52 protein-coding genes, 2 tRNA genes, 1 rRNA gene and 1 riboswitch are annotated in these 57671 nt (G+C 42.2%); of the genes, 20 read left to right on the top strand and 35 right to left on the bottom strand.

Features of this window, described 5'->3' with window-relative positions; translation table 11 throughout:
* Nucleotides 1–276: 276 nt before the first annotated feature.
* The 4 genes from B5G00_RS12670 to B5G00_RS12655 all read left to right on the top strand — a co-directional run bounded on the left by B5G00_RS12670 (nucleotide 277) and on the right by B5G00_RS12655 (nucleotide 2176).
* On the top strand, nucleotides 277–765 hold the full coding sequence (locus tag B5G00_RS12670; RefSeq protein ID WP_087273291.1) for an RNA polymerase sigma factor: 489 nt from the start codon (nucleotides 277–279) through the stop codon (nucleotides 763–765).
* Entirely contained in the window at nucleotides 755–1576 is an 822-nt protein-coding gene (locus tag B5G00_RS12665) for an anti-sigma-I factor RsgI family protein (RefSeq protein WP_087273289.1), read from the top strand. Before B5G00_RS12670 ends, B5G00_RS12665 begins: the two co-directional genes overlap by 11 nt.
* 221 nt (nucleotides 1577–1797) lie before the next feature.
* Nucleotides 1798–1871 (top strand) — tRNA-Arg (locus B5G00_RS12660).
* Between the two features lie 134 nt (nucleotides 1872–2005).
* On the top strand, nucleotides 2006–2176 hold the full coding sequence (locus B5G00_RS12655) for a hypothetical protein (RefSeq protein WP_242971352.1): 171 nt from the start codon (nucleotides 2006–2008) through the stop codon (nucleotides 2174–2176).
* 44 nt (nucleotides 2177–2220) lie between these two features.
* On the opposite strand, the gene B5G00_RS12650 is transcribed toward B5G00_RS12655, so the two are convergent.
* On the bottom strand, nucleotides 2221–3447 hold the full coding sequence (locus B5G00_RS12650; protein ID WP_087273287.1) for an ATP-binding protein: 1227 nt from the start codon (nucleotides 3445–3447) through the stop codon (nucleotides 2221–2223).
* 208 nt (nucleotides 3448–3655) lie between these two features.
* On the bottom strand, nucleotides 3656–3784 hold the full coding sequence (locus tag B5G00_RS19520; RefSeq protein ID WP_275532374.1) for a hypothetical protein: 129 nt from the start codon (nucleotides 3782–3784) through the stop codon (nucleotides 3656–3658).
* A 119-nt stretch (nucleotides 3785–3903) separates the two neighbouring features.
* Here B5G00_RS19520 and B5G00_RS12640 point away from each other — a divergent pair, with 119 nt between their 5' ends.
* Entirely contained in the window at nucleotides 3904–4950 is a 1047-nt protein-coding gene (locus tag B5G00_RS12640; protein ID WP_087273285.1) for a Fic family protein, read from the top strand.
* Between the two features lie 27 nt (nucleotides 4951–4977).
* On the opposite strand, the gene B5G00_RS12635 is transcribed toward B5G00_RS12640, so the two are convergent.
* Nucleotides 4978–5211: a hypothetical protein gene (locus B5G00_RS12635; protein WP_087273283.1), complete on the bottom strand. Its 234-nt coding sequence runs from the start codon at nucleotides 5209–5211 to the stop codon at nucleotides 4978–4980.
* Nucleotides 5212–5394: 183 nt separating this feature from the next.
* On the opposite strand from B5G00_RS12635, the gene B5G00_RS12630 reads away from it, so the two are divergent.
* Both B5G00_RS12630 and B5G00_RS12625 read left to right on the top strand, forming a co-directional pair.
* Nucleotides 5395–7077 (top strand): phospho-sugar mutase, encoded by a 1683-nt coding sequence (locus B5G00_RS12630; RefSeq protein WP_087273281.1) that lies wholly within the window; start codon nucleotides 5395–5397, stop codon nucleotides 7075–7077.
* A 182-nt stretch (nucleotides 7078–7259) separates the two neighbouring features.
* Nucleotides 7260–7365: riboswitch (TPP riboswitch) on the top strand.
* Nucleotides 7366–7405: 40 nt separating this feature from the next.
* Entirely contained in the window at nucleotides 7406–8071 is a 666-nt protein-coding gene (locus B5G00_RS12625) for an energy-coupled thiamine transporter ThiT (protein ID WP_087273279.1), read from the top strand.
* A 202-nt stretch (nucleotides 8072–8273) separates the two neighbouring features.
* Here the strand turns inward: B5G00_RS12625 and B5G00_RS12620 are convergent, their stop codons facing one another.
* From B5G00_RS12620 to B5G00_RS12605, 4 genes are read right to left on the bottom strand one after another with little or no spacing between them, the layout of a single operon-like run.
* Nucleotides 8274–10706, bottom strand: a complete 2433-nt coding sequence (locus B5G00_RS12620; protein ID WP_087273277.1) for a glycoside hydrolase family 31 protein — start codon at nucleotides 10704–10706, stop codon at nucleotides 8274–8276.
* A 30-nt stretch (nucleotides 10707–10736) separates the two neighbouring features.
* The gene (locus B5G00_RS12615) at nucleotides 10737–11558 is read right to left on the bottom strand and encodes a carbohydrate ABC transporter permease (RefSeq protein WP_087273275.1); all 822 of its coding nucleotides are present in this window, start codon (nucleotides 11556–11558) and stop codon (nucleotides 10737–10739) included.
* A gap of 12 nt (nucleotides 11559–11570) precedes the next feature.
* A complete protein-coding gene (locus B5G00_RS12610; protein WP_087273273.1) occupies nucleotides 11571–12449 on the bottom strand; it encodes a carbohydrate ABC transporter permease in 879 nt (292 codons plus the stop codon).
* A 12-nt stretch (nucleotides 12450–12461) separates the two neighbouring features.
* Nucleotides 12462–13844, bottom strand: coding sequence for an extracellular solute-binding protein (locus B5G00_RS12605; protein WP_087273271.1), 1383 nt, complete (start codon nucleotides 13842–13844; stop codon nucleotides 12462–12464).
* Nucleotides 13845–14012: 168 nt separating this feature from the next.
* Between B5G00_RS12605 and B5G00_RS12600 the strand changes: the two genes are divergently transcribed.
* Complete coding sequence (locus tag B5G00_RS12600; RefSeq protein WP_087273269.1) at nucleotides 14013–15023, top strand: LacI family DNA-binding transcriptional regulator; 1011 nt, start codon at nucleotides 14013–14015, stop codon at nucleotides 15021–15023.
* Here B5G00_RS12600 and hydF read toward each other — a convergent pair.
* The 4 genes from hydF to B5G00_RS12580 are packed head-to-tail and all read right to left on the bottom strand — an operon-like array spanning nucleotide 15018 to nucleotide 19064.
* On the bottom strand, nucleotides 15018–16235 hold the full coding sequence (hydF, locus tag B5G00_RS12595; RefSeq protein WP_087273267.1) for a [FeFe] hydrogenase H-cluster maturation GTPase HydF: 1218 nt from the start codon (nucleotides 16233–16235) through the stop codon (nucleotides 15018–15020). The two genes, B5G00_RS12600 and hydF, sit on opposite strands and share 6 nt — an antisense overlap.
* A gap of 19 nt (nucleotides 16236–16254) precedes the next feature.
* Entirely contained in the window at nucleotides 16255–17673 is a 1419-nt protein-coding gene (gene hydG, locus B5G00_RS12590; protein ID WP_087273265.1) for a [FeFe] hydrogenase H-cluster radical SAM maturase HydG, read from the bottom strand.
* Nucleotides 17674–17677: 4 nt separating this feature from the next.
* Entirely contained in the window at nucleotides 17678–18757 is a 1080-nt protein-coding gene (gene hydE / locus B5G00_RS12585) for a [FeFe] hydrogenase H-cluster radical SAM maturase HydE (protein WP_087273263.1), read from the bottom strand.
* Nucleotides 18747–19064, bottom strand: a complete 318-nt coding sequence (locus B5G00_RS12580) for a TM1266 family iron-only hydrogenase system putative regulator (protein WP_087273261.1) — start codon at nucleotides 19062–19064, stop codon at nucleotides 18747–18749. Before B5G00_RS12580 ends, hydE begins: the two co-directional genes overlap by 11 nt.
* A 367-nt stretch (nucleotides 19065–19431) precedes the next feature.
* Between B5G00_RS12580 and B5G00_RS12575 the strand changes: the two genes are divergently transcribed.
* Nucleotides 19432–19941 carry a GNAT family N-acetyltransferase gene (locus B5G00_RS12575; RefSeq protein ID WP_087273259.1) on the top strand — a complete coding sequence of 170 codons (510 nt, stop codon included), beginning with the start codon at nucleotides 19432–19434 and terminating at the stop codon, nucleotides 19939–19941.
* A 4-nt stretch (nucleotides 19942–19945) separates the two neighbouring features.
* On the opposite strand, the gene B5G00_RS12570 is transcribed toward B5G00_RS12575, so the two are convergent.
* The 11 genes from B5G00_RS12570 to B5G00_RS12520 form a co-directional block, all read right to left on the bottom strand.
* A complete protein-coding gene (locus B5G00_RS12570; RefSeq protein WP_087273257.1) occupies nucleotides 19946–21373 on the bottom strand; it encodes a CotH kinase family protein in 1428 nt (475 codons plus the stop codon).
* 3 nt (nucleotides 21374–21376) lie between these two features.
* Entirely contained in the window at nucleotides 21377–22048 is a 672-nt protein-coding gene (locus B5G00_RS12565) for a DUF4956 domain-containing protein (RefSeq protein ID WP_087273255.1), read from the bottom strand.
* 26 nt (nucleotides 22049–22074) lie between these two features.
* Nucleotides 22075–22824, bottom strand: a complete 750-nt coding sequence (locus B5G00_RS12560; protein WP_242971351.1) for a polyphosphate polymerase domain-containing protein — start codon at nucleotides 22822–22824, stop codon at nucleotides 22075–22077.
* Entirely contained in the window at nucleotides 22802–23881 is a 1080-nt protein-coding gene (locus B5G00_RS12555) for a PepSY domain-containing protein (RefSeq protein WP_087273251.1), read from the bottom strand. Before B5G00_RS12555 ends, B5G00_RS12560 begins: the two co-directional genes overlap by 23 nt.
* Before the next feature lie 113 nt (nucleotides 23882–23994).
* Entirely contained in the window at nucleotides 23995–24936 is a 942-nt protein-coding gene (locus B5G00_RS12550; RefSeq protein WP_087273249.1) for an anti-sigma-I factor RsgI family protein, read from the bottom strand.
* Nucleotides 24933–25661 (bottom strand): sigma factor, encoded by a 729-nt coding sequence (locus B5G00_RS12545; protein WP_087273247.1) that lies wholly within the window; start codon nucleotides 25659–25661, stop codon nucleotides 24933–24935. The genes B5G00_RS12550 and B5G00_RS12545 overlap by 4 nt, the downstream gene beginning before the upstream one ends.
* A 307-nt stretch (nucleotides 25662–25968) precedes the next feature.
* A complete protein-coding gene (locus B5G00_RS12540) occupies nucleotides 25969–26850 on the bottom strand; it encodes a DUF3881 family protein (protein ID WP_087273245.1) in 882 nt (293 codons plus the stop codon).
* 14 nt (nucleotides 26851–26864) lie between these two features.
* Nucleotides 26865–28151 (bottom strand): serine--tRNA ligase, encoded by a 1287-nt coding sequence (serS, locus tag B5G00_RS12535; protein WP_087273243.1) that lies wholly within the window; start codon nucleotides 28149–28151, stop codon nucleotides 26865–26867.
* A gap of 87 nt (nucleotides 28152–28238) precedes the next feature.
* Entirely contained in the window at nucleotides 28239–28763 is a 525-nt protein-coding gene (locus tag B5G00_RS12530) for a DUF4446 family protein (protein WP_087273241.1), read from the bottom strand.
* Nucleotides 28764–28782: 19 nt separating this feature from the next.
* Nucleotides 28783–29715 (bottom strand): ParB/RepB/Spo0J family partition protein, encoded by a 933-nt coding sequence (locus B5G00_RS12525; protein ID WP_087273239.1) that lies wholly within the window; start codon nucleotides 29713–29715, stop codon nucleotides 28783–28785.
* A complete protein-coding gene (locus B5G00_RS12520) occupies nucleotides 29712–30482 on the bottom strand; it encodes a ParA family protein (protein ID WP_087273236.1) in 771 nt (256 codons plus the stop codon). The genes B5G00_RS12525 and B5G00_RS12520 overlap by 4 nt, the downstream gene beginning before the upstream one ends.
* Before the next feature lie 337 nt (nucleotides 30483–30819).
* Between B5G00_RS12520 and B5G00_RS12515 the strand changes: the two genes are divergently transcribed.
* Nucleotides 30820–31773 carry an alpha/beta fold hydrolase gene (locus B5G00_RS12515; protein ID WP_087273234.1) on the top strand — a complete coding sequence of 318 codons (954 nt, stop codon included), beginning with the start codon at nucleotides 30820–30822 and terminating at the stop codon, nucleotides 31771–31773.
* A 109-nt stretch (nucleotides 31774–31882) separates the two neighbouring features.
* Here B5G00_RS12515 and B5G00_RS12510 read toward each other — a convergent pair whose 3' ends face one another.
* The 13 genes from B5G00_RS12510 to rpmH form a co-directional block, all read right to left on the bottom strand.
* Nucleotides 31883–33352 carry a DUF4340 domain-containing protein gene (locus tag B5G00_RS12510; RefSeq protein ID WP_087273231.1) on the bottom strand — a complete coding sequence of 490 codons (1470 nt, stop codon included), beginning with the start codon at nucleotides 33350–33352 and terminating at the stop codon, nucleotides 31883–31885.
* Nucleotide 33353: 1 nt separating this feature from the next.
* Nucleotides 33354–34877: a GldG family protein gene (locus B5G00_RS12505; RefSeq protein WP_087273229.1), complete on the bottom strand. Its 1524-nt coding sequence runs from the start codon at nucleotides 34875–34877 to the stop codon at nucleotides 33354–33356.
* Between the two features lie 30 nt (nucleotides 34878–34907).
* The gene (locus tag B5G00_RS12500) at nucleotides 34908–35771 is read right to left on the bottom strand and encodes an ABC transporter permease (protein ID WP_087273227.1); all 864 of its coding nucleotides are present in this window, start codon (nucleotides 35769–35771) and stop codon (nucleotides 34908–34910) included.
* Between the two features lie 2 nt (nucleotides 35772–35773).
* The gene (locus tag B5G00_RS12495; RefSeq protein WP_087273225.1) at nucleotides 35774–36775 is read right to left on the bottom strand and encodes an ABC transporter ATP-binding protein; all 1002 of its coding nucleotides are present in this window, start codon (nucleotides 36773–36775) and stop codon (nucleotides 35774–35776) included.
* A 384-nt stretch (nucleotides 36776–37159) separates the two neighbouring features.
* Nucleotides 37160–38548 (bottom strand): glutamate synthase-related protein, encoded by a 1389-nt coding sequence (locus B5G00_RS12490; protein ID WP_087273223.1) that lies wholly within the window; start codon nucleotides 38546–38548, stop codon nucleotides 37160–37162.
* Nucleotides 38549–38585: 37 nt separating this feature from the next.
* Nucleotides 38586–39320 carry a 16S rRNA (guanine(527)-N(7))-methyltransferase RsmG gene (gene rsmG / locus B5G00_RS12485; protein ID WP_087273221.1) on the bottom strand — a complete coding sequence of 245 codons (735 nt, stop codon included), beginning with the start codon at nucleotides 39318–39320 and terminating at the stop codon, nucleotides 38586–38588.
* The gene (gene mnmG / locus B5G00_RS12480) at nucleotides 39310–41217 is read right to left on the bottom strand and encodes a tRNA uridine-5-carboxymethylaminomethyl(34) synthesis enzyme MnmG (RefSeq protein WP_087273219.1); all 1908 of its coding nucleotides are present in this window, start codon (nucleotides 41215–41217) and stop codon (nucleotides 39310–39312) included. Before mnmG ends, rsmG begins: the two co-directional genes overlap by 11 nt.
* Before the next feature lie 129 nt (nucleotides 41218–41346).
* On the bottom strand, nucleotides 41347–42720 hold the full coding sequence (mnmE, locus tag B5G00_RS12475; protein ID WP_087273217.1) for a tRNA uridine-5-carboxymethylaminomethyl(34) synthesis GTPase MnmE: 1374 nt from the start codon (nucleotides 42718–42720) through the stop codon (nucleotides 41347–41349).
* Nucleotides 42721–42865: 145 nt separating this feature from the next.
* Entirely contained in the window at nucleotides 42866–43768 is a 903-nt protein-coding gene (gene jag / locus B5G00_RS12470; protein ID WP_087273215.1) for an RNA-binding cell elongation regulator Jag/EloR, read from the bottom strand.
* 19 nt (nucleotides 43769–43787) lie between these two features.
* Complete coding sequence (locus tag B5G00_RS12465) at nucleotides 43788–45068, bottom strand: YidC/Oxa1 family membrane protein insertase (protein WP_242971350.1); 1281 nt, start codon at nucleotides 45066–45068, stop codon at nucleotides 43788–43790.
* Between the two features lie 35 nt (nucleotides 45069–45103).
* Nucleotides 45104–45313: a membrane protein insertion efficiency factor YidD gene (gene yidD / locus B5G00_RS12460; protein ID WP_087273213.1), complete on the bottom strand. Its 210-nt coding sequence runs from the start codon at nucleotides 45311–45313 to the stop codon at nucleotides 45104–45106.
* The gene (rnpA, locus tag B5G00_RS12455) at nucleotides 45285–45656 is read right to left on the bottom strand and encodes a ribonuclease P protein component (protein WP_087273211.1); all 372 of its coding nucleotides are present in this window, start codon (nucleotides 45654–45656) and stop codon (nucleotides 45285–45287) included. Before rnpA ends, yidD begins: the two co-directional genes overlap by 29 nt.
* Before the next feature lie 59 nt (nucleotides 45657–45715).
* Entirely contained in the window at nucleotides 45716–45850 is a 135-nt protein-coding gene (gene rpmH / locus B5G00_RS12450) for a 50S ribosomal protein L34 (RefSeq protein ID WP_087273209.1), read from the bottom strand.
* Nucleotides 45851–46701: 851 nt separating this feature from the next.
* On the opposite strand from rpmH, the gene dnaA reads away from it, so the two are divergent.
* The 10 genes from dnaA to B5G00_RS12400 all read left to right on the top strand — a co-directional run.
* Nucleotides 46702–48063: a chromosomal replication initiator protein DnaA gene (gene dnaA, locus B5G00_RS12445; protein ID WP_087273207.1), complete on the top strand. Its 1362-nt coding sequence runs from the start codon at nucleotides 46702–46704 to the stop codon at nucleotides 48061–48063.
* Nucleotides 48064–48338: 275 nt separating this feature from the next.
* On the top strand, nucleotides 48339–49451 hold the full coding sequence (gene dnaN / locus B5G00_RS12440; RefSeq protein WP_087273205.1) for a DNA polymerase III subunit beta: 1113 nt from the start codon (nucleotides 48339–48341) through the stop codon (nucleotides 49449–49451).
* A gap of 60 nt (nucleotides 49452–49511) precedes the next feature.
* Nucleotides 49512–49721: an RNA-binding S4 domain-containing protein gene (locus B5G00_RS12435; protein WP_087273203.1), complete on the top strand. Its 210-nt coding sequence runs from the start codon at nucleotides 49512–49514 to the stop codon at nucleotides 49719–49721.
* A 23-nt stretch (nucleotides 49722–49744) separates the two neighbouring features.
* Nucleotides 49745–50830, top strand: coding sequence for a DNA replication/repair protein RecF (gene recF, locus B5G00_RS12430; protein WP_087273201.1), 1086 nt, complete (start codon nucleotides 49745–49747; stop codon nucleotides 50828–50830).
* Nucleotides 50831–50843: 13 nt separating this feature from the next.
* Nucleotides 50844–52769 (top strand): DNA topoisomerase (ATP-hydrolyzing) subunit B, encoded by a 1926-nt coding sequence (gyrB, locus tag B5G00_RS12425; protein WP_087273199.1) that lies wholly within the window; start codon nucleotides 50844–50846, stop codon nucleotides 52767–52769.
* Between the two features lie 24 nt (nucleotides 52770–52793).
* Nucleotides 52794–55283 (top strand): DNA gyrase subunit A, encoded by a 2490-nt coding sequence (gyrA, locus tag B5G00_RS12420; RefSeq protein WP_087273197.1) that lies wholly within the window; start codon nucleotides 52794–52796, stop codon nucleotides 55281–55283.
* Between the two features lie 9 nt (nucleotides 55284–55292).
* On the top strand, nucleotides 55293–55880 hold the full coding sequence (locus B5G00_RS12415; RefSeq protein ID WP_087273195.1) for a hypothetical protein: 588 nt from the start codon (nucleotides 55293–55295) through the stop codon (nucleotides 55878–55880).
* 197 nt (nucleotides 55881–56077) lie between these two features.
* Nucleotides 56078–56791 carry a lysophospholipid acyltransferase family protein gene (locus tag B5G00_RS12410; RefSeq protein ID WP_087273369.1) on the top strand — a complete coding sequence of 238 codons (714 nt, stop codon included), beginning with the start codon at nucleotides 56078–56080 and terminating at the stop codon, nucleotides 56789–56791.
* A gap of 251 nt (nucleotides 56792–57042) precedes the next feature.
* Nucleotides 57043–57130: transfer RNA gene (locus tag B5G00_RS12405), tRNA-Ser, on the top strand.
* Nucleotides 57131–57446: 316 nt separating this feature from the next.
* A 16S ribosomal RNA gene (locus B5G00_RS12400) occupies nucleotides 57447–57671 on the top strand; the annotation flags it as partial.

The raw sequence follows: 57671 nt of genomic DNA, 5'->3' as shown, positions 1-57671 counted from the left end.
ACTACTGGAGTATTTGCTTCCGGCTGGGAGAATGCTGCAGAAAGCCAGGCATCGCCACAGCCTCAGGCATGCAGCTGGTGTCAGGAAAAATCACACTGTTATGAAGATATAGACAAGAATGGCATCTGCGATTATTATAGTTCTCACAGGAACTGCACACATTCTTGCCGGAAAAACAGCGGTTTCTCTCATCACTGCTTTACACACTAACGTCCGGAACAATTGGGGGATTTACGGGCGGAAAGCAGGAATAAATAAGAAGGGCGTGAAAAAGAAATGCGAAGTGAGGAAGAGGCTTCCAGGGCCATAGACCTATACGGAGATACTGTAAAAAGGATCTGCATGCTTCATTTGAAAAATTATTCTGACACCGAAGATATTTTTCAGACGGTGTTTTTAAAGTATGTCCTTCATGCTCCTGTTTTTGACAGTTCCGAGCATGAAAGGGCCTGGATCATACGGGTAACCATCAATGCCTGCAAAGATCTTCTGAAAAGTTTTTTCAGAAGCAGGACCCTTCCTCTGGATTCTATTATAGAAAAGCCAGGCGAACCTGACTCAGATTACAGTGATGTCCTGGAAGCCGTCTTGTCTCTTCCCCCAAAATATAAGGATGTTGTTTATCTCTATTATTACGAAGAATATTCCGCTGCAGAGATCAGCAGGATTCTTCACAAAAATGTAAATACTGTGTATACCCTTCTAAACCGTGGAAGACAGGCTCTCAAAACCAAATTGGAGGAGGTGGATGAACATGGAAAATAAGGAAAAATTAAAAGCTGCTTTTGATCAGGTTCATGCCGGGGATGCTTTGAAATCCAATACGAAAAATTACCTTTTTGAGCATGTATATAAGAAAGGCCATGTTCCCAGAACTTTCCTCCGGAGATTTGCAGTCTCAGCAGCCTGCTCTCTCCTTGTTTTCCTGGCCGGAGGCTCCTATCTGTTCTTCACGCCTACTGCTTTTATCAGCGTAGATGTAAACCCCTCTCTGGAACTTGGAATTAATCGCTTTGATCGGGTGGTCTCGGTCACCGGATATAACGAAGACGGCCAGAATCTGGCGGATAATCTGAGCCTTAAGTATCTGAATTATGCAGAAGCCCTGAAAAACCTTCTGGCAGATGAAGAGATGGAAGTCTATCTGGCCGATAATGCAGATGTGGTACTGACTGTAGCCGGAGACAATGAATCCCAAAGCAGCGAAATCCTGCAGAATGTAGAGTCCTCTATGTCCGAACATGAAAATGTATACTGCCATTCCAGCAATACAGAAGAACTCCACCACGCCCACGACGCTGGTCTCTCTTTTGGAAAATATCAGTCCTGGGAAATCCTTCAGGACCTGGATGCCGGCATCTCCCTGGAAGAAATCCAGGATATGACTATGACTGAAATCCGGGATTTAATCTGGAAATACTCTCAGGAAAAATTCCAGGAAAATCCTATGTCTGGTGATTCCGAAAACATGGAGGATTCCCAGGAGTGCCCCCTTGATGGTTCACAAGATTCCTCTGATGAAGAGAATTCCCTAAAGCATCTCCATGGACATCATGGGCAGTCCGAAGATGAATAGGGATGCATCCAGAATGAAAAACAGGCTATCCCCTTCTGCAGATCAAAAATAAATGCTTGCCAAAAAACACAAGTTATAGTATCATAGAAAGGCAGGAAATCTGCAGATGTCGCTATAGCTCGGCTGGATAGAGGACCGCCTCCTAAGGTGGCAGCCCGTTCAAGTCCAAAACTGAATAATTTGGTTGTAGCGGTTGCATAAAACCGTTATAATATAGACAAGTTCCTGTAGCTCAGTAGGATAGAGCGATTGCCTCCTAAGCAATAGGCCGCTGGTTCGACTCCAGTCAGGAACGTATAAACGCCATGAATCCAAGGATTTGTGGCGTTTTCTCTTTTAGAAATTCATGCATGGATATAAAATGCATAAATATAAATTCCTGCTAATTGGACTTGAACTGCTTTACCAACTTCTGCTAATAAAATCAGTGTGCTTGCTAGGCAGGCCAACAACTATATCAACAACGTGGAGAAATTCTTTGATGAAGGCAATCCAAATCCTACCGCCTTAAACGAATTTATCGCAGAGGCAAAGAAGCTGGATTCCAAAGCGATGTCCTACAACTTCGGTATTATGAAAGAACTGAATAGTAAAAAATAGAAGTGGTCAGTCACACATAAGGGAGGCTGACCACTTTCTATTATCTATATAAGATTACAAGGAATAAAGCAGTTTTTCTGATCAATCGGTATTACTTCTTCGCACATGCAGACAATACCGCCGCTGCCACGTTCTAAGGTTGTCTTGTCGAGTACCTCGTATTTTTTGATTTCTCTGCGATCAGGATTTGCAGATTTTTTGATTTCCAGCGGATGAACCAATCCATTTTCTTCTACAATCACATCAATTTCTTTTGCATTAGAATCACGGTAGTATGTCAGGTTTGCTTTATCTGCTGAGTAAGAAAAACTTTTAAAAAGCTCGATCACAACATAGTTTTCAAAATAGTGACCGTTTGCGGCACCATTCATCAGGGTATCTCTGGTAAGCCACATGGACAGATAGGCACACAGTCCGGTATCACAGAAATACAGTTTGGGTGTTTTTGTTAATCGCTTCAATTCATTATTGGCAAAGGGCGGCAGAAGATAGACAATACCTAATCCCTGCAAGATCCGCAGCCATTCTTTGGCTGTGGGCTGGGAAATTTCGGCTGCCTCCGCCAAAGTTTTATAATTTACCTGCTCGGTTGTCAAGGCAGCACAGGCAGTAAGAAATTTTCGGAAACGCACAGAATCGGTAATACCGCCTTCTTCCGCCACATCCCGCATCAGGTATGTTTCAATATAAGAATTGAAATATTCCTGTCTCTGCTCGGCATCGGCCCGTAGCGCGTCAGGCATCCCGCCGCGCCAGATATGCTCGAACACATCTACAATATCATTCTTTTTTGCCGTTTTCTGCCGCTCCAAAAGACACGGCAGAGAGAAATCCAGTTTGTTTGTAAAAACTTCTCCGTCTACTTCATTTTTGGAAAAGCTGTATAGCTCCAGAATCCCGATTCTTCCGGCCAGTGTATCGCGGATATTTTTCATCATCTTATACTGCTGGGAGCCGGTCAGCCAGAATAAACCTCTTTCTTCGGTTTCATCGCACATAATTTTAATCTGTTCAAACAGCTCCGGGGCTTTCTGTATTTCATCAATGATGATTGGAGGCTTGTAAGTCTGAAAGAACAATACGGGATCTGTTTGGGCCAGGGTTCTTGCCATTGTATTATCCATAGAAATGTAAGTGCGGTTTTGTCCCTCGGCCAAATGTTTCAGCATGGTAGTTTTACCAACCTGCCGCGCACCTGTTACAAGCACTGCTTTGAAAAAGGAACTCATACGCAAAAATTTCCGTTCCAATGCTCGCTCAATATATGGCATAACATGACCTCCTTATTTTTAGGAAAATATAAAGTTTACTTTATTTTATCCTAAAAACATATCCTTGTCAACTACTGCAAAGCACATTGAAACCGCGTTTTGCTCCCTAATGTAACCAATATAATATATGATTGGTTACATCCGTATAATAGCTATACCCTGTTTTTTAGGTTGCCCGTGCGAAAAAATATTTATTCAAAACAATAAGTTATTTTCCCGTGCTGCCAAAAGCTCCCGCGCCGCGTTGTCCGCCCAGGTCATTCACGAAATCTGCAATCAGCACAGGCATGATGATAAAGCCGCTGCCTGCTGCCATGGCAATGCAGATCAGAAGCACGCCTCGGCGACAACACCGACTCCTGAACCGGGGGACAGCCTTTGGGCTGTTTTACATATTGAAATCTCCGTCATTTTAGGGTAAAATGACGGAGATAAATTGGAAATGAGGTAGATACCATGCGGTTATTTGATTATAAAAAAGAACCGGAAAAACTTTTGACACCGGAGATCGTGCAGATGGTTTCCAGTATCCATGAACACAAAGGGAAGCAGGCGTTATTTCTGGAAGCCAATATTGACGAACTGAAACGCCTTCTGGAAGTTGCATTGATTCAAAGTACGGGAGCTTCCAACCGTATCGAAGGCATCTATACAACGGATAAGCGACTGGAGGAACTGGTAAGCCAGAAGGTGGAACCCCGAAACCGTTCTGAGCAGGAAATTGCAGGTTATCGTGAAGTGCTTGCTGCCATTCACGAAAGTTATAAATACATTGTTCCCCGCTCCAATCTGATTTTGCAGCTGCATCGGGATTTGTATTCTTACTCTCAGAAAGCTGCTGGCGGAAGTTATAAAAACGCTGATAATGTCATTGCTGAAACAGATGCAGAAGGACATCAAAAGGCACGGTTTATTCCGGTTCCGGCATTTCAGACCGCAGAAGCAATGGAGGAACTTTGCAGAGAATTTTGGGAGGCCTGGGAAGCTGACCATATTGATAAACTTCTTCTGATTCCCATGTTTATTTTGGATTTTCTCTGTATCCATCCCTTTAATGACGGGAATGGACGCATGAGCCGCCTACTGACTCTTCTGCTGTTCTATAAAGCCGGATATATTGTCGGGAAGTACATCAGTATGGAAATGCTGATTGAAAAAACCAAAGATACTTATTATGAAGCGTTGCAGGCTGGCTCAGCTGGCTGGCATGAAAATGAGAACAGCTACGAACCTTTTGTAAAATATTATCTTGGCATTACACTGAAAGCATACAATGAATTTGAAAGCCGTGTGGAGCATTTGAAAAACCGCACACTTTCCAAGCCGGAGCGAATCCGAGCTATAATTGACCAAAAGGTTGGAAAAATCACGAAAAAGGAAATCCTTGATGCCTGCCCTGACATCAGCAAAACGACGGTAGAACGTACTCTGACGGAGTTGGTAAAGAGTGGTTACATCGCCAAAGTAGGTTCGGGACCGGCTACCGGTTATGTCAGAATCTAAGCAATAGAAACATCTACTTTCCACTTGTTAAGAGCGGCCTGGATCCGACTGGCACTCAGGCCACTGCTCCAACAGGTATCCTGATTCTGCCTGATGATTCCGGAATCCTTCAGTCGTTTTTGGATGACCCGTATAACGATTTTTCCTATACCCTGCAGCCTCATCAAAATCGATAAAAGCGCGGATCTTGGCAGACTCCAGGATCTCGCCTGTTTTCTCGTCCTGCCCTTGCCTGAAACTTCCTGCTCCAGTAAACGACAACTTTCTCCTCGATCATCCTCTGATTGCCGTCTTCATCTTTTATTTTTTTCTTTATAAGCTGTAAAAACGCTGTAAAAACCTTCAGGGAATGATTGCCGTTCGCCTTTAAACATGGTATATTAGTAATATGTATTGTGATGATTTCACAAAAAAACTATAAAGAATATGGTAGGAGTGGTAAAAATGTATCAGGAAGAGTATAAGCGTTGGTTAAACGCAGATCTGGAGGATGCGGATTTAAACCCGGAATTATCCCGGATCGAAGGAAACGATGATGAAATTAAAGAGCGTTTTGCAGTAGCCCTGAAATTCGGTACAGCCGGACTTCGCGGTGTATTGGGAGCAGGAACAAACCGCATGAATATTTATGTAGTCCGCCAGGCTACTCAGGGCCTTGCCAACTGGGTAAAAACTCAGGGCGGCACACAGACTGTTGCTATCAGCTACGACAGCCGTCTGAAAAGTGATGTGTTTGCCAAGAATGCTGCTGGAGTTCTGGCAGCAAATGGAATCAAGGTAAGGATTTATGATGCCTTAATGCCTGTACCGGCCCTTTCCTTTGCAACACGTTACTACAACTGCAACGCAGGTGTCATGGTAACAGCATCTCATAACCCTGCAAAATACAATGGATATAAAGCCTACGGTCCCGATGGCTGCCAGATGACTGATGACGCCGCCGCTATTGTATATGAAGAAATCCAGAAGACAGACGTACTTACCGGAGCAAAATATATGTCCTTTGCTCAGGGCGTTGAAGAAGGTCTCATCCGTTTTGTAGGGGATGACTGCAAGAAGGCCCTGTATGAAGCTATCGAATCCAGACAGGTTCGTCCAGGTCTGTGCAAAACAGCCGGCCTGAAATTAGTATACAGCCCTCTGAATGGTTCAGGTCTTGTACCGGTAACTCAGGTATTAAAGGACATTGGAATCACTGATATCACCATTGTTCCTGATCAGGAATATCCAAACGGCTATTTCACCACATGCAGCTATCCGAACCCGGAAATCTTTGAGGCTCTGGAGCAGGGACTGAATCTGGCAAAAGAAACCGGAGCCGACCTGATGCTTGCCACTGACCCGGATGCAGACCGTGTAGGCATTGCCATGAAATGCCCGGATGGTTCCTATGAACTGGTAAGCGGAAATGAAGTAGGCGTACTCCTTCTGGACTACATCTGTGCAGGTCGTATCGAGAAGGGCACTATGCCTGAAAAAGCTGTAGCTGTAAAATCTATTGTATCCACTCCTCTGGCAGATGCTGTAGCTGAGCACTACGGAGTAGAATTAAGAAGTGTTCTCACCGGCTTTAAATGGATCGGCGATCAGATCGCACAGTTAGAGGCTGCTGGAGAAGTTGACCGTTTCATCTTCGGTTTCGAAGAGAGCTACGGCTATCTGGCAGGTCCCTATGTTCGTGATAAAGACGCTGTTATCGGCTCTATGCTGATCTGCGAAATGGCTGCCTACTACAGAAGCATCGGAAGCTCTCTGAAACAGAGAATGGAAGAAATCTATGCTCAGTACGGACGTTACCTTAACAAGATTGACAGTTTTGAATTCCCAGGATTAAGCGGCATGGATAAGATGGCCGGAATCATGGAAGACCTGAGAAAGAATCCTCCTGCTGAAATCGCAGGATACAAGGTTACAAGCGTAACCGACTACACAAAGCCGGAAGAAACCGGACTTCCTTCCGCCAATGTTCTCATCTATAAACTGGAGAACAAAGAAACGGTTATCGTTCGTCCTTCAGGAACAGAGCCAAAAATCAAAGTATACTATACAACTCTTGGCAAAGACCTGGCAGAGGCTCAGGCAGAGAAAGACAAGCTTTCCGAAGCTATGAAACCCATCATGGCATAAAAACAGATAAAACTATAATGCTTTCAAACAATAGGCAGCACAACCTATAAACTGTCTGCTGTCATGAATAATAGGCGGTTCGCAGAGCGGACCGTCTGTTTTTAAGACCTTTCCGGTCCGATTTCCCCTCTTGACATTTTTCCCTGATATGTATAATATAAAGTCCGGTTAAACTACATAAGATTGATAACAAGGGGAGCTTGTGTTACAGGCTGAGAGGAAGTTGTAAGCTTCGACCCATAACCTGATTTGGATAATGCCAACGTAGGGATGCGTTATTTTACTACAGCCCTTTTGTTTTCAGTCTTGGAAACAGGAGGGATTTTTTATGTTTCAATTTCTTGTTAATGCAGAAGGAGGACTGACTACCGCCGGATATGTACTCTGCATTGCCGCAGGGATTCTTCTTTTCGTGGCAGCCCTTGTCTTTGCAGGCAGGATTTCAGAGAAGAAAAAGATGGGAACCAGACAGCTTGTTTTCTGTGCCATGGCCATGGCGCTGGCTTTTATTACCTCTTATCTGAAGCTGTTCAATATGCCCTGGGGCGGAAGCGTGACTTTATGCAGTATGCTTTTCATTGTTCTTATAGCAAACTGGTATGGTCCAAAGACTGGTATTCTGGTAGGACTGGCCTACGGTATCCTGCAGTTTATCCAGGAACCCTATGTACTTTCTTTGTTTCAGGTATGCTGCGACTATATCCTGGCCTTTGCCGCTCTTGGCGTAGCAGGATTCTTTGCAAAGAGTAAACATGGTCTATTGAAAGGCTACATAGCTGCCGTCATCGCCAGAGGCGCTTTCCACGCCCTGGGCGGTTATCTCTACTGGATGGACTACATGCCAGACAATTTTCCAAAGGCGCTTACCAGTGTATATCCTATTGTCTACAACTACAGCTATTTAGTTGCAGAAGGAATTATAACTGTGATCATCATTTCCATCCCTGCAGTATCTAAGGCCCTGAATCGGGTAAAACAGACTGCACTGCAGTAAAAACAAAAAATTCTGCCCTTTTTGCAGACAGGGAGCTGTCGCATTAATCAAAATCGAGAATATTTATACATTTTATTGCTCAGTCTGTGCCGCTTTGAGCCTATAGTCTCAAAGCTATGCTCGACAAATTCGCATAAAATGTATAAATATTCCTGACATATGACTAATGCGACAGCCCCCTGTTCTCTTTTTATATTTTTTTCTACGCTGTTATAATCTCTGTCAGCACCCCAAGCAGCTCTGAATCCAGTTCCATGGCCTGAAGCTGGGATAAAAGTATGGTTTTATCTTCTGCATCTCTTACCATCTGATAGATTACGTCCTTCAGGACGAATTCAATCTCTGCTTGGTTCAGGAAATCAAAGGCGTAAGCCGCTATATCATTTTCTTTTTCTTTAATATTTCTCAGAAGAATCCGGATTTCCTGTGCAGAATCTAATTCTCCCAGGTCACAGCTCAGACTGGCTTTTTCTCTGTCGTAAGCGATTTCTCCCAGTCTCCTTTCTCCTGCTGCCAAAATCCTTACTGTTGTTTCCGGGAAGCTTTCTCTGGAAAGCTCTGCTGCTGCTTCTGTCTGGCAGGGCACTACCTCATGGAAGATTACCTTCCAGTTTCTCTTCTGAGGCAGAAGCTCCTGGCTGCCCTGAGGGCTTTCGATTATCAGCTCTGCTGCATTCTCTCTGCTGTCCCAGGAAAAAGTCATAGGAGTCTTTACAAATTTCCCTTTTTTGTAATCTTCTGTTTCGCTGTCGTCTTCATAGAGTACAAAACTTCCGTCTGCGCCGGGATAAACATGAAGACACATTTTTTCCGGATTTTTCTGGATACTGTCCACCTCTTCTGTCATAGGAATAATAGCCCCTGCTTTTGCCAGCACAGGGAAGGAAGACAGTCCCCGATACATGTTCATCATTCTTCCACCCCGGTATTTCATTCCGGTAAACACATCGTACCAGGTTCCCTTGGGCAGCCAGGCCCTTACTTTTCCTACGTTCAGGCGGTCAATCTGAGGCGCTGTAATAGGCGCACACAGAAGCTGGTTTCCGAAGAAATACTGATTCGGCACTTCATAGGCTTCCCATTCTTCCGGATAGTCGTAGTACATAGGAAGAACCAGAGGAAGACCTTCCTCATAAGCCCGGTAGTTCATAGTGTAAAGATAAGGTACCATCCGGTGTCTCAGCTGCAGGAAACCTTTCATCATATCTGCAATGTCCTTCCGGTATCTCCAGGGTTCCTTGGCATTAAACTCACTGTTGCTGGAGTGAAGACGCATAACAGGAGAGAATACTCCGAACTGGAGCCACCGTCCTGCCATCTCATCATTTTTGATTCCCATCATATGGCCGCCGATGTCATGGCTCCACATGCCGTATCCAATATTGGAGGCTGTAGCTGTAAAGTAAGGCTGGAAAGCAAGAGATGCCCAGGTCACAATGGTATCTCCGGAAAATCCTATGGGATAGCGGTGGCTTCCCGGTCCTGCGTATCTGGAAAAAGTCATAGGGCGTTTTCCCTCTCGCCCACTGTCCAGATAATGGTAATGGTTCAGCACCCAAAGAGGGTCCAGTCCTTCTACCTTGCTGAGGCCTCCGGACTGCCAGTCAAGCCACCAGAAATCCACACCTTGTTTTTCCATAGGGTGGAAAATATGTTTAAAGCATGCTTCCAGGAAATTGGGATCTGCCGGGTCAAAGTTTATGGGCTGCTCTTTTTCCCAATCTACTCCCATTTCTTCTGCCACTGCCCTGTACTGCTCTTCGTGAGCCCGAACACCGTCTGCGGGGTGGACATTTAATGTCACTCTCATATTCCGGTTATGGAGCCACTGAAGGAACTCCTCCGGGTCTGGAAACAGATCTCTATTCCAGGTGTATCCTGTCCACCCGCTTCCGTACTTTGGATCAATGTCTACCAGATGCCAGTCCATATCAATAACCGCCACAGAAAAAGGAATTTTCTCCTTTTCAAATCGGTTCATCAATTCTTTATAGGATTCCTCTGTATATTTATAATACCTGCTCCACCAGTTTCCCATGGCATATCTGGGAATCATAGGGCTTTTTCCGCAGAGATAATAGAAATCTTTCAGAGCCCTTTTATATTCATGTCCATAGCCCCAGAAATAAAGATCCTCTTCCTGATGGCTCCTTGGTTCTATCCAGCCATCCTCGCGAAGAAGGAGAGACTTACTGTCATCCAGCAGGGAAAATCCATTTTTTCCGATAATCCCTCTTTCCAGAGGGATTTCTCCGTCTGCCTCGTCCAGTGTTCTGGCTGTCCCCTTCAGGTCCTGAAAGTCCTGTCCATAATGCCAGATACTTCCATAGGCGCTGAAATTTCCCACAGCCTGGATAGATAAACCATTGGGCGAAAATTTCTTTTTGTCATAGATCAGATGAAGCATAGAAGTAAAGATTTCCAGCTGCTCTTCTGTCTCTTTATAAGTAAAGTCTACTTTAGGGAAATCCCGGTTCCACACGCTCTGGGTAGCCCGGTCCTCAAAAATACCCTCTTCACTGTATTCCAGCCTGACAAGGCCTTCTGTAAGCATAGTAATCCTGTATTTTTCTCCCTGAAGGATGTTCTCCGGGTCTGCTTTTGGATTTGTCTGGATTTTCCAGTTTTTATTCATTGTTTCTCCTCCTGTTTTCATTCATATATGTCAGCCCTTTACAGCTCCTGAAGCCACACCTGCCACAAAGCGTTTCTGGAAGATTACATAAACAATGATGACCGGAAGGATTGAGATAGTCGTAGCTGCAAACAATCCGCCGTAATCTGTGGAATATCTTCCGTTAAACAATGTCAGCCCCACTGCCAGAAGCTGTTTGTTTTCACTGTCAATCATCAGGTAGGGCCACAGGTAATCTTCCCATACCCACAAGAACTGGAAAATGGCAATAGCCGAAATTCCATTCTTACACAAGGGCAGAATCAATTTATGGAAAGTCTGAAACTCGTTGGATCCATCCATCCTGGCTGCTTCGATAAGCTCATCAGGAATCGTTTCCATGTTTTGCTTCATCATAAAGATGCCGAAACCGCTGACCATTACCGGCAGGATCAGGGACAGATAAGAATCCTGAAGTCCTGCTTTCATAAACATGGTGTATCTGGGGATAATGGTTACAGACCAGGGAATCATCATCGTCATCATCACAAACCCGAAAATTAGGTTTTTCCCTTTAAACTGGTATTTTCCAAGGACATAACCACAGATGCAGCTTGTATATACTACAAGTACTGTAACGATTACTGCAATCATAATACTGTTAGTAAAGTATCCCAGGAAATTAAAGTTCTCCTGAAGATTCAAATAGTTATCAAAACTAGGCTCCTTGGGAAGGATGGTCTGGTCCAGGGCTTCAATCTCGCCGTTGGTCTTAAAGGATGAAAATACCATCCAGATAAAAGGAAGCACTGTGACTACGCCTGCCAGGCAAAGCACGATAAATAATATGGTTTTTAATACTTTATGTTTCATATCCGGCCCCTCCTAATTCTTCTCACCTGTGACCTTAAAAGAGATCGCAGTAAATATTGCCGTCAGTACCAAAATAAACAGGGATATTGCAGAAGCATATCCGAAATTATACTGTTTAAAGGCCTGGTCATATACCAGGTAAGAACTTAAATAGGTAGAGGTTCCAGGTCCGCCCTTTGTCATAACCAGTACAGGAACATATGCCTGAAGGTAGGAAATGATAGAAGTTACCACTACGAAAAGCATGGTAGGTTTTAGCAGAGGCAGGGTAATATAGCGGAAAGTCTGCCATGCATTGGCGCCGTCAATACTGGCTGATTCGTAGCAGTCCGCCGGCAGAGACAGCAGTCCTGACAAGAACAGGATGACCGCATATCCGAAATCCTTCCAGATGGTCATGATCATCAGAGAAGGCAGGGCAAACTTACTGTCATATAACCAGTTTATATCCAGCCCAAAGATTTTGTCAATCAGTCCAAACTGAGGGTTGTACATGATCATCCACACATATGCCACAGCTACCAGAGGGGTTACTGTAGGCATATAAAACACCGTCCGGAAAAAGGTTTTATGCTTTGTCATCTTAGAATTCAGAGCATAGGCAATAGCCAGTCCCAGAACCACACGGAAAAAAACAACGACTACGCAGAACACTACGGTATTGATCATGGACTGCCAGAAAGTCGGATAGGAAAACATTCTTATATAGTTATCCACTCCCAGCCAGTTATAGGTCTGATTCAACGGATTCCACTGATGGAAGCTTCCTGCCACTACCATGATGACAGGAATCACCAAAAATATTGTCATATACAGGATAAGAAATCCCATAACCAGGTTTCTCATCCATACTTCACTTTTACTCTGCAGAGGCCTTCTTTTCCAGAACATCTCTTCCCCCTCCTATTCTTGGTAATATTCGTATAGATTCTCACTGGCTGTAAAATCTGCATTGGCCAGGTCTACGTTAATGATATCGTTGGCGTTTTTCAGAGCCTTGTCCATACTTTTTCCGTTATAGAGAATATCTTCTCCTGCAATCTTCATATTTGTCTCCAGTGTGGAAGGCATGGCCCCCGGCCATATATATCGGTCAATATGAGGACCTACGGTCTTTACAATAGGCGTATCCTTCAATTCCGGGTCCTCCATAAGAGCAGATTTTGCAGGAATCAATCCTCCTTCTCTGCACATGGTTACCTGAACCTCATCATTAGCAAAATAGAATCTCATAAAATCCTGAGCCACTTCCATCTGCTCCTCAGAAGCGTTCTTATTGATGGCCGGCGTAGCCTCACCGTTATAACGGTAATAAGCATAAGGCGTATCTTCAGAAGGTATAGGGATTTCAAAGTTTCCGTATTCCAGATCCGGATAATTAATCTTAAGGTTATTTACAAAGTGGCCCCATACAAAAGTCATAGCGCTCTGTCCCTGATAGAAGCTCTGTTCACAGTTGGTGCCAAAGTCCTTATCTCCCACATGATATTTTTCATACAGGTCAATAAGCAGAGTCACTGCTTCTTTCATACCGTCGCCGTCTACCTGCGCTTCTGTGCCATCTGCGCTGAAAAGGTTTGCTCCAAACTGGTAATTCAGCCCTAAAGCAATCGCGTTAAAATATTGATTATAGTTAAATCCGGCCCGGATCATTTTTCCATTTTCATCAAACTTAGTGAGTTTCTGGGCCACCTCTATAAATTCATCCCAGGTAGTGGGAATATCCTCCTCTGTTAGCCCCTCTTCTTCCCAGATTTCCTTGTTGTAGTACACCATTCCGGTAGAGAGTCCGTAATCCGCGTAATAGATATTGCCGTCTTTTACATGGGAAGCCGCAGAAGGATAATCCGCGATCAGCTCTTCTGTATCAATATCAAAAGGCGCCATATAGTTGAGAATCAGGTTCTCGTAGCTGTTATGTACATTAAATAAAGTGGGGCCTTCCTCTCCCTTTTGAAGAGAAAGAGGCAGCTTTGTGAAGAATCCGTCCCATGGATTGTTGATAATGTTAATAGTAACATTTGGATGGATTTCTTCATACATATCCGCAATCCCCCGGAACATGTCCTCTGAAGCCCAAACCCACCAGTCAATAGATATGGGCTCACCGTCATTGACCAGATGATTGGAGTCATATTTTACATTGTCCCCCATAACCTCCAATCCTTTGTCTGCCTGGGTATCCACAGTCCCCTGCCGGGTTTCCCCCTGGCTCTCTTCTCCCTGACAGGCCCCAAGGGAAAAGATCATTACCCCTGCCAGAAACAGTGCAATTAGCTTTTTCATTTCATACCTCCGAATATAATTTCTTTATCCGTTTTCCGTTACCGCTAACGTTTGATTGAATTATATATCCTCCCTTTATTTCTGTCAATATTTTTTCAGTTTTCTTGCAAAATCAATTTTTTTCCTTTATAATAACGTTAACGATAACAGTATTCGGAGTGAAGATTTATGGTAACACTAAAAGATATTGCAGAAAAGGCCGGGGTCAGCAGTATGACCGTGTCCCGGGCCTTAAATGGAAAGTCAAAAGATATTTCTCAGAAAACGGCAGAAAAGATAAAAAAAATAGCAGAGGAAATGGGATATATTCCCAATTCCTCTGCCAAAGCCCTGGCTTCACATTCTTCAAAACTCATTGCTGCCATGCTCATTGACTATGATGGTGACCCAAATCCTCTGGTAGACCCTTACAACAGCGCCTTCTTTGGAGAGCTGGCCAGAGAAATCCAAAAAAATGGCTATGATCTCATGCTCCACTATATCAAGGATTATTCTGAGGTAAATTATTGCCTAAAATCCTGGAAGGTAGCCGGAGCGGTATTCATTGGTTCTTTCGATGATAATATCCGCCAGATTCAGGAGGATAATCATATCCCTCTGGTCTTTACAGACAGCTACAGTACCGTAAGAAGGATTACCAATGTCGGTATTGATGATTTCCACGGAGGAGAGCTGGCTGCCAGATACCTGCTGTCTAAAGGCCACAGAAATCTGGCCTTTATCGGACCTGAAGCCATTGGAAACGGCGTTATCATGCACCGGCTCCAGGGATTCTGCAGCTATCTGCGGGAAGCCGGCATCCAGCTTCCGTCAGAACATATTATCAATCTGACCGGTCAGAATATAGAGGATATCCTGAAAATGCTGAAAAAAGCTCCTCATCCCGTAACTGGCATTTTTACCACAGCAGATAACTGCGCCTTTGAAATCTATGGGACAGCTTACCGTCTGGGATACCGGATTCCTGAAGATTTTTCCGTCATAGGTTTTGATGATAACTCCATGAGCCGCCGTGCAATCCCTCCCCTGACTACTATCCGACAGGATATCTGTCAGAAAGCCCAGCTTGCCTGTCAAATGCTCATGAAAAAAATCGAAGATGCAAAATCTCCTGCCGAAAATATCATCCTGGATGTAGATCTGATAGAAAGAGAATCTGTCCTGGACCTTTCTCTATGAGAAAGGTTCCAGGCTCCTCTCCAATATCCCATTCATATAGGCGATAATAATCCCATAATTAGTCATAGGTACGCCCTGGTCCTCTGCACAGCTCAGCCGGTACTTCATTTCCCGCTCATTGAGCATGCATCCGCCGCAGTGGACAATGAGACTGTACTCTCCCAGCTCATCGGGAAATTCTGTTCCTGATGTAAAAGAAAATTCCAGATTTTTTTCCGTATATTTTCTTATCCAGGCCGGAAGTTTCTCAGTACCGATATCTCCGCACTGCCGGTGATGGGTACAGCCTTCGCTGATCAGCACCTTATCCCCGTCTTTCAGCTTTTCCAGAGTCCTTGCCCCTTCTACTACAGTTTCCAGATTCCCTTTATATCTGGCAAAGAGAATGGAAAAAGAAGTCAGAAGGAGTTCTTTCGGAGTATCTTTGGAAACTCTTCCAAATACCTGGCTGTCGGTGATTACCAGCCTTGGCTTCTTTCCTAAACTCTCCAGAGTCTCCTTTAACCGGTCTTCTTTTACGACCACAGATACAGCATCTGCGTCCAGAATATCCCGGATAGTCTGCTGCTGTGGAAGGATCAGCCTTCCTTTTGGTGCAGCTTTATCAATGGGCACTACCAGCACCACAAAATCTCCGGGAGACAGCAGATCTCCCACAATTTTCTTCTGGTTTTCCTCTGTACTGGCCAGAACTGCCAGCCGCTCCTTTAATTCCTGGACGCCCGTTCCCTCCTGAGCGCTGACCCAGAGGTAGTCTTTTCCCTCCTGGTACCCTTCCGGCAGACCGGAAAGGGTCTGACAGACCTCTTCCTCTGTAAGCAGGTCCCTCTTATTCAGTACCAGGATGCTTGGAATATTTTTCTTGCGGATCCTTTCCAGCAGAGCCTGATCCTCCCCGCTCATACCAGCCTTTCCATCAATGACCAGAACTGCTGCGTCTGTCTTGTTCAACACCTGATAACTTTTCTTTACCCGAAGACCGCCTAATTCTCCCTCGTCGTCGATTCCCGGAGTATCCATCATTACTACAGGTCCCAGGGGAAGCAGTTCCATAGCTTTGTAAACCGGGTCTGTTGTCGTTCCCTTTACATCTGATACTACTGCCAGCTCCTGTCCTGTTACCTTATTCATAACACTGGATTTTCCTGCGTTTCTCTTCCCAAAAAATCCAATATGTACCCGCTCAGAGGCAGGCGTCTGATTCATTCCCATGTAAAGCCTCCTGTCTGTGTCAGAACCGGAAATCTCTGTTTCCTTTCTCAATTTCAATAAGCCGTTCCTGTACAATCTCTCTGGTACGTTCCCTTGGGATTTCTTTTATCTGCTCCTGGATCAGTTTCAGGCCTTTTTCTACTGTATCAGGGGAAGCATAATCCATAAGATATTCCTTTAAGGTCATAAGGGCGTTAGGCAGGCAGCAGTTCTGGATCTGTCCGGATTTGCACAGAGACATGAACCTGTCTCCTGTCCTTCCCTCCCGGTAGCAGGCTGTGCAGAAGCTGGGCACATATCCCATTCCCATCAGCCAGTTCACCACTTCATCCAGGGTACGGTTGTCGCTAACCTCAAACTGTTCTGAAGATTCTTCCTCTGGCTCTGGTTCTGCATAGCCTCCTACGCTGGTCCTGGAACCGCCGGAAATCTGTGAAATTCCCAGATGAAGGACTCTTTCCCTGCATTTCTGATTCTCTCTGGTAGAGATGATCATACCTGTATAAGGCACTGCAATTCGGATACAGGCCACGATTTTCGCAAAAGTGTCATCGTCAATACCATTGTCAAAAGCATCCGGGTCAATATCATCTGCTTTTCTGACTCTGGGCACGCTGATAGTATGGGGTCCTACTCCATATACCGCCTCCAGATGCTCTGCATGCATCAGCAGGCCGGCAAACTCATAGCGGTACATTTCAAGACCAAAGAGAACACCGCAGCCCACATCGTCAATTCCGCCTTCCATGGCACGGTCCATAGCCTCTGTATGATAATTATAGTCATGTTTTGGTCCTGTGGGATGGAGTTTCAGATAACTTTCCTTATGGTAGGTCTCCTGAAACAGAATGTAAGTTCCGATTCCTGCTTCTTTCAGCTTTCTGTAGTTTTCCACAGTAGTAGCGGCAATATTTACGTTTACCCTGCGGATAGCGCCGTTTTTATGTTTGATACTGTAGATAGTCTTAATGCTCTCCAGCACATATTCAATAGGACAGTTCACCGGATCTTCTCCTGTTTCCAGCGCCAGTCTCTTATGCCCCATATCCTGAAGAGCGATAACCTCCTGACGGATTTCCTCCTGGGTCAGTTTCTTTCTGGGAATATGCTTATTCTTGGCATGATATGGACAGTATACGCAGCCGTTTACACAGTAATTGGACAGATATAAAGGAGCAAAAAGCACGATGCGGTTTCCATAGAAATCCTTCTTGATCTGCTCTGCCAGGGCATATATTTCCTGGTTTTTATCTTCCAGGTCACAATCCAGAAGCACCGCTGCTTCTCTGTGGCTTAGCCCTTTTCTCAGTTTTGCTTTTTCCAGAATCTGGTCGATCAGCTCCCTGTTATGTTTATTTTCCTCTGCATAGACAAGGGTTTCCATAATCTCCTCATGGTTAATAAAATCATCTGCACATTTTGATTTTGGATCATACATAATCCTATACCTCCTCTGTTTTTGAAATATAATCTCCCCGGTCCACTACGACTTCATATCCGATTTCCCCCATAGATGCCCTCAAGGCATCCAGACATTCTGCCGCTTCCTTCCCTGTATGGATCTTGTTGTCATACAGCAGGTATTTTTCCCTGACATTTTCCGGGGATAGGTTTGGCATTACTACATTTGCCCCTGCCAGGACTCCCCTTTCTCTCCCTCTGGGATCAATGGTTCCCAGGGCTGTAGTAGCCGGCAGGAGCACATTTGGAAGAAGGAGCCGTACCAGACTCAAAAGATATAAAGTCAGCTCCAGTTCTCCCTGTTTCTTCTCCCGAAAGGGTGTATCGTGATGAGGAATAAAAGGGCCGATCCCCACCATTTCCGGCTGGAGTTTCTCCAGAAATTCCAGGTCATCCATGAGAGTTTCTGTGGTCTGTCCCGGAGATCCCACCATAATCCCTGCTCCAGTTTGGTACCCCAGGCTTTTCAGGTCTTCCAGGCACTGAATTCTGTGGGCAAGGGAAAGTTCTTTTGGATGAAGTTTTCTGTAATGAGCTTCATTGGCGGTCTCATGCCGGAGCAGATATCTGTCTGCCCCTGCCTTCTTAAAGAGCTGGTAGCTTGCTCTCTCCTTTTCTCCAATAGATAAGGTTATAGCACAGTCTGGAAATTCCTTTCGGATTTTTCCTACTATCCTGACTATTCTCTCATCATTAAAATAAGGGTCTTCTCCGCCCTGAAGGACAAAGGTGCGAAAGCCCAGTTCATATCCGGCTCTGCAGCAGTTCAGAATCTGATCTTCAGTTAGCCGATAACGGGACGCATTTTTATTGCTCTTTCGGATTCCACAGTAGTAACAGTCATTTTTACAATAATTCGTAAATTCAATGAGACCCCGGATAAAGATTTTCTTTCCGTAAATCCGGTCTCGCAGCTCTGAGGCCTTTTGGGCTAAAAGCTCTGCCCGCTCACTATTTCGGCCTTCCAGCAAAGTTCTCCATTGATTCCTGTTCAGATGCCTGCCGCTGGAAAGCTCCTGGAAGCAGACCTGAAATTCCTCTTCACTGATTTTATTTTCCATCCTGTGAGTCCCCTTCCGTCCCTTTTTCTTTTCCTCTGGTCTTCTCTGAAGAGCTCTCTCTGGAATAGATTGCTTTGGAACTGACCCCTGGAAGTCTTCCCATTTTTCCAGCCAGAGCACTGATCACATCTGACGGGGCATCCAGGACTACACTGATAATATTCACCTGTTTTTTCTCGTATGGGATTCCCATTCGTCCAATGATAAATTCACTGTATTGATGGAGCAGCTCATTTACCCTTCCTGCCATTTCCCGGTTTTCAATAATAATTCCGATTACGGCAATCCTGGAATTCTCTTTATCCATATATCTCCTCCTTCCCTTTTCATCCCCGGATAAACTTAACCGGCAGGCGCCTGTTATACAGGCATCATGGCCCCTTTCTGGGTCTATAGCACAGAAAAAGGACCCGAAAGGGTCCCTCTTGTTTTAAACTATTACAGATTTTGTTTACAGCTATTTTCTCTTTCCATCAGATTCTCTTCCGGTCAGTATTCCGCTCTATGAACGCTTTGCTGACAGAACTACTGACAGCTCAGGCATTTTCTATTATTTTACCCTTATTTTCAAAAAGCGTCAAGAATCTGCAGGCTTTTTTCTGAAGATATATATTTTATTTGATTTCATATTTTTTAGTATTATCCTATCAGAAACAGACAAAGGAGTTTGATTTATGGAAGGAAAATATATTCTTACAGCAGCAGTTCCTCAGAATCTTGATATATGCCTCGATATTATCCTTCAGGGAAAAGCCTTTCAAAGAGAGCAGGGTTTTATCCAGTGGACTGACGATTACCCCAACAGGTCTACCATTGAAGAAGACATCGAGAAAGGAATTGCCTATGTTGTAAAAGCAGAAAATCGGATCGCCGGCTATATGTGTATTGATTTTTCCGGAGAACCGGCCTATGAAAATATAGAGGGAAAATGGCACAGTGATCTGCCTTATGGAGTAATCCACCGCATGGCTTTTGATAAAGCATTTCGTGGAATCGGTCTTGCTGACATCACCTTTTCTCTCATAGAAAAGTTCTGTCTTAAAAAGGGTGTTTCCTATATACGCATTGACACGGACTTTCCGAATAAAAGAATGCAGCACATCCTGAAAAAGAACGGTTTTAAAAACTGCGGGATAATCACCCTTCGCGGAAGCGGTAGACTGGCCTTCGACAAGCTTTTTTAAATTTTCAGTTCCATGTCCTCATGTAATCCTCTTCAGCGGTCTCCAGATCCTGAAAGTCTCCCAAATCCTCCAGTCTGATATGTGCGGCGTCTAATCTGGCTTCGGGTGCTTCCTGCTGCCCTTTTATGGTAGCCGGCATTTCACCCTCCAGCTGCATCTGGATACTTTCTGCTCTCAGCACACATACCTGTTCCAGAGTATCCACAGCCAGTTTATAATCCTCATATGAACAGAATGCTGTAGGGTCTTTCTCTACATAAGGGTTTATCATTTTCTGAGTCTGTCTGAGAAAAAGCTGAAACTTTCCTGATTCAAAATATTGGGAAATAAATTGCTCAAAGAATTCCCGGTATCTTTGAAAATACTCATCTATTTTCATCAAGTTATGGTATAAAGGGCGATTCATCATCACGGATCCTTCTGCCGGAGTATAAATTGGATAATTAATCAGCACTGTTGGATCCTTAATAGGTTCTGTCTTTCCCAGGGCGTAGGTTCCAAAAGCCAGATTATAATCCCAGGGAAGGATGGACAGGATTCCTTCTTCTTCATACAAATAGTAATTATGCCCTGTATATCCCAGGTAGCTGTCCCAGTTCATTACAAAAACCTGTACGGTAAAGTACCTGAGCACTTCCTCTATATTCACTGCTTTCTCCAGTTCCTCTCCTTCGGAAAGTATCTTCAGAGCCTCTATTACCCTCTTTTTATCCCCCTGGGTGATATCCACCTTGGCATTGTCAAATATATTCGGATAGCTCTCCGGGTCATCATCAATATACTTAAGAGCCACATCGGCATTCTCTGCATCCAGCCGCTTATAATCCGGCTTATACAGTCTTCCGTAGTCATTGCCGAAATTTCTCCTGGCAAATGCTTCCTCTGGCTCCTCTATAGCTAAAAACAATCCCCAGCCTTCTCCGTTTACTGTCACCCAAACATAGCTGCGCAAAGGTGCCGGAACCTCCATAAATTCCATCATATCATAGGCTATCCAGGCCTTCATATAACTGTTGTCCTGAAAAGATGCGTCCAAAGACAGCTTATCTAGACCATAGTAATTTCCGCCCGAATTGAAATGGTCGAATTCCAGTTTCAGACTATATCTAGACAGCCCGTATTCTTCAGTAAGCCTCAGGGAATTGTTTCCCTTGGCCCTAAGTCCCACCTGATGAAATTCCTCTCCGTCTATTACTGCTGTGCAGGAAACATATTTTTCCTCCTCTGCATTTTCCAGGAACCCTTCCCAGTCTTCTATCTGTATATCCAGGCTATGTACCCTACTTTCATCAAAAAGCCGGGAAATATATCCGGGATTTTCGCTTGCCTTCGGTATTCCAAAAGCATCCCCATTCATAAAGATCAGAGTAAGAAGGACAGCTCCAAGAGCTGCAAGAATGCAGACAGCATCTATATACTTATATTTTACCATATCTTACCCCATATAATCTCCATTATAGGAAACAAGAACGCAGTGGGTAACGCCTTCCATAGCTGCCAGCTCATTCACAAACTGATTGCTGTCTTCCCTCAGCCGAACTTCATAGTTCAGTTCTATATCTCCGGCTTCCACACTTTTACTTTTTAGATTCATCCTTCGGACCTGAGAAGCTACGATAACCCTGACTTTCTCCTCTGTCTCCCGGCTGTCACAGTGGACCACCAGAATATAGGGACTGTCCACTGTCTTCCTGTTTGAAAAGCCCAGGATCACTACGCCTATAAAAATACTCCCTAAAACAGCCAGAGGAATCAGGCCAGCAGCCAGTATAATTCCCAGCGCAATGCTCCAAAACAGAAACGCTATATCCAGAGGTTCTTTTATAGCTGTACGGAAACGGACAATAGAAAGGGCCCCCACCATACCCAGAGACAGAACCACATTGCTGACTACCGTCATGATCAGGATTGTAGTGATCAGAGTCAGAGCAATCAATGTAGTGCCAAAGCTTGCTGAATACATAACGCTGCTGCAGCTTTTTTTATATACAAAAAAGATAAAAAGCCCCATTAAAAATGCCAGAACCAGGGCAATGGTCATATCAAGAACCGAGATTCCTGTAATATTCTCCAGAAAATTTGATTTAAATATATCCTGAAAAGTCATAACAAAATACTCCCCTCTCTCCCGGATCAGTCAAACCGCCTGCAAAGGGCATATTTAGAACAGGCCCCTGCCTGACGTCCCGGTACCTGTACAGCCATCCGCACCAGCTCCGGCAAAAATTCATCATACTTTACTTCCAGCACTCTGGAAAAGTCCATGGCTTTAATTCCTGTAAATCCTGTGTTTAAAAACTCCAGACTGCCCATTCCCGTATACAGATTTCTGTCCAGCGTGATCCTTACATTTCCCGGCGCATAGACAAAAGCCTCCCTGTCATAACGGACAATCGTCTTAGGTCTTAATCCCTTTCCCTGAATCTTACTGTATAATTCAATCAGAAGGGGATCCCCTGATTCCAAAAGAAACCCATAGTCTCCCTTTAAAATCTTGTCTGCTTCATCCTGTGTGAGAGGTAGGCTTCTCTTTCCACAGAGGCCTTTCCTCTTAAACTTTTTTTCCAGGCGTATAAAAGATGTATCTGTGCCATAATATCTCAACCTGAATTTTTCTCTTTTATCTACTCCATCCAGTTTCTCTCTGTAAGCGCTGTCATAAGGAGTATCAAAGTAAAGGCTTGTGACCCTGTAGCTTCCCATAGGTCCCCCATGTTTATCATGGGAGAACAGCTTCCTCAGTCTCTGGGAAAGCACCAGATCTTCTCCAGGGCTGATCTGGTGCTTAAGCTCATGCCGCATGGATACCTTCTTTAACGGTTTAATTATCATAGTGGCTGTTTCCGTAGTCACTGTGGTCCTAGTCGTCATCTCCATCATCATCTATGTCATCATCCGTGTCATCATCCATGTCATCATCTGTGTCATCATAATCTGTCACACCGTCATTGTTTGGTCCATAGTCTGTGTCATCTATTCCTGATGTGTTATAATCTGTCACACCATCGTTATTGGGTCCATAGTCTGTATCTTCTGCTTCGCTGTAATCTGTCACACCATCATTATTCGGACCGTAATCTGTGTCTCCATAGTCAGTAATTCCATCATTGTCCGGGCCGTAATCCGTAGTGCTGTAGTCTGTCACACCGTCATTGCCGGTGCCATAATCTGTATCTTCTACTGTCTGCCCGACTACATGGTGCACTGCTTTTAAAATTTTTCCGGTTACTGCATGAACGTCATACTCATATTCATTATTGCCTGCTGTAAATTCCAGTTCGTAGATTGCAATTCCATCGTCAAAGTCAAATTCTTTATCTTCAAATACTGCATCTGCTGCACTGATATCAGCCTGAGCCAGAGCGATTTCCTTTGCCTTATCTAAGGAAATATAAGGAGATGGCTGACCATTCTTTGCATATCTTTCATCGTAATCGTCATCGTCTATAGTTACTATATCTGAGGTTAATTCCAGTCCCGCTACTGCTTCCTGAGTATTTCTGCTTATAGTTTCCAAAAAATCATCATCAGGAAGAACAGAACCAGGCTCCATCTGGATCACAATATTTTTCTTGTGACCATCTATTTCATCAACGAAGTATCCGGCTTCATTGATCCTGTTGATCAGTTCTTCTAATACTATGCTGCAGTCTTTTCCCTGATAATCCTGATATGCGGAAACAATTCCTTCACCATCCAGATTTTTTCCTGTAAGAGCTGTTACCTTACCTTCTTCATCATATTCAATACTGATTTCCGGATTTACACTTAAGGTAATGATTCCTGTATCTGCAAGGGCTGTTCCCTGGGAAGATTCTGCTGCTGTAATTTCCTTTTTCTGCTCTGTTCCAGCGCCCTGGCTACCGCACCCGGTTGTAAAAACCGCTGCCGTAAAGGTAAGAGATGTTAATGCCGCTAATAAAACTTTTCTCATTTTCATAATAGATGCTCCTTTCACTTATACCATTTATCTCTGGCTCTTTTTTTCCTTGTATTCATAGAATACGGAAGCACTTTTTAAAAAACGGGGTATCCTGAAAATTTTTTTATTTTTTAATCATCCTCTTCTTCGTCGTCATCGTCTTCATAGTCTGTTTCTTCCTCCTCTGATGTCTGAGGCATCTGAGACTGAGGAGCTGTCTGGTTATAATCTGTTATACCATCATTATCCGATCCATAATCTGTATCCTCATAAACTGCCGGTTCTGAAGGCTGAACCTGCTGAGGCTGAGGCTGCTGCTGGGGAGCCTGCGTTTCCTGCTGTACTGCAGAAGACTGCTGTTCCTGACCGCTTTCCCGGCCTGTTTCCTGAGACACTCCGCTGGAATTTTCTCCGCTCTGTGTTTCCTGGGTCGCTTGGCTGGATCTATTCTCGCTTTGTCCAGGATTTTCTGTCGTAGAAGTCTCCGTATCTCCTGTCTGACGATCAATAATCTCGATAGTAATGGAAAGTCTATTCTTTAGGTGCCTCTTTACTTCCGATTCCAGTTCTTTGCTGTATTCTGAAAGAACAGCTTCCTCCGGGGCATCAATGGAAAATGATACCTGCCCTCCTTCTGAAAGAAACCCCATCTCAATAGCCCTGTCAATAAGTTCATCAGTAACAGTTACCTTATCTTTTCCTTTTCCCTCATATCCTTCCAGAAGAATCTTTCCATCCTCATTTGTCCCTATGAGCTCCAACACCTCCCCCTGCCGGTTGAGGTTCATCTGAACTTCCGGATTAATTGTAAGGTAGATAGAAGAGTAGGATACCATATGTCCCTGGTAATAGTTCATTCCAAAGACCAGAAGGAAACAGGCTGCTATGGCCGCTGCGCCTCCGGTAACCCATCTTACAGGTCTAAATCTTTTTTCCGGTTTATCCCTCATCAAAACAGGGTCGTATACCGTCTGTCCCACTTCATAGTGAAGGTTTGCAGCCTTCAGAAATCTTCCTTCTTCATCCAGTAATATGGCATAGCTGGAGTGGCATTCCATAACAATATAGCTCATCTTCCTGTCACTCCTTTCATAACCTGTTTTAAATGACCTCTGATAATCTCATATCCGTTTGTATAGATCAGCAGCAGCGCTACCATATATTTTCTGTGACGCTCCATCGTTTTTCTTTCAGCGCCGCTTCCCTGACAAAGCCTTGCGGCCGGCAGACGCTTTGTCCTCAGCAGTTCTTCAAAGATTTCCGGATTTTCCCTGGCATAGTTCAAGGCTTTTCTGCAGGCGTTCAGCGTCCTCTCCTGCTTTGGGCAGTTATCTGATACATCAGTCAGGGAAACTCCGAATTCTTTCATCTGCTCTGTCAGTTCTTCAATTTCCTTTCTTGTAGCTTCTCTGACTGTCATTTCCTCGCTGTGGTCTTTCCCATCAGATAAAGTATCTCCTAAAGCTTTTTCTTCATCATCACCAGCAGGGGTTTCCAGAGAAATTACCTTGCTGTGCCTCTGCTCCTTTCGATGATAGTCTATCAACCTGCTTTTAATCAACATGGCAGCATACTTAAAAAACGCTCCTCTTGCGGATGAATATCCGCAGATAGCCTCGTGAAAGGCTATCATAGCTATGCTCAATTCATCATCATGGCCTTCCACTGGGGGCCGCCGGAGAAATTTTGCGGTTTCTGCTTTTATAAATGGCATATATGTACGAATAAATACATCTGCCGCCTGCATATCGTCCCTGGCAGCTTCTACCTGTCGGATGATATCCCGCCCTTCCCTCATATTACATTTTCCTCCTGTATATAGATTACGTATCTCTCTTATTAAAACCGGGGCAATTTGCTAAAAATTGTAATAAATTACGGTAATCCTATCATCTTCATGTAAAGTTAATTGTACTCACTTTGTAAAATTTAAGTAAAAAACTGCCGTATCTCACTGATGCCCATACAGACATTTTGTAAAATACGACAGCTGTCGAAAATTAATTCTATTCTTTCTCTTATCTAAAATTATAGCCTAAAGTTTAGTGTATTGTATCATTCACTTTCAGACAAGTCATTATGCAAAATGTGAGTGATACAGTGCACTAGTATTGAAAATCTACATAGCCTTGAAGCCACACAACTCCTTTAAATCTTCGGCCTCTGGCCGGTTCTCCCAGGAGATCATTTTCGTTGACGCATACGTCCAGTTCAATATCGTTACAACAAATCCGCATCTCGTAGACCGTATCTCCTGTAAGAATATTCTGGATCTTTGTGCATTCCAGGATCTCTCCCATGATATTATACAGATCACATTCCATTCCATAAGGCATAAAATAACTGTCCACAATACTGTACACATCTTCATTCTCCACCCTCTGGGAGATCATGGAATATGTATCCATATCCTCTATAGTAAGACTTTCCATAGCTTCTTCGTCCCCGTTTTTGGCGGCTGCCATAAGTCTTCCTCTGTTCATGGTCTTTTCCTCTGCTTCTGCCGCCTCTGCCTCCTGCTTCAGCACAGGCAGAAGAATCGTGCCTTTCTTGGCAAGGCCGGAAAGAGTCAGGCTATGGACTCCTCCCGCATAGTGACCTTTGCACCTTTGGGTAAGATATTCCCCTGCATTTTGCAGATAAAAGATAATTGTCACACCGATACGCATATCGTCACAGGCTCCAGCATAGGATTCCTTCCCAGCATGCTTTTCAATTACCACTTCCTCTTCCATGGTAATGCCTGTTCCCCGGAAATATGGAAAATAATATTCCATCTGGAACTGATCATCCTCATCATATTCTCCGCAGACGGTAATGCCGAAGTCACAGCCGTACATTTTGGACAGTTCGGTAAATAGATGATTGCTTCTGTCCTCCACAACGGTCTTTTCATCATAGTTCTGGATAACATCCTGCAAAATGGTATCCAGTTCTTTCTTTTCCGTTATATCGGAAAACCCGATTGCTTTCAAATAACTGTGCAATGAGTAACCTCCACTTATTTCTTGGGCTTAATTACTTCTGCTCCTCCCATATAAGGTCTGAGAGCCTCTGGAATCTTTACAGAACCATCTGCCTGAAGGTTGTTCTCCAAAAAGGCAATAAGCATTCTGGGAGGTGCTACAACGGTATTATTTAATGTGTGGGCAAGATATTTTCCATCTTTCCCGTTAACGCGGATCTGAAGTCTTCTGGCCTGAGCATCTCCCAGGTTTGAGCAGCTTCCCACTTCAAAATATTTTTTCTGTCTTGGAGACCAGGCTTCTACATCTACAGATTTCACTTTCAGATCTGCCAGGTCTCCGGAACAGCACTCCAGAGTTCTTACAGGAATATCCATAGAACGGAAAAGATCTACTGTATTCTGCCACAGTTTATCAAACCACATAGGACTCTCTTCCGGCTTACATACTACGATCATCTCCTGTTTTTCAAACTGATGAATACGGTACACGCCTCTTTCCTCGATTCCATGAGCGCCTTTTTCCTTACGGAAGCATGGAGAGTAGCTGGTAAGAGTTTTTGGCAGTTCTTCTTCCGGAATAATGGTATCAATAAATTTTCCGATCATAGAGTGTTCGCTGGTTCCGATCAGATATAAATCTTCCCCTTCAATCTTATACATCATAGCGTCCATCTCTGCAAAGCTCATAACGCCTGTGACTACGTTGCTGCGGATCATAAAGGGCGGAACACAGTAAGTAAAACCTCTGTTAATCATAAAATCCCTTGCGTAAGAGATTACTGCAGAATGAAGTCTTGCAATGTCTCCCATTAAATAATAGAATCCATTTCCGGCAACTTTTCTGGCGCTGTCAAGATCCAGACCATCAAAGCTTTCCATAATTTCTGAATGATAGGGAATTTCAAAATCAGGAACTACAGGCTCACCATATCTCTGAACCTCTACATTTTCACTGTCATCCTTTCCAATAGGAACCGATGGATCAATGATATTTGGAATAGTCATCATAATTTTTTTGATTTTTTCTTCCACTTCTTTTTCTTCAGCAGAAAGACTCTCTACTCTCTGAGCATTGGCAGTAACCTGTTTCTTGGCCTCTTCTGCCTCTTCTCTCTTGCCTTCCTTCATCAGTCCGCCAATCATCTTGGAAATCTTATTTCTCTCTGCTCTCAGACCTTCTACTTCCTGCTTGATCTCTCTGTTTCTCTTATCCAGCTCTATAACTTCATCTACCAGAGGCAGTTTGCTGTCCTGAAATTTATTTTTAATATTCTCCTTTACCACTTCTGGATTTTCTCTGACAAAACGGATATCTAACATTTTCTCTTCTCCTTATTAATTTACATAACTTCTTTATTATGGTTTACATAACATTCACCAAATTTTATACTTTCTGTGATTTGGAAATCAAATATCAAATTCACTTTCCTCGATTCCAAAATTCACAGCTCTCTTCAGGGCTTCCACTTCTTCCTCACTTAACATTATATAGGATTCCCCATTTACGATTTCTTTAATATACAGAAAACAATTTTCTCTGCTATGTATAGCATTCAGCAGAAATCCTGTATTCTCTTTGTCCAGCAGAGCAAGAACAAAACTGAGCTTTCCACCCATATCTTCAAAAGCATCGTATTTTACAATACCATATTTATGAAGCGAACTATTGTAAAGTTTCTCCAGCTTCTGGATATCTTCTCTGTTTATCTCACTGTTGCTTGCCAGCTTCTCAATCATATCAAATTTTCTTTTAAACAGTTTTTCCAGGGATTGTCCATCTTTACCCTTCATAAAAATCTTATATTTCTTATTCAGCCTGCTTAATCCTAAAGAAAGATTAAACGTACAGATCAGAAGTATGATCACCAGGATCAGAAGGGAAAGAAGCAGGATTCCTGAATAATTCTGCAGTGCATCTAAAAAATTACTCATACGTTTCTTACCCCTTATTCTATCTGATAGTCTCTAACAGTTCCACAATTCGTTCCAGTTCATCTTGAGAATAATACGCAATCTCAATTTTCCCCTTATCCTTGCTTTTACGACGAATAGCTACCTTTGAGCCTATAATTCCCTTTATTTTTTCCTCCAGCTGTTCGTATACAAGATCCTGGGCCCGGTCTGCTTTCTTTTCTTTCTCTTCTTTTCGAGGATTAAGGATTTCCTTGACCAGTTTCTCTGTTTCTCTTACACTGAGCTTTTCATCAAAGACTTTAATCGCTGCAGCATGCTGCATATTCTTATCTTCTATAGACAAAAGTGCTCTGGCATGTCCTGTAGTAAGCATTTCATCTATGAGCATCTGCTGTACTCTTTCATCCAGCTTCAGCAGCCTCATAGAGTTTGTTACTGCTGTCCTGCTTTTGGACACACGTTCCGCGATAGTATCTTGTTTCAAATGAAACTCTTCCATGAGCCGTTTATAAGCTGCTGCCTCTTCGATAGGATTTAAATTTTCTCTTTGAATATTTTCAATAAGAGAAATCTCCACAGCTTCCTGCTCGGAAAACTCTTTTACAATTACAGGTATATCCTTTATTCCGGCCAGCTTAGATGCCCGCCATCTTCTCTCACCTGCAATTATCTCATAGTAATCGTCTTTTTTCTGCACCAGCAACGGCTGAAGTACACCAAATTGTTTGATAGACTCTGCCAGTTCCAGCAGAGCATCCTCGTCAAACTGCTTTCTTGGCTGTTTGCGGCTGGGCTCTACCTGGGCAATCTTCACCGTAAAAACTTTTCCTTTAGCCTCCCCTTCCGGTTCTTTCACTGTTAAAGTTTTTTCTGGTGTTTTCTCGGCTTGTCTGGGTTTTGAAGTGTCACTGATCATTGCGTCAAGACCTCTTCCCAGACCTCTGCCTAAGCCACCTTTTTTTGCGGTCATTCTTCATCCTCCCTGTGTAAAACTTCTTCTGCCAGAAGGCGGTAGCTTTCTGCACCTACAGATCGTGTATCATATAAATTAATAGGCATACCATAACTTGGCGCCTCTGCCAGTCTTACATTTCTCGGAATAATTGTTTTATAAATGGACTGATTCAGATTGGCTTTTACATTTTCCACAACCTGAAGAGAAAGATTTGTTCTGGCATCATACATTGTAAATACAACACCTTCTATAATAAGATCTGGATTCAGCCTCTCTTTTACCAATTCAATGGTATGTATAAGCTGCGTCAATCCTTCCAAAGCATAATATTCGCACTGTATTGGCACTAATACAGAGTCCGCTGTAGTCATAGCATTAATCGTCAGAATATTCAGAGAAGGCGGACAATCCATTATAATAAAATCATAACTATCTCTGATAGTATCGATTTGATTCTTTAAAAGGAATTCTCTGCCCTCAATTCCCACCAATTCTATTTCTGCCCCGGCAAGATTAACATTAGACGGTATTAAAGAAAGGTTATCATATACATTTTCAATAATACAATCTTTCAGCTCCCTCTCGCCTACTAACAGTTCATATAGTGTATTTTCTGTGTCATTTTTATCAATTCCCACACCGCTGGTGGCATTTCCCTGAGGATCAATGTCTATCAGCAGGACTTTCTGGTTCTGTTCTGCCAAACATGCAGAAAGATTAATAGCTGTGGTAGATTTTCCTACTCCACCCTTTTGATTAGCAATTGCAATAATTCTTCCCACTTATATTTCCCCTTATTGTAGATTAAAATTTATCTTTAAATTTCTAAAATTCATTATATCACCTTTCTTTTTCTATTTCTATACCAAGTGTTTCACGTGAAACATTTTTTATATTTTAATGAATTTTTCACTTGTTTTTATTCTTTTCTTGTTCATGTTTTTTGCTCCTGAAATGAACAGTCACCTTGCTAAGACTATGTAATGTTTCACGTGAAACATTTATCTTCAGCAACACCACTGCTGTCCGAAAATCTTCCAGGCTTTTTTTCTTGTATAATTGTTCTCTATGTTTTATAATATAATACATGAAATATTAGTAGGAGGTATCGACATTAGAATGAAAAAGAATAAACATCGATTGGTCACTCTTGGTATTTTATTTACCGTAGCTACGGGAATTATATATCTTATTAACCGCATAGTTTTTGCCTCTGCAACTCTTAAAGATTTACTAAAATCTTCTGCTGACAATTATTATAATTGGAGATTTGGAAAAATTTATTATAAGAAAAAGGGTAGCGGTTCCCCTATACTGCTAATTCATGACTTGACAGTATATAGTTCCGCATATGAATGGAAAAACCTCATAGACAAACTGTCAAAGGACCATACAGTATATGTTCTGGACCTTCTTGGGTGCGGACGCTCTGAAAAGCCAAGAATAACTTATACAAATTATTTATATGTTCAGCTTATTTCTGACTTTATCAAAAATGTAATTCATGAAAAGACAGATATAGTAGCCAGCGGATATTCCAGTTCCTTTACTATACTTGCATGCCATAATGAATCTTCCCTTTTCGGAAAAATCTTTTTGGTAAATCCGCCTGAACTATCTACTTTAAATAAGATTCCAGGAAAAAGAAGTAAATTATATAAGTTTCTTCTTGAACTTCCTGTATTTGGAACACTCGTATATAATATGATAACCTGCCAGAGCAATGTACAGCTGCTTTTCACAGAAGAGTATCTTTATAACCCCTTTGATGTATCGGCAGAAATGATTGATACATATTATGAAGCAGCTCATAAGGGATTTAGTAATTCAAAGTTCCTGCTCTCCAGTATTATCGGATGCTACACAAACAACAGCATCAATCATGCTTTAAGAGAAATTGATCAAAGCATTATCCTTATTTCAGGTCAGGGAGAGGAAAAGGGGAAAGCAATTCAAGAAGCCTATGTTACTATCAATCCATCTATTGAAACTTGCTCTATAGAGAGAACAAAACACCTTCCTCATCTGGAAGCAGGAAACAGATTTGCAGAATTATTAAGCATTTATTTATAGTTTCTAGTAAAACGAGGCTGTCGCATTAGTCAAAAATATGACTAATGCGACAGCCTCGCTTTTTCAGATATTTAGATGTGCTTTTTTATCATATGTTTCACGTGAAACATTATTGATTCAATTCACTCATAGCATTATCAAATGCTTCAAAGAGTTCTCTGACATCCATTTTATTAACCATCATATGGTTTCCTTTGGAATCTACAACAAGATAGAAATTTGTATCATAGGAATAGAAATCTATAGTTACGTTAATTCCGCCTTCTTTATAAAAATTGATGCTCATTTCTGCATCGCCAGAGGGCTGTGCATTTTCATCCTGACTCTGCCACGTCATAGCAGTGATCAGATTGTAGAAGTTATTAAAATCTGTAGTTTCTATTTCCTTATCATTTATCATGTATTTTGTTTCTTCTGTTGTTTCTCCATCCTCATCTTCACTTTCTACCTCTACTGTTTCCTTGGTAGCTGTATAAGTCTCACCATTTCTGGTAAAAGTTACTTTGTCCAGATCTGCAAATGAATAGTCTGCAACTTTTGTGCTGAGGAAGTCTTCTTTATTCACCTCTGTAATATTCTGAATAGTTGAGGCAGCTATGGTATACACACAGGAATCTTCCTGAAGTTTTCCGTAATAATAAGTACTGTCCTCTGTCTGATTTCCTAAGAGCATCACCATTTGCTTATCTACTGTAACTGTAGATTCTTCCTCACTATCTTCTGAATCTTCACTGCTTTCATCCTCTGAATCTGTGTCTTCAGCTTCTTCCTCTACCTGGTAATCCACTGTAATCACTGTAGGATTATCCAATCCGTAAGTTCCCAGATTGCTTAAATCATAAGTAACATAGTTAGTCCAAGCCAAAGTAGAAAAGTTGCTGGTATAAGTAGATACCAGAGAACTGTCTGCAGGAACGGTACTTCCATCTGTGTCTGCAAAAGTCCAGCCTGTTTCTGAACTACTATCCTGATAAAGCCTGGCAGTACCCTCGGGCTTCTGTATTGATACACTAGTTATGGTACTTCCTGTAATGCTGGGGATTTCCTCTTTATCTGCAATATCACTTAAATCAAACTGAAGATTCTCCTTTAAACTGCTGTCTACCAGATAAATCTTACTGTTATCATCATTTAAACTCATATAACAGCCAGATACTGCATCATTGGTGGCTCCTAGTTTTAAAGTATTCTCTTCTCCATCTGTATTTGTCACCTTTACAGTCACTTCCGGAGCATCCAGTCCATATTCTTCCAGATTCTCGGGATTTTCAATGGTTCTGGTTGAAGATACAGACGTCACATAAGATACTTTATCCAATATAGCAGACTCACTCAATGGAAAGCTGGAATCCTGACTATAGCTCCATGTATCATCGGAATGGGTGAAATCGAAAGTATTATCTCCTGAAACAATCTGCAGCTGGCCGATATCCTCGGCATCTATTTCAAAAACTGTTTCTGTTGTCTCTTCTTCCTGGTCATCTTCATCGTTCAGATTAAGACTCCTCAACACAAAATAAGCAGCCAGCAAGAGGACTAATATAAGGATTCCGATAATTAAGCCTTTATTTTTCTTCATATCACTGTTTTCTCCTCTTCATCCAGATACCAAATCCGATAACGAGAATGCATACCGGAATAACTGCTGTTACAACAATACTCCAAAAGCTTACATCTGCTGCTGAGATTGTAAGTGAAGAAGTATCCAGGCTCTTACTTGCAATAGAGATGGTACTTGTACTGTCTTCCTCTGTCTGACACAGCCAGGACAGTGATGATGACAGAAGTTCATAGTTTGTTCCTGATACATAGCTGTTAATGGTGTCATCAAAAATTGTGCTTGATGAAAAATATACAATCTGTGTCTCAGCATCATCGCTAACCTCTTCTGTAATGGCTACCGCCAGATCAAAGGGACCGTCGATGTCAGAACTTTCTTTTTCTACTGTCTGCATATTTTCCAAATCCGTCTTAGAGTAAGCACTGTCTGAAGTTGAAAGAATACTCTGCACGTTCAGAGAATCTCTTACATTATCAATTGTCTCAATTCCCTGGGCAAGGGCCATAAGCACATATCGGCTGCCAGATGATAAAGAAGAAGTAATATCCGTGCTCTTAATATCCGGAAGCAGATAATAAGGATTCTGGGAAATATAGTGGTCTGTATCTCCTTCCATAACAACTCCATCTACTGTACGAACACCGTAATTTTCCAGGACAGATTTGAAATTCGGCATATCCTCAGTAGTGTAGTCGGATATAATAAGTGCCTTTCCTCCATTCTCCAGATAGTTAATGATTTTTGTCGCTTCATCTTCTGAAAGATCTGTAGCCGGAGAATATATGAGCAGACAGGAGGCATCATCCGGTACAGCATCCTGTGTCAGCAGGTTCAGAGACTGGATTTCTATATTTGCCTTTTGAATAGTCTCTGTCATGTTTGTACTCATAGAAATCTCGTCATGTCCTTCCAGAGTATATAAAATAGGCATATCCTCTGAAATTACATAATTGATAGCACTGGTAAGCTGTCCCTCTCCATCAAAAGCCGTTGTCTCCTGAGTATAGGTCTGATAATTAATACTTGTCTCATACATATCACTATAGTCTACTACTCTGCTCTTATCTCCGCAAACTACAATAATACTATTATTATTTACAGAATCTGAAGTGTACTGCTGAGTAAAAGTAGGATAAACTGCCGGGTCTCTCTGCTCTACAGTAATATGCTCGTTTCTTTCTTCATATCGTTCCAGAAGCCTTTGGATATCACTGCTCTCCGTACCTTCCTGGGCGATCAGATATAATTCTACATCTTTGTCAAGATTATCCAGAACCTCTTTTGTCTGATCTCCAATGGTATAAAGTTTTTCACTGCTCAGATCTAACTCTCGAATACTGGTAGGCAGTTCCTGTATCACCAGATTCAAGACCACTGCAATAGCAACAACAAGAGCTGTTATACCTATGCTGTAAGAACCATGGCGTAAAATCTTTTTGTTTTTAGTTCTTTTTTCTTTGATATTACTAATAATATTCTTAATATTTATTTTTTCTTTAAGCTTCAAATTTTTTAAGCTGAATTTTCCTTTTGATTTTTTCATATCTGCATCTCCTTTACTAAAATTTCAGATTTAACTCCAACGCCGTTTTTGTATACTCTGAATTGTAAGAAATACAAAAATGCAGATAACTGACAGCATATAAATAATTCCTGATAAGTCTAGAATGCCGCCTACAAAGTTATCAAACTGGTTTGATATTGCCAGAAGATCCAGCAGTTTCTGTATCAATCCCTCATAAATAGAAGATTTCACAATATACAGCACTACATTTACTGCTACCAATACAATTCCCAGCACAGAGGACAGAATCATATCTTTTGTCATCTGATATACTACCAGTGCGATAATCACGGAAATAACCAGAAAGGCTGCAAAAGAAGCCATAGATGTACTGGAAAAAAAGCTGGAAATTCCGTCCATTACATAGCTGCAGAACAGAACTCCAAATGTAAGCACTGCTGCAATAATCTGACTTTCTGTTATAGAAGACAGAAAAAGACCTACCGCAATCTGAGCACAGCCCAGAAGATAGAATCCAAATACTGCTGTATAAGTCGTTGTATAAGAAACTGTTCCGTATCTTCCCATAATAAAAGGATAGCAGCCCGCTATCACTACAGGGATCAGATATATGGATATCATACTCAGATATTTACCAAAAACAATTTTCCATACCGGTACAGGTGCTGTAAGCAGGAGCTGGTCTGTCTTATTCTTTTTCTCCTCAGAAAGTATTCTCATAGTAAGCACTGGAGTAATGATCAGGAAAAGGAAGGTCACTGCATTCAGCGTAGAACCGAAGTCAGGACTTGCATATTGGAGATTATAGGCCGTGAAATAAATTCCCAGTAATAGTAAGATAAATGCAATAAAAACATATCCTATCATGGAAGTAAGATAACTTCTTAACTCTTTTTTGTATACTGCCAGCATAATTACTCTTCTCCCTCCTCTTCTCTCTCATCTTCAAAGATTTCTTCTTCTGTTGGCAAAGTCACCTGACTCCTCTCATCTGTAAGCTTCAGGAACACTTCTTCAAGAGACATATTTGACGACTGCATTTTCAAAATCGGACATTTTGCTTCTGCAAGGGCAAAGAATATATTTTCCCTCATGTCCACATCTCCTGCAATTTTTACAGTAAAGTCACAAGCTCCTGGTATTATAGAATTATGGTAAATCATATCTTCTATATTCTCTACTAAATCCAAGGCCTTTCTAATCTGTCCTTCCTTACCTTTCACAGTCAGTTCCAAAGAATTTGCGCCTGACATCAGACGGCTCAGATTTTCCGGTGAATCACTGGCCACCAGTCTTCCTTTATCAATAATCAGCACATAATCACACACTGCGCTTACTTCAGACAAAATATGAGAGCTGAGAATAACCGTATGATTTTTCCCCAGACTCTTTATCAGATCTCGGATTTCTATGATCTGCTTAGGGTCCAGTCCTACAGTAGGTTCATCCAAGATAATGATCTCCGGATATCCCAGCAGGGCCTGAGCCAGTCCCACTCTCTGTTTATATCCCTTCGACAGGTTTTTTATCAGTCTGTTCTTTACATTCTGAATTTTCGTAGTTGACATAACTCCGTTGATATTTCCCTGTCTTTTCTCTTTTGGAATCCCTTTCAGCTCTGCTGCAAATTCCAGGTATTCCTGTGCTGTCATATCCTGATACAAGGGCGGCAGTTCAGGAAGATAGCCTATTTTTTTCTTGGCCTCCTCCGGTTCATCCAGAATATTGTGTCCGTCAATCAGAATATCCCCTTCTGTAGATGCAATATAGCCGGTGATCATATTCATGGTCGTAGATTTTCCCGCGCCATTAGGACCCAGAAAACCGTAAATTTTCCCCTTTTCCACGGTAAAATTCAGGTGATCTACAGCAACATGAGCACCGTACTTTTTTACAAGATTCCTAACTTCAATCAAGATACTCCCTCCTTATTAATCTTTTTTGACTGTTCTATTTTATGGGAAAATTGTGATAAAAATTAGGTTAGAATGTGATTTTTCTGTGAAACAAAAAGACTTGTTATAAAAAGAGGGACGGGAACTGCTGGTATAGTTTTTCAATAGAGAATAGAGAGGGCTGCTTTCTTGCTCAGTCTGCGCTGCTCTGAGCCTGTAGTCTCAGAGCATGCTCGACAGATTCGCATAAAGCAGCCCTCTCTATTCTTTTTGTACGTTATGAAGCAGTTCCCTGTTTTGTTTCGTAGGGAAGTCTTTTGTTTCATATGTATGGGTTATTTAGTTTACATAATTTGTTTATATAAGTATTTCAACAGTTAGAAGTGAATATCTTCTTTGTGGGGATTACGCATGGGGAATATTTGTATGTTCGCTTATTTCACGGCTGGTGGTGCACAGGTCTTCTACGGACAGGTCGTGGAGGTTTTCGTGGCCGGTGATGCGGGCGAACATTTTCAATTCTTCTAAGGTGGTATTTAAGAAGTTTCCTACTCTTCTGGCCCCGGATTCTCTCTTTAATCTGGCTCTCAGTTCCGGGTCCTGGGTAGCTACGCCTACAGGACACATACCGGTGCCGCAGATACGATACTGCTGGCATCCCAGGGCCATCAGCGCTGCAGAAGCAATTGCTACAGCATCGGCTCCCATAGCTATGGCTTTTGCAAAGTCTGAGGATACGCGAAGTCCTCCTGTAATGATCAGACTGATATCTGAGCCTATGCTGTCCAGATACTTTCTGGCTCTGTAAAGGGCATATATAGTCGGTACACTGGCAGAATCCCGCAGCATCAGAGGTGAAGAGCCTGTAGCGCCTCCTCTTCCGTCTATGGTGATAAAATCAGGCTCTGCGTACACGCAGAAAGCCAGGTCTTTCTCTATCCTTCCTGCTGCAATCTTTACTCCCACAGGGCGGCCTCCTGAAGCCATTTTAAGCTGGGCTACAAGGCCTTTCAGGTCCTCTCTGGTATTTATTCCAGGGAACCTGGAAGGAGCTGTTATTTCCTTTCCTGCAGGCTTATTCCTTATCTTTGCGATTTCCTCTGTTACTTTCTCTCCGGGAAGATGTCCTCCCATTCCAGGCTTGGTTCCCTGGCCGATCTTAATTTCAATTGCATCTGCATTCCGGAGATTTTCCGGTGTAACACTGTATAAATTCCCCACATACTCAAATATGTATTTATCTGCTGCTGCCATCTCCTCCGGCAGGATTCCTCCCTCTCCTGAACACATGGCGCTTTTTCCCAGAGCAGAGCCTTCTGCCAGAGCAATCTTTGCTTCTTTTGACAGTGCTCCAAAAGACATGTGAGAAATATATACGGGATTTTCCAGTATCAGAGGTTTCTTAGCATGCTTTCCAATAATAGTCCTGGTGTTCACTTGAGCATCTTCATCTAAAGGCATGGGATCCAGCTGTGCTCCTAATATAAGGATTTCATCCCAGGAAGGCATAGGCAGCTTAGTTCCCATGGCAGCATGAATGCTTTTTCCTGTAACTGCCATTTCATGGATTTCTTTCATATACCTGCAGCTTTCATCTTCTCTGACAAATTCTCTGGGATATTCCAGGCTTTCTGTCTTCTTTTCTTCTCTCTTTACCTGTTGTATCTCCTCATAGATGGAAAAAGCTGAAGCCGGCTGATGACAGACCGGACATTCCTTCAGCTCTGAAAAAGGAATTCCCTGTTCCTCTTCGTCAAAAACATACCCACATACATTGCATTTGTACTTTGCCATACAATACCTCCTTCTTAATTTTCAAAAGATTTATCTCCTAGGCCTTCTCCAGCCCCAGAGGTTCCTTTGCCGGAGTTCCCGGTTTTCTGGGATACTTTTTCGGTGTCTCCTTTACCTTCTTTATAACAACAAGGGTCCGGTCCATATCCGTCTGGCACAGCTGAAAACTCTCTGTTTTCTCCAGTTTTCCTCCCAGAAGAGATATGGCCTTTTTGCCTTCCCTTATTTCTTCCTCTGCCTGTCCTGCCTTATAGGAAACAAAATACCCGCCCTTTTTCACATAAGGCATGCAGTATTCACATAATACTGCCAGACGGGAAACTGCTCTGGACACGCTAAGGTCATATTTTTCCCTGTACTGAAGCTTCTTTCCCCCTTCTTCTGCTCTCAGATGGACTGTCTCAATATCTTCAAGACCCAGTTCACCAATAACCTCATTTAAGAAGTTCAGCCTTTTATTCAGAGAATCCAGTAGGGTTACCTTCAGATGGGGAAAAGCAATCTTCAGAGGAATTCCCGGAAATCCTGCTCCTGTTCCCACATCAATACAGGTATTTATTTTTTTCATATCCACAGTTCCTGCAATGGACAGACTGTCTGCAAAGTGTTTCAGGAGCACCTGATCAAATTCTGTGATTCCCGTCAGGTTCATGACCTTATTCCACTGAATAAGCAGTTCATAGTACCGGATAAACTGTTCTTCCTGCCTCTCTGTGAGAACAATACCGTATTCTTGGGCTCCTTCTCTTAAAATGCTCATATCATAGTTCATGCTTTTCTCCTTTACCTGACTGTCTTCTGTAAGTTTCCATATACACCAGAAGTACAGAAATATCCGCCGGAGAAACCCCTGCAATTCTGGAAGCCTGGCCTATGGAAACTGGCCGGAACTGTTCCAGTTTCTGTCTTGCCTCTATGCGCAGGCCGCTGATCTGGCTGTAGTCCAGGTCCTGTGGCAGTCTTTTTTTCTCCAGCTTTTTAAATCCCTCTACCTGCTTCTCCTGTCTCTTTATATAACCTTCATACTTAATGTTAATGTTCACCTGATCTCTTACATCCTGAGGCAGTTCCGGACGATTTTTATCCAGAGGAGCCACAATATCATAGGACAGTTCCGGCCTTCTGATCAGGTCTGCCAGAGATATACCATTCTTCAGCAAAGTGCTGCCATGGTCTTTCAGCAGCTCCTGTACTTCCGATGATGCTCCTACGTGAACATGCTCCATCCGTTCTTTTTCTTCCTGTATCTTCTCTTTTTTCCAGAGCACATATTCATACTGTTCCCTGGTCACCAGACCTACTTTATATCCTTTTTCTCTCAGCCTCAGGTCCGCGTTGTCCTGGCGCAGGAGAAGCCTGTACTCTGCCCGGCTGGTCATCATACGGTATGGCTCATGGTTCTCCTTGGTTACCAGGTCGTCGATCAGCACCCCGATATAGGACTCTGACCGGTCCAATATGAGCATTTCCTTACCCAGTACCTCCATAGCCGCATTAATGCCTGCTACCAGTCCCTGAGCTGCTGCTTCTTCATATCCGGAACTTCCGTTAAACTGCCCTCCTGAAAACAAACCTTTAATTTTTTTGAACTCCAGGGTGGGATAAAGCTGGTTTGCATTAATGCAGTCATATTCTATAGCATAAGCATTCCGGACAATTTTTGCATTTTCCAGCCCAGCCACTGAACGGTACATGGCATACTGTACATCTTCAGGAAGAGAGCTTGACATACCTCCGATATACATTTCATTGGTATACAGTCCTTCTGGCTCAATAAATACCTGATGCCGGTTCTTATCTGCAAATTTTACCACTTTATCCTCAATAGAAGGACAGTAGCGGGGGCCTGTACCCTCTATCATACCTGAGTAAAGAGGTGACCGGTCCAGGTTTTCCCGGATAATCTCATGGGTCTTTTCATTGGTATAGGTCAGCCAGCAGGAAATCTGATCGATCTGAACATCCTCAGGGTCTGTGGAAAAGGAAAACGGCACCACTCTCTCGTCTCCAAACTGCTCTTCCATCTTGGAAAAATCAATGCTTCTTTTATCAATACGAGCAGGTGTTCCTGTTTTAAACCTGTACATTTCAATTCCCAGATTTTTCAGGGAATCCGTAAGATGGTTGGCCGCCTGAAGACCATTAGGCCCTGTATAATTGCTCACATCTCCGTAAATACATCTGGCCTTTAAATAAGTCCCTGTACAAAGTACCACTGCCTTTGTATGATACACGGCTCCTGAATAGGTCTTAACCCCTTTCATGACTCCATCTTCTGCAATAAGTTCTGTGACCTCTGCCTGACGTATTGTAAGATGCTCTGTATTTTCCAGAGTCCTCCTCATTTCTTCTGTATAAGCATGCTTATCTGCCTGAGCTCTGAGAGAATGGACTGCCGGTCCCTTAGACACATTAAGCATTTTGGACTGTATAAAGGTCTTATCAATATTTTTTCCCATCTCTCCGCCCAAAGCATCTACTTCTCTCACCAGATGTCCCTTGGAACTTCCTCCTATATTGGGATTACAGGGCATAAGCGCAATACTGTCCACACTGACAGTAAACATGATCGTCTCCAGCCCCAGCCGCGCACAGGCCAGAGCCGCCTCGCAGCCTGCATGACCTGCTCCCACCACGGCAATATCATAATTTTCTTCCAGTACCTTCATTTTCCCTGAATCCTTTCTCCGTTCTTATATTCTCTGATCCCCGCAGACAGCGGGGGCTGCTGAATCCACATTTTAAATCTGTTTTGTGGAGAATACCCACATTTTTTATGTTTTTTGTGGATAACCCTCTTATTTTCCGGTGCAGAACTTGGAAAAAATCTCATTTACCAGATCTTCCCCTACAGATTCACCGATAATGCTGCCAAGAGCTTCATAGGCATTCATCAGATCTATAGAGAAAAAGTCCTCCGGCATTCCCATTTCAATACTATTCTCCACCATTTCCAGGCTTTTTCTGGCCTCTTCAAGAGCAGCTTTGTGACGGGCATTGGTAATATAGATCTCATCGTTAAATGCCAGCTCTCCCTGGAAAAACAGCTCTTTTATCTGATTCTCCAGAACGTCGATACCCTGCTCTTCCTTTGCAGATACAGATACAACAGGATGGGAAGTCATTCCTTTCAGTTCTTCCTCCGTGACAATCTGTTCCAAATCCGCTTTATTCAGGATTACAATGGCCTTTTTTCCCTTTAACAGCTCCATGATCTCTCTGTCATTATCATCTATAGGAATAGAGGAATCCACAACAAAAAGTACCAGATCCGCATCTTTTGCAGAATCAATAGCTTTTTCCACTCCTATCTTTTCCACAACGTCCTCTGTATCCCGGATTCCTGCTGTATCCACGATCCGAAGAGAAATGCCATGGAGGAGAATTGTCTCTTCTAAAGTATCCCTGGTAGTGCCTGCTATATCTGTAACAATGGCCCTTTCCTCACCTAAAAGAGTATTTAAAAGAGAAGACTTTCCTGCATTGGGTTTTCCTACGATTACGGTTTTTATACCTTCTTTTACCAGTTTTCCGTCTTTAACACTCATTAGGAGCCTGTCAATCTTTTCTTCCTGCTTCTTAATTTCTTTATACAGTGTTTCACCATATCCGTCAATACTTATATGCTCCGGATCGTCCAAAGCAGACTCTATATAGGCGATCTGGTAGATGATCCCTTCTCTGATCTCTCTGATGGCTTTCTGAATATTGCCTCTGAGCTGGCTTACAGAGCTTTTCAGTGCATATTCATTTTTTGCATTGATAACATCAATCACCGCTTCTGCCTGGGAGAGATCTATTCTGCCGTTTAAAAAAGCCCTTTTTGTAAACTCTCCCGGTTCGGCAGGTCTGGCACCATATTTGATCACAGTATCCAGTATCTTTCTCATTGCCAGAACACCGCCGTGGCAGTCTATTTCCACTGTATCTTCTCCGGTGTAGCTTCTTGGTCCATCCATGACCATTACCAGAACTTCATCTACCGTCTCCTTCCCATCATGGATGAATCCATAATTTATAGTGTGAGAAGGCACTGTCCTTATATCTTTTCCGCCACCCTTGGAACGATAAATTTTCCCTGCTATCTCTCTGCTCTCAGGTCCGCTGATCCTTACGATTCCTATACCTGAGGCAGACAGAGCTGTGGCAATTGCTGCTATAGTATCTGCCATATTCTCTCTCCTTTCCTGTGCGCATCCCTCCCGGAGGGCTTTTTATTTATAGGACAGTCCGGAGAACTTTCCTATAGAATAAAAAAGGTGAAAGCGCAGAACAACCTTTCTTATTCACGCTTTCACCTAGAATAATAATTTTTACTTATCTGTTTTTCAATTTTACCACCACATGACGATAGGGCTCGTTACCCTCGCTGTAGGTTTCCACAAAACGGTTTCCCTGAAGAGCTGAGTGGATGATCCTTCTCTCATAAGGATTCATGGGCTCCAGTGATACTGGTCTTCTGGTCTTTCTTACTTTATACGCAATACTCCTGGCCAGGTTTTCCAGAGTTTCTTTTCTTCGATTTCTATAATCCTCTGTATCCAGCTTTACACGGATATATCCCTGTCTTCCTTTATTAACCACAAGGCTGGTAAGATACTGGAGAGAATCCAGAGTCTGTCCTCTCTTTCCGATAAGGATCCCCATATCATCTCCCTCAAAATCTATGTTCAGGTTTCCTTCTTCATTCTTATATTCCATCTTGATCTCAACCTGAAGTTCCATAGCCTTGAAGACGCCTGTAAGGAATTTCTGAGCATCTTCTTTGATCTCAGCAATTTCTTCTTCCGTTCTTAAAGTAACCTTTCTCTCTTCACGAGGTTTCTCTTCCGCCAGTTTTTCTGGCGCCGGGGTTTCCTTTGGCTTTTCCTGAGTCTTCACAGGATTTTCTTTCTTTATTTCTTTTCTGTTATCTTTTTTATTTTCCCTCTTCTGCTCTTTTTTCTCTTCTTTTACAGCCTGAGGTTTCACAGATTTCTTTTCTTCTTTTTTGGCCGGGGCAGGTTTCCTTGCCGATTCAGCAGTTTCCTTTGGCAGAACTTCTTCTATTTCCTTCTTTGCCGCTCTTATAATAGCAGGCTTTGCACCAAATCCTAAAAATCCTGCTTTCCCCTGGGAGATTACCTGAATTTCCAGGTTTTCACTGGAAGTTTCATACTCTATACTGGCCTTAGTAATGGCCTCATCTACGGTCTTTGCAGAGAATTCTCTGAATTCCATCTCTCTTCCCCCTTACCTTCTACTTCTTTTTCTTCTTGTTTTCCTCATCAAATGCGGCTACCATATTTGCCTTTGACGCCAGACTTCCCGGTTTTGTCTTCGGAACCGTATAATTATATCCGGATGCCTCTTTAACAGAACCACTTTTCTCCGCCATAGTCTTTTTCTTAGGCTCTTCAATATTGCGCACATTCATTCTGGCCTGCTGGCTGATATTCTGAGAGATAACTCCTCTCTTCGCCATCTTCTTTTCTCTTTTTTCTCTGTTTTTCTGGATATAAGCATCCATATCCATATGATTCAGATGTCTGTTAATAACAAGCTGCTGCACGGTACGCACCAGAGCACCTATGATCCAGTAGATACCGATACCAAAGGGGAATGTAAAACAGATAAAAGCAGTAAACAGAGGCATGAAAACGTTCATACTCTTCATTGTAGCTTCCATCTGTGACTGATTTCCATTACCACTGCTGTTTGAAGAAGCGGTGGGCATCAACTTCATGTTGATCATCTGTGTTGCCCACGCCAGAACCGGCACAAGTACAGCTGCAAGGATCATCAGGTACTGATGAGAAGACCATCCTGCCTGGATCAAAGCCCATGGTGTATCTGCAATATTCAGTCCCAGAAAATTCTGCATAGGCTGAAGTGTCTCTGCACTCTTATCCAGTACATCAGCGAATCCCTGAAATTGCTCTATACTGGCCAGTTTGTCCCACTGAGATGGTGATAAACTGTATAAAAAGTCAATAACCTGATTGGCATTTCCTTCTTGTCCCTGTACCCAGCTATAGGTACGAATGCCGTTATCCGTAATAAACTGACTGATAATATCCGAATATCCGCTGACATCTGTAATATGAGCTACAGCGTCACTAAATACTTCCTTGATTCCTCCGATATATCCCGGAATCTTTATAATAACCTGATACAATGCAAAGAAGATTGGCATCTGAATCAACAGCTGAAGACAGCTGCCTGTAGGTGAAACCCCGTATTTTTCATATACGGCCATGGTTTCTTCCTGCATTTTCATCTGTGAGGTCTGATCTTTTTTATTCTTATATTTTTTCTGGATTTTCTGAATCTCCGGCTGCATGACCATATTCATTTTTGAAAATTTCTGCTGTTTGATCTGCAGGGGAGTCATTAAAGCATAGATAATAACTGTAAATATAATAATACACAGACCTAAATTATGAACTCCGATGCTGTAAATGCCGTTCATAAGCCAACCGAGTACTTCCGCCACCCAGTTTACAATCGGCATAGTACTTTTCGTCAGTAATATACCCAAAACAGTATCCTCCTTATAATCTTGTCACCCTTGTCCTACGGCACCGGATCATACCCGCCCTTTGAAAAAGGATTGCATCTCAAAATTCTCCATGCAGCCAGAAGACTTCCTTTCAGGGCGCCATATTTTTCTATCGCTTCCAAACCATACTGAGAACATGTGGGTATATACGGACAACATGTGCTCTTAAGCGGGGACAAATATTTCTGATAGAATTTAATCATTTTGATTAATATTGTTTTCATTCTCTTCACTTCTCAAAATTTTGTGGAGCTTTCCCAGATGAAGCAGGGCGCTCTCTATAGAATGGAATCCCTGATCCTTTCCATTCATCCTTACGATTACTACTATATCATATCCGCATACAAATTTTTCTTCATTAAGACGATAACTTTCTCTTATCAGTCGTGCCAGATGATGCCTTATAACACTGTTTCCCACTTTCTTGCTGACGGATATTCCCAATCTGTTGCGATTCAACTGGTTTTTCAGCACATACATAACTAAATATCGATTTGCAAAAGATGTTCCATTTTTATAAACCAGTTGAAAATCCCAATTTTTTTTCAATGATTCCGAATATTTCATACTCTGACCTTATACTCTGAGGGTATGCAAAGAGAAGAAAAGACCACATATCTGCGGTCTTAAGCTGATAATCTTTTTCTTCCTTTTGCTCTTCTGGCAGCTAAAACTTTTCTACCGCCTTTACTGCTCATTCTAGCTCTGAATCCATGAACTTTGGATCTCTGTCTTTTCTTAGGCTGAAATGTCATTTTCATAATCAAGGCACCTCCCTTATATTAATGGACGTTCTTCCGAAGTGTTGAACGTCTCTCCTAGTTATGCATGGTAGAAAACATCATTTCAATTATATTCACAAACCCTTATTTCGTCAAGTATTTCTTGCTAAAGTTCTTTAAAAATTTGTCACTATTCAGCCATACAGCTCAGTTTCGCAGCTAATGCTGCTTTTTCACTGCTGCCGCAGCTAAATCTTCGTTTATGACTGAATAGTTACCAAAAGTTATCCACACTTATCCACAGAATAATGTGGGTAACTTTTTGATACAGTTTATTATCCCCTTTTCCCATACACATACTTCTTCACATTTTCCGGTTTACGTAAATTTATCCACAATTTGTGGATAAGATGTGGATAAGTCACTCTATATATTCACATTTGTTCTCTATATTTTTTCAAAAACCCTTATTTTTCAACGGTTTTTTACGTGTGGATTCTGTTTTCGACATTATACACATTACTCACATTTCTTTTTTCCACAGGTTTACAGATTTTCTTTATCACCACTATCCACACTTCCTTATACACATACCCACTTATACACATTTCCCTCTTTGGGGATTCTTTTTTTTAAATAATTCTTTCCTATATAAATGTATACTTCTTTTTATATCCACTTTTCCACATTGATTTTTCATTGGGAATCCTCTGGATTCTTGAATTTTTCATTGATTAATACCGTTTTTTATTATAATATATAGATAATAATACTTTTTTTGCCGATGAGCCGATGATTGGGTGATATAATCATTCAATCATACCCTTTATAGAGTGAGGGTATATTTTTTTGTGTGAAAAAGGCATAAAATACTTGTTAGGAGAATGAAAATGCACATTATACAGGAAAAATGGCCGGAGATTCTAAATATGGTAAAGACGGAGCACGATGTGTCACCCGTTTCTTTTTCTGCCTGGCTGGAGCCTTTGGAAGTATATAAAGTGGAAGGTAATGTTGTCACTATTGTTGTTACAAATGGTAGTATGGCGCTGAATTATATTAATAAGAAGTATCTTCTGCCTCTTCAAGTGGCTATTATAGAGACTACCGGGGAAGATTATGAGATTTCTCTGGTTCTTCCAGAGGATATTAAGGAAGAAATTCCGGAGCCGGCTCCCATCAGCGATTCCACATTAAACGGCAATATCGTAAAAGCAGGGCTCAATCCCCGCTATACCTTTGATACTTTTGTAGTTGGAAGCAATAATAAAATGGCCCATGCGGCCTCTCTTGCTGTAGCGGAATCTCCGGGAGAAGCCTATAATCCCCTTTTTATCTATGGAGGAGTAGGACTTGGTAAAACTCATCTGATGCATTCCATCGCTCATTTTGTGCTGCAAAAAAATCCCAATGCCAAGGTGCTCTATGTTACCAGCGAAACTTTTACCAATGAACTGATTGATTCCATCCGTAACGGTAACAACTCTACAATGTCCAAATTCCGGGAAAAATACCGGGACATCGATGTACTTTTAATTGACGATATCCAGTTCATTATCGGCAAAGAATCTACCCAGGAGGAATTTTTCCATACTTTTAATGCTCTTCATGGCGCCAAAAAACAGATTGTTATCTCCTCTGATAAACCGCCTAAAGATATGGAAATCCTGGAAGACCGTCTCCGTTCTCGTTTCGAATGGGGACTGATCGTGGATATTTCCTCTCCGGACTATGAGACCCGAATGGCGATTCTCCGTAAAAAAGAAGAGCTGGACGGATATTCTATAGATAATGAGGTCATTGAATACATTGCCAGAAACGTAAAATCCAACATCCGTGAACTTGAAGGTTCTTTAAATAAGATCATGGCTTACGCTAACCTGGAAAAAAGTGAGATAAACCTGGCTCTTGCAGAAAAGGTATTAAAAGATATTATCTCACCAAATGAAAAAAGGGTGATCACTCCAGAACTGATAACAGACATTGTGGCAGAACATTTTGACCTGACACCTGGAGATATTGTAGGAAACAAACGAAATTCCAAAGTCGTATTTCCACGTCAGATTGTCATGTATCTTTGCAGGCATATGACGGATACCACTCTTAAAAATATAGGACAGTACCTTGGAGGCCGTGATCATACTACGATTATGAATGGTATTAATAAAATCGAAGCAGAGCTGGAGACCTCCGAATCTACCCGGGAAGTAATCGACATTTTGAAGAAGAAGATTAACCCTTCCAAGCAGTAACTTTATCCACAACTTAAAGTGCATATAATGTGTATTTCATGTGGAAACTTGAACAGGCTGAAAATCCCTCATTTTTGTCCACACCTTTATCAACCGGGTCTGCACAGGAACTTCGGGGTCTGCCCACAAAGTTATCCATACCGCGAAACCCGCATTTTTCACGGGTTTCGGCACTTATACACATACTCACAGCCCCTACGGCGGCTACTGCGGATTACTTAATCATTTTATTTATATATTATACACTCCACCACAGAAAGGAAGTTATTCACATTATGAAATTATTCTGTTCCAAAGCTGAACTTCAAAAAAGTGTAAATATCGTTATGAAAGCCGTTCCGGCTAAAACAACAATGCCTATTCTTGAATGTATTCTTATAGATGCATCAACCAATGACATTAAATTCACCTCTAATGATATGGAACTGGGAATCGAAACCCGGGTTCAGGGTATGGTTCTTGAAAAAGGCATTATTGCTCTTGATGCAAAGATTTTTTCCGAAATCGTTCGGAAACTTCCTGACAGTGATGTTACTATAGAGACAGATGAAAGATTAAATACTACAATTACCTGTGAAAAAGCGAAATTTAACATACCTGGAAAATCTGGCGAAGATTTTGCATATCTTCCTTTAATAGAAAAGAATGACTGTATACGGATTTCACAGTTTACTTTGAAAGAAATTATCCGACAGACTATTTTTTCCATTGCATTAAATGAAAACAACAAGCTGATGACAGGCGAACTTTTCCAGATTGAAGAAAACCGGCTTCGTGTCATTTCTCTGGATGGACACAGGATCTCTATCCGCCGTGTTCCTTTAAAAGAAGAGTGCGAAGACCGTAAAGTCGTTGTTCCTGGAAAAACTTTAAGTGAAATCAGCAAAATCTTATCTGGTGAAATGGAAGATATGGTAGACATTTATCTTTCTTCAAATCATATTCTTTTTGAGTTTGATAATACCACCGTGGTATCCCGTCTCATTGAGGGAGAATATTTTAAAATTGATCAGATGCTTTCCAGCGATTATGAGACAAAGGTAAAGATTAATAAAAAAGAATTCCTGGATTGTATTGACAGAGCAACACTTCTGGTAAAAGAGGGAGATAAGAAACCGATCATCATCAATATCGAAGACGGACAGATGGAGCTGAGCATTGATTCTCAGATTGGTTCTATGAAAGAAGATATTGATATTGAAAAAGAAGGCAAGGATATTATGATCGGATTTAACCCGAAATTCCTGATCGATGCGCTGAAGGTTATTGATGATGAGGAAATCAGTATTTATCTTATGAATCCTAAGGCTCCATGCTTTATAAGAGACGATGCCCAGCAGTATATTTATCTGATCCTTCCTGTAAATTTTAATGCTGCAGGCAGATAATTGCGGGTTTCGAGATCATGTTAAAAACAGTTCTTTAGGAAAGGACTAAAAGGGGAAAAAATGGAAATTATCAAATTAAAAGATGAATTTATAAAACTTGGCCAGGCTCTGAAAGCCGCAAATCTGGTGGAAGATGGTGTTGAGGCTAAGTATGTGATTCAGGATGGAGAAGTAAAGGTCAATCAGGAAACTGAGACCAGAAGAGGACGGAAACTGTACGACGGAGATGTGGTTTCCTATAACGGAGAGGAAATCCGGATCGAGAAATGATCCTGGAAGAAATCGGGTGACCTATGTATATTGAATCCATAGAGCTGAAAAATTACAGAAATTACGAGACCCTTTCCCTTACTTTTGACAGAGGAACTAATATTTTCTATGGGGATAATGCTCAGGGTAAGACAAATATTCTGGAAGCTGTCTATCTCTGTGGGACTACAAAATCTCACAGAGGCAGTAAGGACAGGGAAATGATCCAATTTAACGCTGAGGAAGCACATATCCGGATGTTTGTAAAAAAAGAGGGCATTTCCAGGAAAATAGACATGCATCTTAAAAAAAATAAGCCTAAGGGAATTGCTATAGACGGGATCCCCATACGAAAGGCAGGAGAGTTATTCGGTATCCTGAATCTTGTTTTTTTTTCTCCGGAAGATTTAAATATTATAAAAAATGGACCGGGAGAGAGAAGACGATTTATTGACTTGGAATTATGTCAACTAAATAAACTTTATCTTTCGGATCTGTCAAACTATAATCATATTCTGAATCAGAGGAATAAGCTGCTGAAGGATCTTTCTTTTCAGCCTTCTCTTATAAGTACTCTGGAAGTTTGGGATGAGCAGCTTGCCCATTATGGCACAGCAATCATCCGGAGCCGGAGAGATTTCATTGATGAGATGAACGGGATCATAGGAGAGATACACAGCAATATTACCGGAGGAAAGGAAGAGATTCAGCTGCTTTACGAGCCAAGTACTTCGGAAGAGCATTTTCTTTCTGTGCTTTCACAGAACAGAGAGAGGGACTGCAGATTTAAAATGACTTCCTCAGGTCCACACAGAGATGATCTCTGTGTGAAAATAAATGGAATGGATATCAGAAAATACGGTTCTCAGGGACAGCAGCGGACTGCTGCTTTGTCTTTGAAGCTTTCAGAAATATATATGGTGAAAAAGAGAATAAAAGATATGCCGGTGCTTCTGCTGGATGATGTTTTATCTGAGCTGGATTCCAACCGGCAGAATTATCTCTTAAACAGTATCAGCCAGGTACAGACCATGATCACATGTACAGGGCTGGATGATTTTATCGACAAAAGATTTCATATCAATAAAATATTCAAGGTAGTTGACGGGAAAGTGTACTGTCCCGGTTAACAGGAGGAATTACATGAGTACAGAAATGAATACAGAGTACGGTGCCGACCAGATACAGATTCTGGAAGGCCTGGAAGCAGTAAGAAAAAGGCCTGGTATGTATATTGGAAGTACATCCTCCAGAGGTCTTCACCATCTGGTATATGAGATTGTAGATAATGCGGTGGATGAAGCTCTGGCAGGTTTTTGTGATACTATCGACGTATCCATTAATGAAGATAATTCAATTACAGTTATAGATAACGGAAGAGGTATCCCTGTGGGAATCAACCACAAAGCCGGAATTCCTGCCGTAGAGGTAGTATTTACGATCCTTCATGCAGGAGGAAAGTTCGGAGGCGGGGGATACAAGGTATCCGGCGGCCTTCACGGCGTGGGAGCTTCTGTAGTAAATGCTCTTTCTACCTGGCTGGAAGTAAAGATTTATCATGAAGGTAAGATCTACCAGCAGCGGTATGAGAGAGGAAAAGCCATGTACAGTCTGAAAGTGGTGGGAGACTGTGAACCGGACAGAACAGGAACTACGGTTTCTTTCCATCCGGACCCGGAAATCTTTGAAGAGACGGTTTTTGATTTCAATACTTTAAAACATCGTTTTCGTGAGATTGCCTTTCTTACCAAAGGTCTTAAAATCATTGCCCGGGATAAGAGAGAAGAGGAACCGAAAGAAGTTACTTTCCACTACGAAGGCGGTATCCGGGAGTTTGTTCAATATCTGAACAAGAGCACCACGCCGTTATACGAAGATATCCTTTATTTCGAAGGTACGAAAGACGGAGTCATGGTGGAAGTTGCCATGCAGCATAATGATGCTTATACAGAAAACACCTATGGTTTTGTTAATAATATAACTACTCCCGAGGGCGGAACTCATATTATGGGATTCAGAAATGCCCTGACAAAGACATTTAATGACTATGCCAGAAAGAATAAATTGTTGAAGGAAAATGAACAGAATCTGTCAGGAGAGGATATCAGAGAAGGGCTGACTGCAATTATCAGCGTAAAAATCGAAGATCCGCAGTTTGAAGGACAGACAAAGCAGAAACTGGGAAACAGCGAGGCCAGAGGCGCTGTAGACAATGTTGTCAGCAGCCAGCTGGAGATTTACCTGGAGCAGAATCCTGCAGTAGCAAAGATTATCGTGGAGAAATCCATTCTTTCTCAGAGGGCCAGAGATGCTGCCAGAAAGGCCAGAGAGCTGACTAGAAGGAAGTCTGCGCTGGACGGTATGTCCCTGCCGGGCAAGCTGGCAGACTGCGTGGACAAGGATCCAAGTAAGTGTGAAATCTATATTGTAGAGGGAGACTCTGCGGGAGGATCTGCAAAGACAGCAAGAAGCAGAGCTACTCAGGCAATTCTTCCTCTGAGAGGAAAGATATTGAATGTTGAGAAGGCAAGACTGGACAAGATTTATGCCAATGCAGAGATCAAAGCCATGATCACAGCTTTCGGAACAGGAATACATGAGGATTTCGACATCAGTAAGCTGAGGTACCACAAGATCATCATAATGACCGATGCCGATGTAGATGGAGCTCATATTGCTACCCTACTGCTTACATTCCTATACAGATTTATGCCGGAACTGATCAAACAGGGATATGTGTACCTGGCGAAGCCGCCTTTATTTAAACTGGAGAAAAACAGAAAAATTTACTATGCTTATACAGAGCAGGAGCAGGCGGAAATCCTTAAGGAAATCGGCCTGGAAGGCTGTAGTATCCAGCGGTATAAAGGTCTGGGTGAAATGGATGCAGACCAGCTTTGGGAAACGACCATGGACCCAGAGAGAAGAATTCTCATGAGAGTTGTAATGGACGAAGACTCCACTTCGGAACTGGACCTGACCTTTACAACATTAATGGGGGACAAGGTAGAGCCCAGAAGAGAATTTATCGAAGAAAATGCCAAGTATGTGAAGAATCTGGATATTTAAGCAGAGGCAAAAAGGAGAAACTAGATGGAAGATAATATTTTTGATAAAGTCCAGGAAGTTGACCTGCAGAAAAAAATGGAGGAATCCTATATAGAGTATGCCATGAGCGTTATCGCATCCAGGGCACTTCCTGATGTCAGAGACGGTCTGAAACCGGTACAGAGAAGAATCCTGTATTCCATGATCGAATTAAATAACGGTCCTGACAAGCCTCACAGAAAATGCGCCCGTATTGTAGGTGATACCATGGGTAAATATCATCCCCATGGAGACAGTTCTATTTATGGCGCATTGGTAAATATGGCTCAGGACTGGTCTACCAGATATCCTCTGGTAGACGGACATGGAAATTTCGGCTCCGTAGACGGTGACGGAGCTGCCGCCATGCGTTATACAGAGGCAAGACTGAGCAAGATTTCCATGGAAATGCTGGCGGATATCAATAAGAATACTATAGATTTTACGCCGAACTTTGATGGTACGGAGAAAGAGCCTACTGTGCTGCCTTCCAGGTATCCTAACCTTCTGGCAAACGGAACCTCTGGTATTGCCGTAGGTATGGCAACCAATATACCACCCCATAATCTGAGAGAGATTATTAATGCAGTAGTAAAGATTATTGACAATCAGATAGAAGAAAACAGAGAAACAACCATAGAGGAGATTCTCTCTATCGTAAAAGGACCGGATTTCCCCACAGGGGCTACAATTCTGGGAACCAGAGGAATCGAAGAGGCCTACAGAACGGGAAGAGGAAAAATCCGTGTACGGGCAGTGACTGATATTGAGACTATGCCAAATGGAAAAACCCAGATTATCGTTACAGAACTTCCTTATATGGTCAATAAAGCAAGGCTTATTGAGAAAATCGCAGAGCTGGTAAGGGATAAGAAAGTTGACGGTATTACGGCAATCAACGATCATTCCAACAGAGAAGGTATGCGTATCTGTATTGAACTGAGAAGAGATGCAAATGCCAATGTGATTTTGAACCAGCTTTATAAACATACTCAGCTTCAGGATACCTTTGGTGTGATCATGCTGGCTCTGGTAGGCAATACTCCGAAGGTTATGAGTCTTCTGGAAATGCTGGAGCATTATCTGAATCATCAGGAAGATGTGGTTACCAGAAGGACACAGTATGATCTGAACAAGGCAGAGGCCAGAGCACATATAGTATCTGGTTTGCTGAAAGCCCTGGATGTGATCGATCAGGTAATCCAGATTATCCGAAATTCCAAGACAAGACAGGAAGCAAAGGATACCTTAATGGAAACCTTTGATTTTACAGATGTACAGGCTCAGGAAATTGTAAATATGAGGCTGTATCAGCTTACCGGAATGGAGAGAGAACGTCTTCAGAATGAATTTAATGATCTGGAAGTGAAGATCAGAGAGCTGAAGGCTATCCTGTCAGACAGAAATCTGCTCCTTAGAGTAATCCGGGAAGAAATTCTTGCTATTGCAGATAAATACGGAGATGACAGAAGGACTTCTATCGGATATGATGAGTACGATATCTCTATGGAAGATCTGATACCAAAAGAAAATACAGTGATAGCCATGACAAAATTAGGCTACATAAAGAGAATGACTGTTGATAATTTCCGCAGCCAGAACAGAGGCGGCAAAGGTATCAAGGGAATGTCCACTATAGAAGATGACTACATTGAAGAACTGCTGATGACGACGACTCATCATTATCTCATGTTCTTTACCAGTACAGGAAGGGTGTACCGGATAAAAGCTTATGAGATTCCGGAGGCCAGCAGAACAGCCAGAGGAACGGCGATCATCAATCTGCTCCAGCTTCAGCCGGAGGAAAAGATCACGGCAGTGATACCGATCAATGAGTTTAAAAAGGGCAGTTTCCTCTTTATGGCTACCAAAAACGGCCTGGTTAAGAAGACGCCTATTGAAGATTATGCAAACGTGAGAAAAACAGGGCTGGCGGCCATTGCGCTGAGAGAAGATGATGAACTTATTGAAGTTAAGTTTACAGATAATAAGAAAGATATTATCCTGGTAACAAAATTCGGACAGTGTATCCGTTTTAATGAAACAGATGTACGGGTAACCGGAAGAGTTTCCATGGGAGTAAGAGGAATCAATCTTCTGGAAGAGGATGAAGTAATCGGCATGCAGCTTACATGCCAGGGAGATTATCTGCTGATCGTATCTGAAAAAGGTCTTGGAAAACGTACTTCTGTAGGAGAATTCACACGTCAGAACAGAGGCGGAAAAGGCGTTAAATGCTATAAGATTACGGAAAAAACAGGAAATGTTATTGGCGTTAAGGCAGTAAACAGTGACAATGAGATCATGCTGATCACAACAGAAGGAATCATTATCCGTCTGGAATGCAAGGACATATCTATTCTTGGAAGAATTACGTCTGGCGTAAAGCTGATGGATCTGAAGGATGATATTAAAGTGGCTAGTATTGCCAAAGTAAGAGATAAGGACGATGAGATTAAACAAGAGGATTCCGAAAGAGAAAGAGAAGGGGAATAAAGGTAATTCATGACAGCGGTAAAAAAAGGGGTTATATTGATATTGACTGTCTCCATTTTTATGTTTCTTTTGGAAGGCTGCGGCGGAGGAGTAGATTATAAATCGCCGGAAGCTATAGTTAAATCCCTGGTCCGTTCTTATCAGGACCAGAATGAACAGGCTGTTAAGGAATGCTACGGCCTATCTGAAGATGAGGAAGTTCAGGAGGATATACAAAAGGAAATAAATTATAATATGCGGCTTTTTAAAGCCTATCAGGCAGTAAGCATAGACTTTGAAAAGTCGGACTCTCTGGGAAAAAGCGGAGACAGCCAGCTGATTTATGTATGGTTTAATTATAAATCGAAGGATGCAGAGCAGAAATGTCCTGTTATGTCTTTCTACTTTGTAAAGGAGAAAGATAAAAGGTATTTTGTAATTCCCGCAAAAGATGTGACTGAGGAAATGAGTGAATATTCCAGAGGTGCATATGAAAGATTTATGGATACCAGAACCTACAAAAATTATCAGAAAAATTTTGAAGAGTTTCAGGAAAAAAATCCTTCTTATAAAGAAAGTCTGAATAAGCGTTTCAGCCAGTCGGCGAACGAGATATAAGTAGGAAAAAGCTCTGTGGGGAGTGTGCATTAAAGTGAAAAAATTTTTAATGCACACTTCTTTTTGCGAATCAGCAGGAGATGACGATACAGCCGTCTTCTGTAAAGGTACCCTCGCGGCAGTCGCCAAATGGACATGCAAGCATGCCCGCTTGGCTCGTTGCTCGCGGGAATAAAGAAGAAAGTGAGCAGGGAAAAGTGAAGAGAATTTTATTAATGGTAGCATATAATATTCTTATAGTGCCGTATTATTGGTTCAAATTGTGCTATTATGCCAGTCATGTAGATAAATATACAGAGGAAGAAAGATACAAGTTATTAAGATTTATTGATAACAGGGCAATAACAGGAGGCCGGATACAGATAGACGTTCATGGAGCAGAGAATATACCAAAAGAAAATGGTTTTATGTTCTTTCCAAATCATCAGGGACTCTTTGATGTTCTGGCAATCATACAGGCCTGCCCTACACCTTTTTCGGTGGTCATGAAAAAGGAAATTCAGAATATTCCTTTTCTGAAGCAGGTCTTTGCCTGCATGAAGGCTTTTGCCATAGATAGAGAAGATGTAAAACAGTCTATGCAGGTAATCCTTCAGGTAACAAAAGAAGTAAAAGCTGGAAGAAACTATCTGATCTTCCCAGAGGGAACCAGAACAAAAGATCCCAATAATGTCCATGAATTTAAAGGGGGAAGCTTTAAGCCTGCAGTTAAGGCAAAATGCCCCATTGTACCGGTAGCTCTTATTGATTCTTATAAATCTTTTGATACAAAGTCCATTGAAAAACTGACAGTACAGGTTCATTTTCTGGAACCGCTTTTATATGAAGAGTATAAAGATATGAAGACAGTGGAGATTGCACAGGAGGTAAAGTCAAGAATAGAGAAAGTCATCAGAGAAAACGAAAGATAGAGTTATGCGCTTGCAAGTTCGCATTAACAGAAGATACATTCAGTATACCCTCCGTGCAGAAGAGATGTTTATCTCTTTCTATACGGAGGGTATTTAATCTAAATCGAATGGCAAAAGGTTTCAAAATGGAGTGCTGAAAAAAAACGAAAAAATTTTCAAAAAAGTAGTTGACAAATTTTTATAAATAGCGGTATAATACATATTGCTCATGCAGAGCAAAAAATTGAATGATTTAACATTATTCAGGCAATGGAGAAATACTCAAGTGGCTGAAGAGGCGCCCCTGCTAAGGGTGTAGACGGTTCGCGCCGTGCGAGGGTTCAAATCCCTCTTTCTCCGCTGACAGTTTTGAGATTAAAAAACTTGAAAAAAGTTCTTGACAAACAAAAAGGTTTGTGATAATCTATTAAAGCTGTCGAAAAGAACTGAAAAATCTTGAAAAAAGAAATTTTCAAGAAAATAAAAAAAGTTCTTGACAAGCCAGAAAAGATGTGATAATCTAATATGGCTGTCGCAAGACAGGAACCTTGATAACTGAACAGTGAAACACATGAACTGAAAATTCTTTTACATTCATTTTTAAAAACGGTTCAACGAACCAAAACAGTAAAAGGTTTGGATAAGCGAGAGTTTATCATGACCTGGAACAGACACTTTATCAGAGAGTTTGATCCTGGCTCAGGATGAACGCTGGCGGCGTGCCTAACACATGCAAGTCGAGCGAAGCACCTGCTTCTGATCTTTCGGGTGAAGAGGCTTGTGACTGAGCGGCGGACGGGTGAGTAACACGTAGGCAACCTGCCTCACACAGGGGGATAACAGTTAGAAATGACTGCTAATACCGCATAAGCGCACAGGGCCGCATGGCCCGGTGTGAAAA

Origin of the sequence: Blautia sp. An46, from assembly GCF_002161645.1 — a bacterium.
Taxonomy (GTDB): Bacteria; Bacillota; Clostridia; order Lachnospirales; family Lachnospiraceae; genus Blautia; species Blautia ornithocaccae.
The sequence above is the reverse complement of the archived record's forward strand: the minus strand, read 5'-3'. Positions and strand labels throughout refer to the sequence as shown.

Coding starts and splice junctions, on each gene's coding strand:
- B5G00_RS12555 (WP_087273251.1), bottom strand. CDS start 23,881: ATGAAAATGAGAAAAGTTTTATTAGCGGCATTAACATCTCTTACCTTT.
- jag (WP_087273215.1), bottom strand. CDS start 43,768: ATGGAATTCAGAGAATTCTCTGCAAAGACCGTAGATGAGGCCATTACT.
- B5G00_RS12605 (WP_087273271.1), bottom strand. CDS start 13,844: ATGAAAAAGCTAATTGCACTGTTTCTGGCAGGGGTAATGATCTTTTCC.
- B5G00_RS12525 (WP_087273239.1), bottom strand. CDS start 29,715: ATGACCGCAAAAAAAGGTGGCTTAGGCAGAGGTCTGGGAAGAGGTCTT.
- B5G00_RS12580 (WP_087273261.1), bottom strand. CDS start 19,064: ATGGATAAAGAGAATTCCAGGATTGCCGTAATCGGAATTATTATTGAA.
- B5G00_RS12505 (WP_087273229.1), bottom strand. CDS start 34,877: ATGAAAAAATCAAAAGGAAAATTCAGCTTAAAAAATTTGAAGCTTAAA.
- rsmG (WP_087273221.1), bottom strand. CDS start 39,320: ATGAACTATGATATGAGCATTTTAAGAGAAGGAGCCCAAGAATACGGT.
- B5G00_RS12650 (WP_087273287.1), bottom strand. CDS start 3,447: ATGCCATATATTGAGCGAGCATTGGAACGGAAATTTTTGCGTATGAGT.
- hydF (WP_087273267.1), bottom strand. CDS start 16,235: ATGGGAATGAATCAGACGCCTGCCTCTGAGCGGGTACATATTGGATTT.
- hydG (WP_087273265.1), bottom strand. CDS start 17,673: ATGTATGATCCAAAATCAAAATGTGCAGATGATTTTATTAACCATGAG.
- recF (WP_087273201.1), top strand. CDS start 49,745: ATGTATATTGAATCCATAGAGCTGAAAAATTACAGAAATTACGAGACC.
- B5G00_RS12435 (WP_087273203.1), top strand. CDS start 49,512: ATGGAAATTATCAAATTAAAAGATGAATTTATAAAACTTGGCCAGGCT.
- B5G00_RS12610 (WP_087273273.1), bottom strand. CDS start 12,449: ATGTTCTGGAAAAGAAGGCCTCTGCAGAGTAAAAGTGAAGTATGGATG.
- B5G00_RS12530 (WP_087273241.1), bottom strand. CDS start 28,763: ATGAGTAATTTTTTAGATGCACTGCAGAATTATTCAGGAATCCTGCTT.
- B5G00_RS12415 (WP_087273195.1), top strand. CDS start 55,293: ATGACAGCGGTAAAAAAAGGGGTTATATTGATATTGACTGTCTCCATT.
- B5G00_RS12670 (WP_087273291.1), top strand. CDS start 277: ATGCGAAGTGAGGAAGAGGCTTCCAGGGCCATAGACCTATACGGAGAT.
- B5G00_RS12620 (WP_087273277.1), bottom strand. CDS start 10,706: ATGAATAAAAACTGGAAAATCCAGACAAATCCAAAAGCAGACCCGGAG.
- hydE (WP_087273263.1), bottom strand. CDS start 18,757: ATGGAAAATAAAATCAGTGAAGAGGAATTTCAGGTCTGCTTCCAGGAG.
- B5G00_RS12560 (WP_242971351.1), bottom strand. CDS start 22,824: ATGATGATGGAGATGACGACTAGGACCACAGTGACTACGGAAACAGCC.
- serS (WP_087273243.1), bottom strand. CDS start 28,151: ATGTTAGATATCCGTTTTGTCAGAGAAAATCCAGAAGTGGTAAAGGAG.
- B5G00_RS12490 (WP_087273223.1), bottom strand. CDS start 38,548: ATGGCAAAGTACAAATGCAATGTATGTGGGTATGTTTTTGACGAAGAG.
- B5G00_RS12640 (WP_087273285.1), top strand. CDS start 3,904: ATGCGGTTATTTGATTATAAAAAAGAACCGGAAAAACTTTTGACACCG.
- B5G00_RS12665 (WP_087273289.1), top strand. CDS start 755: ATGGAAAATAAGGAAAAATTAAAAGCTGCTTTTGATCAGGTTCATGCC.
- mnmG (WP_087273219.1), bottom strand. CDS start 41,217: ATGAAGGTACTGGAAGAAAATTATGATATTGCCGTGGTGGGAGCAGGT.
- B5G00_RS12545 (WP_087273247.1), bottom strand. CDS start 25,661: ATGAGGGAAGGGCGGGATATCATCCGACAGGTAGAAGCTGCCAGGGAC.
- B5G00_RS12565 (WP_087273255.1), bottom strand. CDS start 22,048: ATGACTTTTCAGGATATATTTAAATCAAATTTTCTGGAGAATATTACA.
- B5G00_RS12600 (WP_087273269.1), top strand. CDS start 14,013: ATGGTAACACTAAAAGATATTGCAGAAAAGGCCGGGGTCAGCAGTATG.
- B5G00_RS12625 (WP_087273279.1), top strand. CDS start 7,406: ATGTTTCAATTTCTTGTTAATGCAGAAGGAGGACTGACTACCGCCGGA.
- mnmE (WP_087273217.1), bottom strand. CDS start 42,720: ATGGCAGATACTATAGCAGCAATTGCCACAGCTCTGTCTGCCTCAGGT.
- B5G00_RS12510 (WP_087273231.1), bottom strand. CDS start 33,352: ATGAAGAAAAATAAAGGCTTAATTATCGGAATCCTTATATTAGTCCTC.
- B5G00_RS12575 (WP_087273259.1), top strand. CDS start 19,432: ATGGAAGGAAAATATATTCTTACAGCAGCAGTTCCTCAGAATCTTGAT.
- yidD (WP_087273213.1), bottom strand. CDS start 45,313: ATGAAAACAATATTAATCAAAATGATTAAATTCTATCAGAAATATTTG.
- rpmH (WP_087273209.1), bottom strand. CDS start 45,850: ATGAAAATGACATTTCAGCCTAAGAAAAGACAGAGATCCAAAGTTCAT.
- B5G00_RS12615 (WP_087273275.1), bottom strand. CDS start 11,558: ATGAAACATAAAGTATTAAAAACCATATTATTTATCGTGCTTTGCCTG.
- B5G00_RS12630 (WP_087273281.1), top strand. CDS start 5,395: ATGTATCAGGAAGAGTATAAGCGTTGGTTAAACGCAGATCTGGAGGAT.
- rnpA (WP_087273211.1), bottom strand. CDS start 45,656: ATGAAATATTCGGAATCATTGAAAAAAAATTGGGATTTTCAACTGGTT.
- B5G00_RS12550 (WP_087273249.1), bottom strand. CDS start 24,936: ATGAGCTATATTGTTATGGAATGCCACTCCAGCTATGCCATATTACTG.
- dnaN (WP_087273205.1), top strand. CDS start 48,339: ATGAAATTATTCTGTTCCAAAGCTGAACTTCAAAAAAGTGTAAATATC.
- B5G00_RS12515 (WP_087273234.1), top strand. CDS start 30,820: ATGAAAAAGAATAAACATCGATTGGTCACTCTTGGTATTTTATTTACC.
- gyrA (WP_087273197.1), top strand. CDS start 52,794: ATGGAAGATAATATTTTTGATAAAGTCCAGGAAGTTGACCTGCAGAAA.
- gyrB (WP_087273199.1), top strand. CDS start 50,844: ATGAGTACAGAAATGAATACAGAGTACGGTGCCGACCAGATACAGATT.
- B5G00_RS12570 (WP_087273257.1), bottom strand. CDS start 21,373: ATGGTAAAATATAAGTATATAGATGCTGTCTGCATTCTTGCAGCTCTT.
- B5G00_RS12500 (WP_087273227.1), bottom strand. CDS start 35,771: ATGCTGGCAGTATACAAAAAAGAGTTAAGAAGTTATCTTACTTCCATG.
- dnaA (WP_087273207.1), top strand. CDS start 46,702: ATGCACATTATACAGGAAAAATGGCCGGAGATTCTAAATATGGTAAAG.